We start from the raw sequence: 53,527 nt of genomic DNA on the forward strand, positions 1-53,527 counted from the left end.
TTCGCCTTGAACGCGGCCGCGTGCCGCTTCCTCTTCGCCATCTCGTCCGTCTCCTTCTCGAAGACCAAGATGACCTCAGATCGTAGCTCCCGTCAGCGTCCAATTTCCAGGGAGCACCTCATCGCACCGCTCGTCTGGGGCGTCGCGCTCGCATGTCCGGCTCGCCTCTTCGTGCCAAATTCCTTCCAAGATGCCGCCCTACTGGCGGTCTGGCCCTTCGTTATGGCCTTCGCCGTAGTATTGGCAGCGCTGCAACTCGGGACGCATTTGGGCGGCACGGTGGCCAGCACCTTCGACACGCATATAAGTCTCTGCGTGCACCTCGGGCTTTTGGCCTTCTACAACCTTGGGATAACCTTTAGCGCGATGATGGCACTTCGAGAGATCCGGACCCGATACCCCAGCCTCCTGAGTGCTGCCTCCGACCGTCACATCGCACAAGCGACCAGCTTGATCCTTTCACTCGGTTTCGCCGGCGTCGGGTTTTTCGTGACTTGAGCATACTCACTTCGCCGTGCGCCCCCTTCCCCCGGATGCCCCGACACGGCACAAGACCCCATGCTCTGCGCCCTGCCCTTCGCCTTCGCCCTCGGGCTCTGCCCTGACGAGACCGTTTCGGGTTACGCCGACCCGGCGACGACCTGGGTGCTGACCGAACTCGACGGCGCGCCCTTCGCGCCCCGGGCCACGATCACCTTCCCCGAGGAAGGCGTCGTTACCGGCGATGGGCCCTGCAACCGCTTCACCGCGACGCAGTCGGTGCCGATCCCCTGGATCGAGATCCGGCAGGTCGTCTCCACGCGCCGTGCCTGCCCCGATCTGGAGGCCGAGGCCCGCTACTTTGACGCGCTTCAGGAGATGACGCTGGTCGAGGTCACGCTCGACGTCCTCCTGCTCTCCACCGTCGAGGGCCGCGAGATGGTCTTCCGCGCCGAGTAGCTCAAACCTCCGCTTTGAGCGCCGCGAGGAGCCGGCCCCGCGCCGCCGGAAGGGGCCGCGCCCCGAGCGACGGCGCGAGCTTCTCCGTCAGGAAGTACCCCGTCGCCCCGAGGGCCTCCACGGCGCCTGCGAGTGTCGGTACGCCCCCGATCAGCATCTCGGGCAGGGGCAGCAGGCGCGACGCCCAGTCGCCCGCGCCGGCCCGGCTGACGGCACGTCCCGTGCGCGGGCTGACGAAGGCGAGGTCGTTGGCCCCGCCCGAGACGGCGCAGGCCGAGAGGTCGAGGCGAAACCCCGTCACCTCCAGGAGCGCCACTTCCCAGTGCACATAGTCGGTCAGCCAGCCCTCGCCGTCGGAGAGCGCGTCGCAGAGCGCCTCCGTCCGGGTCTGGAACGCGCCCATCGCCTCCCGCTCCGGCAGCGCGAAGCCCGCGAGCGCGCAGGTCGAGGCGAGCGCCGAGAGCCGCAGCGGATCGGCCAGCGCACCCGCTGCCCGGCTCCGGCGCAGCTCCACGCTCCATGTGCCCAGATGGCTGTCGAGCCGCGCGCGCCAGCCCGCGTCGAGTTGATTGCCCGGCTGCAGCATCGGAGCCTTCTTGCGCGACGTCCCGCCGTGGACGACGCCGAGGTGCCGCCCGTGGTCGCGCGTGAAAAGCTCCAGGATCACCGAGGTCTCGCCGTGGGGGCGCGCCGACAGGACGATCCCCTCGTCGCGCCACTCGATCACCCGAGCCCCTCCGCATCGAGGAGGTGCCGCCCCGCCCGGTCCTCGACCTCGAGCACCCAGAGATCGGGGTCGAACACGGCCTGCCGCGCGATCGCCGCGTCGCAGTCCGTCTCGGCCCCTTCGCTCAACACGATCCACGCACGATCCCCGGTCATCAGGTCGAAACTACGCTGGAAGACAGTGGCCTGCCCGTCAAGCGTGTTGAGCTTCACGAGGACGGCCCCGCCCGTGTCGTCGCCATGGCGCACGACGAAGCAGGGAATGTCGAACATCTCCAGCCGCTTGCGGTAGGCGGCCACCCAGAAGGACGCCGCGAGCCTGCTCAAGCCTCGCCGTCCTTGAAGTCGAGGCCCATCGCGTCGAAACGCTCCGCCTCCTCGAGCCATCCCGGCCGCACCCGCACCTGCAGGAAGAGATGCACGCGATGGCCGAGAAACTCCTCGAGCTCCGCGCGCGCGGCCTGGCCCACGGCCTTCGTCGTCTCGCCCTTCTTGCCGAGCACGATGCCCTTGTGCCCGTCGCGCACCACGTAGATCACCTGGTCGATGCGCACCGAGCCGTCGTCGCGGTCCTCCCAGCCCTCGGTTTCCACCGTCAGCTGGTAGGGCAGTTCCTGGTGCAGGCGCAGGGTCAGCTTCTCGCGCGTGATCTCGGCCGCGATCATCCGCAGCGGCAGGTCGGCGATCTGGTCCTCGGGGTAGAGCCACGGACCCGCCGGCACCCGGGCGGCAAGATCGGCGCGCAGGTCTTCGACGCCGTGCCCCTTCTCGGCCGAGATGAGGAAGGTCGCATCGAAGGCGTAGCGCTCGTTCATCCGCTCGGTCAGCGCAAGCAGCTTCGGGGCCTCGACCCGGTCGATCTTGTTGATGGCGAGCAGCACCGGCTGTCCCTCGCCCCGCCGCTCCTCGAGCGCGGTCAGGATGGCCTCGACGCCTTCGGTCAGCCCACGGTGCGCCTCGATCAGAAGGACGACGACATCCGCATCAGCCGCCCCGGTCCAGGCCGCCGCGACCATCGCCCGGTCGAGCCTCCGCTTCGGTTGGAAGAGGCCCGGCGTGTCGACGAAGACGAGCTGGCTCGCGCCCGCCATGGCGATGCCCCGCACGCGGCCCCGTGTCGTCTGGACCTTGTGCGTCACGATCGAGACCTTGGCCCCGACCATGCGGTTCAGCAGCGTCGACTTGCCCGCGTTCGGCTCTCCGATCAGGGCGACGAACCCCGCGCGCGTCTCTTCGTCAGTCATTGCTTACCTTCTCAAGCAACGCCTTTGCCGCCGCCTGTTCCGCATTGCGTTTCGAGGGGGCCTCGCCCTCTGCCTCGGTGCCGTCATCGAGCCGTGCGACGACGCGGAAGACCGGCGCGTGATCGGGGCCGGACCGGTCGAGCACCTCGTATTTCGGCGGCTTCATCTTCCGCCCCTGTGCCCACTCCTGCAACGTGGTCTTGGCGTCGCGTGCGTCGGCCTCCACGTTCTCGACCCGGTCGCCCCAGAGCCGCAGGACCATGTCGCGCGCGGGCTCGAACCCTCCGTCCGCGTAGACCGCGGCGATCAGCGCCTCCATCGCGTCGCCCAGGAGCGCCATCTTGCGCCGCCCGCCCGTCACCTGCTCGGACTTGCCGAGCTTCAGGACCGAGCCCAACTCCACCGAACGCGCGACCTCGGCGCAGGTCTCCTTGCGGACCATGGCGTTGAAGCGCGGCGCGAGCTGCCCCTCGGCGGCGGCGCGGTCGTCGCGCATCAGCACCTCGGCGATCACGAGGCCGAGCACCCGGTCGCCCAGGAACTCCAGCCGCTGGTTGTCGGGGCGGCTGTCGGAGGCGATGGACGAATGGGTCATCGCGCGCACCAGAAGCTCGGGCCGCCGGAACTCGTATCCGATCCGCCCCTGAAAGGCTTCGAGTTCGCGCGAGACCTTCACACGATCTTCTCGAAGAAGCGGTCCATCCGCCAGGTCCAGAAGTAGAGGATGCGGCGACCGGCGGAGGAGAAGATCACCCGGTCGGCCCGCCCGATCAGGTTCTCGTAGGGGACGAATCCCACCCCCTCGATCGAGCGCGGCACCCGGCTGTCGCGCGAATTGTCGCGGTTGTCGCCCATGAAGAAATACTGCCCCTCGGGCACCGTATAGACCGGCGTCTGGTCGGTCGCGCTGCGGCCGATGTCGAGAATGGAATGACCCGTCTCCTCGCCGGGGAAATACTCGGTGAACCGCTCCTTGACGCACGCGCCGCCGGTGCCGACAGGGTCGTTGGTGCAGCGCGGGGTCAGCCGTTGCGGCCCCTGCGGCTCCTTCGTCTCGACGAAATCCTCCGCCGGCTCCGTGCGCAGCGGCTCGCCGTTGAGCCAGAGGATCCCGTCGCGCATCTGCACGGTGTCGCCCGGCACCGCGACGAGCCGCTTGATGAAGTCCGAGCCGTTCACAGGATGCCGGAAGACGATGACGTCGCCGCGCTCCGGCTCCGAGCCGAGGATGCGGCCCGAGAAGGGGCACATCGAGAAGGGGCAGGAATGGCGGCTGTAGCCGTAGGCCATCTTGTTGACGAAGAGGAAGTCGCCGATCAGAAGCGTGTCCTTCATCGACCCCGACGGGATCCAGAACGGCTGGAAGAAGAGCGTGCGGAAGATGCCCGCGATCACCAGCGCCCAGAAGACGGTCTTCAACGTCTCGAAGAGACCTTCCTTCTTTTCCGTACCTGCCATGTCCGTTCCGTCCCGCTTGTCTTTCGCTCCCCCTGCCCCCTGCCCCGGTCCAAGTCAACCGCGACACCGGGGCTCAGGCGAGGGGCCGCGCCTCGATCACGACGAAGGCCTGGGCCCAGGGGTGATCGTCGGTCAAACTGACGTGGATCGTGGCCGCGTGGCCCTCGGGCGTCATCCGTTCGAGCCGTTCGGCCGCCCAGCCCGTCACCGCCATGACGGGCTGTCCCGTGGGCAGGTTCGTGACCGCCATGTCCTTCCAGGCGATGCCCATCCGAAGCCCCGTGCCGAGCGCCTTGGAGCAGGCCTCCTTCGCGGCCCACCGTTTCGCGTAGGTCGACGCCTCGCCGCCCTCGGTCTTCGACCGGTAGAGCGCCTTGCGCTGCTCGCGCTCGGTGAAGACGCGGTTGCGGAAGCGGTCGCCGAACCGGTCGAGCACGCCCTGCACGCGGTCGATGTTGGCAAGATCCGTCCCGATGCCGAGGATCATCGCGCAAGCCCCTGCCTCAGAAGGCCGAGCCCCGCGCCGGCGAAGAGGACGGCCACCACGCCGTCGACCCACCGCTCCGCGCGCGCGTAGGCCCGCCGCGCCGTACCGCGCGACAGAAGGAGCGCCCAGCCGACGTAGTTCGCGAGCCCGATCAGGGCGCAGAGCCCGGTGGCCAGTACAACCGTCCCGACACCGACGGCGGGCGAGAGCCCGACGGAAAGCGCGGCGAGCCAGGCGAAGACGGCCTTCGGGTTCGACAGGTTCAGCAACAGCCCGGTTCGGAAGGGATGCGCCGGCGGCGGGGCCGTCGCCGGGCCGCCCGCCGGGGCCAGCGCCCCGCGCGCCGTGCGCCAGGCGAGCCAGAGAAGATAGCCGCCACCGAAGAGCCGCAGCACGATGAGCGCCGTCTCCGATTGCGCCAGCACCGCTCCCAGCCCGAGCGCCGCCACGCCGCCCCAGGCGGCGAGCCCGAGGGCAAGGCCGAACGCCATGCGCAGCGCGGGCCGAAGCCCATGCGCCATCGCCAAGAGCCCCACGGCCAGGTTCGCGGGCCCCGGAGCCACGGTCACGAGCGCGAAGGCGGCGAGGATCGCGATCATGGCACCGTCACCTCGCCGGTCGCGCGGTTGACCGTGAAAGTCACCAGAAGCGCATCGCCGTCGATCGTCAGCCCCGGCACCTCCAGCGTCAGGCCCCGCGCCGGATCGTAGGTCGCAAAGGCCTTCTCGACCGACAGCGAAGGGAACCCGACCCCCTCGCCGGCCGAGATCAGGCGGCAGTCGAGGAACATCTCCTCGGGGTCCGGGTAGGTCACCATCACGTGAAACGCCGCCGCCGCAGGTTCCTCCGTGTCGAGCTGCACGAGCCGGACCGCGCCTTCGGCGAAGGTTCGCGTCGGCTCCGTCCAGTCGACGTTGCGGGCGCTGGCCACCCAACCGTCGCAGTCGCCCACCACCTGCGCGGCCGCCCCGGTCGGGAACAGCATCGCAACGAGCGCCAGCGCGCGCCTCACATCTGCACCCGTGCCGTGTCCATCAGCCGCCGCATCTCGGCGAGCGCATCCGGCAGCCCCCGGAAAACAGCCTCCCCGATGATGAAATGCCCGATGTTGAGTTCGACGACCTGCGGAATCGCGGCCAGCGGCGTGACGCTGTCGTAGGTGATGCCGTGGCCCGCGTGGACCTCGAGGCCGAGGTCATGCGCCTGCGCCGCCCCTGCGATCAGCCGCTCGAGTTCCGCCTCCGCGTCGTCGGTGCGGCCCTCGGCCACCGCGTCGCAATAGGTGCCGGTGTGCAGCTCCACCACCGCCGCCCCCACACGTGACGCCGCCTCGATCTGACGCGGATCGGACGCGATGAAGAGCGAGACGCGCGCGCCCATGTCGGCCAGCGGCGCGACATAGCCCGTCAGCCGGTTCGCATCCGCCGCCACGTCGAGCCCGCCCTCGGTCGTCCGCTCTTCGCGCCGCTCGGGCACGAGGCAGACGGCATGGGGCTTCGTCGCGGTGGCGATGCGCGCCATCTCCTCGGTCGCGGCCATCTCGAAGTTGAGCGGGATGTCGATCGCATCGGCGATCGCGGCCATGTCGGCATCGCGAATGTGGCGGCGATCCTCGCGCAGATGCGCGGTGATCCCGTCCGCCCCGGCCGCCTGCGCCATCAGCGCGGCGCGCACCGGGTCGGGGGTGTCGCCGCCCCGCGCGTTGCGGATCGTGGCGACGTGGTCGATGTTCACCCCGAGGCGCTGCCTATCCATTCGTCTCTCCCTTCGCCTTCTTCTCCGCCGCGCGGGCCGCGGCCCGTGCCCGGATCTCTTCGAGCTTGCGCTTGATCCGCCCGCGACGGCGGCGCTGATAGGCCTCGATGAGCGGCAGGCAGATCGTATAGGCCGCGATCCCGGTGAAGATGCCCGGAATGAGCCCGCCGACCGTCCAGGGCCAGAACACATCGTTCCAGAAGATCGCCGTCGCCGTCCAGTCCACCGGTTCCCCGACGAGGGCATACCAGCTGTTCCAGAAGAGATCGTGCCCGGCACCGAAGAACTTGCCGAAGATGTTCTCGTCGACCTCGCCCCGCAGCTCCGTGCCGAGCATGAAATGCCCGAGGTTCAGCGAGACGACGGCAATCGGCACATAGGTCAGCGGATTACCGAAGAACGTGCCCAGAAGCGCCGCCATCACGTTGCCGCGCACGACGACCGCTAGGCCCGCGGCCAGGAAGAAATGCAGCCCGTAGAGCGGCGTGAAGGTGGTGAAGACACCGACCATGATGCCCCGGCTGATCTTGCGCGGCGTATCCGGCAGGCGGCGCAGCCGGTGCTTGACGTAGAGCGCCGCCCGCTTCCAGCCGCCACGCGGCCAGAGGGCCTGCCAAACTGCCTGCCAGATCGGCAATCGGTCGCGGCGCTTGAACACCCAGGTCTCCTCAGGCGCGGGTTACGGTCGTCGGGGTCGCGCCGGGGGGCGTCCGATGGGTCAGTCGCGCCCGGTGACGGCGGACCTGCGCCACGTCGCTGTCGGTATCCGCCGCCAGCATCAGGCTGTGCAGATGTTCGTGGTCGCGCACATCGACGTCAATGAGCAGGCGGAAGAAATCCGGCTTGCGGTCGACGAAACGCAGGTCGGAGATATTGGCGTTCTGCTCCGCGATCAGCAGGCAGACGCGGCCCAGCACCCCCGGCGCATTCGAGATCGTCATGTCGAGCGTCACGGCGTTGCGCGCCGCGTGATGCCCGGGCGACCAGTGCAGGTCAACCCAGCGGTCGGTCTGATCCTCGAACTCGGCCATGCGCGGACAATCGATCGCGTGGATCGTGACGCCATGTCCCTTGTTGGTGATGCCCACGATCCGCTCGCCCGGCACCGGCTGGCAGCAGGGCGCGCGATCGTAGTGCGCCGCGGGGTCGAGCCCGACGATGGCCTTGCCCGCATCGACGTCCGGCGCGGGCGGGGCCTTGGCCAGCTCCGGGAAGAGCTCCGCCACCACCGTGCGCGCGCTGATCTCCGACGCCCCGATGGCGGCGAGCAGATCCTCCTCGTCGTCGTGGCCCAGCGCCGCGGCGGCCGTCCCGAGCGCCTTCTCGGTCGCGCGCTTGCCGACCTGCGCGAAGGCCGCGCGCGCCAGCTCCCGCCCGAGGCGCACATGGCCGACCCGCCGCTCCGCCTTGAGCGCGCGCCGGATCGCCGACTTGGCGCGCCCCGTCGTCGCGATGTCGATCCAGGTGGCCTGCGGTGATTGCGCCTCGGCCGTCACCACCTCGACCGACTGGCCGTTCCGGAGCCGTGTCCAGAGCGGTACGCGCATCCCGTCGACCTTGGCCGCGACAGTCCGGTGCCCGATCCGCGTGTGGATCGCATAGGCGAAGTCGATCGGCGTCGCCCCCTTCGGCAGCTTGATGACGTCCCCCTTCGGCGTGAAGCAGAACACCTGGTCGGTATACATCTCGAGCTTCACTGCCTCGAGGAACTCGGCGTTGTCGCTCGCGTCGTCGAAGCGCTCCGTCACCGAGCGCAGCCATTCCGCCGGATCGACGGCAAAGCGGTTCTCGGCGCGCACCCCGTCGCGGTAGGACCAATGCGCCGCCACGCCGCGCTCGGCGACCTCGTGCATCTCCCGCGTGCGGATCTGCACCTCCACCTTCTTGCCGTCGCGCCCCGACACGGTCGTGTGGATCGAGCGGTAGCCGTTCGACTTCGGCTGGCTGATGTAATCCTTGAAGCGCCCCGGCACCGACTTCCAGCGCTGGTGGATGACGCCGAGCGCGCGGTAGCAATCCTCCTCCGAGTGCGTGATGATGCGGAAGCCGTAGATGTCGGAGAGCCGCGAGAAGCCGATCTCCTTCTCCTCCATCTTGCGCCAGATGCTGAAGGGACGCTTGGCGCGCCCCATCACCGTCGCCTCGATCTCCGCGCGCTCCAGCTCGCTCTCGATGTCGTCGGTGATCCGGCGGATCACGTCGCCCGCCTCGCGCTGCAAAGTCACGAACCGCCGCAGGATCGAGTTGCGCGCCTCGGGGTTGATGACCGCGAAGCAGAGATCCTCCAGCTCCTCGCGCATCCACTGCATCCCCATACGCCCGGCCAGCGGCGCATAGATCTCCATCGTCTCATGGGCCTTCTGCGCCTGCTTGTGCGCGGCCATGTGCCGGATCGTGCGCATGTTGTGCAGCCGGTCCGTCAGCTTGACGAGGATCACGCGCAGATCCTTCGACATCGCCACGAAGAGCTTGCGGAAGTTCTCGGCCTGCTTCGTCTCGGTCGAACTCAGCTCGAGGTTGGTCAGCTTGGTGACCCCGTCGACCATCTCGGCGATCTCGGTGCCGAAGCCCTCCTCCACGCCGGCATAGGTCGAGCGCGTGTCCTCGATCGTATCGTGCAGGAGCGCGGTCACGATCGTCGCGTCGTCGAGCCGCTGCTCGGTCAGCAGGCTCGCGACTTCGACGGGATGGGTGAAATAGGGCTCGCCCGAGCGGCGCGTCTGATCGGCATGCATCTCCGCGCCATAGGCATAGGCGCGGCGGATCAGGTCGGCGTCCGTCCGGGGGTTGTAGGCGCGCACCAGCGCGATCAGGTCTTCGACGTCTAGCACGGGACCCCGATCATCTCGGCGCGCACCTCTCCTTCGCGGGCGTTGGGCCCGACCGGGCTCAGGGCTGGCCCTGCGCCTCCATCAGCGCGCGCAGCAGCTTCTCCTCGGACATGTCGTCCTGCGCCGGCGCATCCTTCTCGACGCCCATAAGAAGGGCCATGGAGTCCTCTTCGGGCTCGTCCACCTCGATCTGGGTCTGGTTCGATTCGATCAGGCGCTCGTTCAGCTCCTCGGCGCTCTGCGTCTCGTCGGCGATCTCGCGCAGGGCCACGACGGGGTTCTTGTCGTTGTCGCGGTCGACTGTCAGCGGGCTGCCGGTGGCGATCTCCCGGGCACGGTGCGCGGCGAGCATGACGAGCTCGAACCGGTTCGGAACCTTGTCGACGCAGTCTTCTACGGTAACGCGGGCCATGGATGCACCTCTGCCTTGGGATGGAGGTCGCTATCTATGCCCCGCCCGACCTGTTGACAACCCCGGAAACTCGCCCCACCGGCCGGATCCGGACCCGCGCGCGCGCCGGGAGCGCGGCCGCCATCGCCGCCGCGCTGCGCCCGGTCAGCGGATGGCGCCAGCCGGGCAGGATCTCGGCGAGGGGAAGCAGTACGAATCCCCTGTCCTGCAACCGCGGATGCGGCAGAATCAGGTCCGTCGGGGCCCTCTGCGCCTGCGTCGCGGGGTCGAGCGCGATCCAATTCCGCAACGTTACGGCATCGGGCGCGATCGTGCCGCCGTGGGCCAGAAGGTCGAGGTCGAGCACCCGCGCCTCCCACCGCCGCCGCCGCCGCCGCCCCCGGGCCGCCTCAATCCCGTGCAGCGCACCGAGCAGGGGCCGCGGTGCAAGTCCGGTTTCCAAGACCATGACCGCATTCGCAAAATCCGGTCCCGCCCCGGGGGGCCAGGCCGGTGTGCGATAGATTTTTGACATAATCCGGACGCGCCCGGGAAGCGCGCGGGCCGCACGAGCGATCTGCCGCGCATTCGCGGCAAAATTCATCCCGGAATTGGCTCCGAGCGCGACGATGGCTAGTGTCATGTTGATTACAGCATTGTTGCGCGATGCGACGAGACCTATATCTTGCCCGCACAGGGGGGAAGCGTGCGGACAACTCACTCACTCGCATCCGTGCCTCACTATCCCTCCTGAAGAGGAAATCGACATGTTTTACAAAGACGAGCGCCTCGCGCTCTTCATCGACGGTTCAAACCTGTACGCCGCAGCCAAAGCGCTTTCATTTGACATCGATTACAAACTTTTGCGCGGCGAGTTCGTCCGTCGCGGAAAGATGCTGCGTGCGTTCTATTACACAGCGCTCCTCGAAAACGAAGAATATTCGCCGATCCGCCCGCTCGTGGACTGGCTGCAGTACAACGGCTTCACCATGGTCACGAAGCCGGCCAAGGAATTCACCGACAGCCAGGGCCGCCGCAAGGTCAAGGGCAACATGGACATCGAACTGACGGTCGATGCGCTGGAAACCGCCGAACACGTAGACCACATCGTCCTCTTTTCGGGCGACGGTGACTTCCGGCCCCTCGTGGCCGCGCTCCAGCGCAAGGGCGTCCGCGTCTCGGTCTGTTCCACGATCCGCAGCCAGCCGCCGATGATCGCCGACGACCTGCGCCGTCAGGCCGACAACTTCATCGAGCTCGACGAACTGCGCGACGTCATCGGACGCCCCCCGCGGGAAGCCCGCGAGACGACCAATCCGCCGGTCGCCGCCGCCGCCGAGTAGACGTCAGCGCCGCGGCGGGCGCGGCCGGAAGGACGGCAGGGCCCAGCCGTAGCGGATCGACCCCGCCCGCAAGAGGAACGTGACCGCCACACAGGCAAGGAGCGGCGAGAGGCCCGCGGCCCCCATCTCGCGCACCGCGACCGCAGCCGTCCCGCCGGCCAGTGCCGCCGTCACGTAGAGCTCCCCCGTCGTCAGGACGAGCGGTACCTCGTTGCACACGACGTCGCGCAGGAGCCCGCCCATGCAGCCCGTCGCAACCCCCATCACCACCTGCACCCAGATCGGCTGCCCGAGCCCATGCGCCACCGCGACCCCGGCCGCCACCGCGATCGAGAGCGCGACCGCGTCGAGCCAGATGATCCAGCGGAGCCGCGATGCCAGCAGATGATGGGTGAAGAAGATGCCCATCGCCGCCACGCCGGCCACCATGAGCGGCGTCGGATCCGCGATCCAGAACACCGGGTCGCGCCCGAGGAGCAGGTCGCGCACCGTGCCCCCGCCGACGGCGGTCAGGCAGGCGATGAAGACGAAGCCCACCGGATCGAGCTGCGCCCGCGCCGCCACGAGCGCGCCCGTCACCGCGAAGACGAGCACCGACGCGAGGTCCAGCGCGAGCGTCAGCGTCATGGCTCCGGCCTCAGCCGCGCGCCGGCTTGAACGGGGCCATGCCCGCCCGCGCCAGCGCATCCGCACGCTCGTTCTCGGGGTGCCCGGCGTGCCCCTTCACCCACTCCCAGGTCACGTCATGGCGCGCCCGGGCCGCGTCGAGCCGCTTCCACAGATCCTCGTTCTTCACCGGCTTGCGGGTCGAGGTCTTCCAGCCGTTCTTCTTCCAGCCGTGCATCCAGGCGGTGATGCCGCCCTTCACGTAGGCCGAATCCGTCACCACCGTCAGGGTCGAGGGCCGCTCCAGGGCCTCGAGCGCGTGGATCGCCGCCAGAAGCTCCATCCGGTTGTTCGTGGTGTCCGCTTCGCCACCCTTGAGTTCGCGCTCCTTCAGAACGGCCTCCCCGTCCCGCGCCACGAGAAGCGCGCCCCAGCCGCCCGGCCCCGGGTTCCCCGAGCAGGCCCCGTCGGTATAGGCGAAGAGATCAGCCACGCGCGTCCTCCATCTTCCTGCCGCAAATACTCAAGCCCGGCCTCAGAAGGCGATCGGCCACAGGCTGGCGACGACGCCCGCCGTCAGGATGAACCGCAGCTTCATCCACCATTTCGGCGCGAGCCCCTGCTGCCAGAAGAGCCAGTCGAGCCCCAGAAGTCCGACGAACCCCGCGATCAGCGCGACCGCCGCCGAGGTCGGCCCGCCGCCTGTCATGAAGAACGCCCAGAGCGCCGGCAACACCGACAACCCGTAGCCCGTGGCCGCCACCTGGCCCTTCGCCCTCGTCGCGAAGCCCCAGAGCACGCCCGACATGAACGACAGGATCACCGAGCCGTAGAAGAGCCCGACATAGGGCCCGATGAAGCGCGGCCCGATCCACTCGACGGTCCGCGCCGCGAGCGGATCGAAGCGGATCGTCAGGATACCCCAGACGAAGGGCAGAAGCCCCGCGAGGCCCAGCAGAAGGGCAGAGGTCGGGATGCGTGCGTCGAACATGACGCCTCAATTGCCACGCCTGCGCGCGCCGCGAAACCGCAAATCGCGCGCTCAGATCGCCGCGATCACGGCCGCGATCCGCTTCGCCCGCGTCTCGGCGCGCTTGGCCGTCGCGATCCGGTGCAGGTCCGCCCGCCGCGCGCCCGGCGTGCGCGCCGCCCAATCGGCACTCCGCCCCGCCGCCCGCAGGGCCGCGGCGACATCGTCGGGCAGCTCCACGTGGTCGGGGTCCGCCGGCCGCAGACGCACCTCCACCAACTCGCCGGGTTCGAGCCCGCTCACCTCGAGGAAGCTCTTGCCCGTCCAGAGAAAGGCACCCTCGATCACCGGGGCGCGGGCGGGGGCAAGGTTGACCGGGTGATCGCCGATCTCTCCCTCGACCCGCTTTGCCGCGCCAAGCGCGGACATCACGTCATCAGGCAAGCGCAGTATGGTATAGGTCCGCCCCCATTCGAGCGGCTCGATCCGGCCCTCGAATGTCACCCAATCGCTCACGCCCGCTCGAGCGCAAGCCGCCCCGCAAGCGCGGCAAAGACCGCCGCGAAGGAGCGGTTGAGCCAGGCCATCGCCCGGGCGCTCGACAGGATCAAGTCCCGAAAGACGCTCGCGAACAGGCCGTACACCGCGAAGACGGCGAAGGTCATCGCCATGAAGACCCCGCCGAGCAGGGCCATCTCCGCCGTCGCCCGCACCGGATCGCCGGTCAAGAACGGCGGCAGGAGCGCCAGGAAGAAGATCGAGAGCTTCGGGTTCAGCACGTTGAGGAGCATTCCGCGCCAGGCCACGCGCCAGAGCGGGTCGGGCCGCGCCTCGGCCGGCTTCACCGCGAGCGCGCCCGTCGACCGCAGCGCGTCCCAGGCCAGCCAGAGCAGGTAGGCGACGCCGGCGAACTTCACGAGGTTGAAGAGGATCGCCGAGGCATGGAGGACGGCGGCGAGGCCAACCATGGCGGCAACCAGCGCCGGCACGATCCCGAAGGTGCAGCCGAAGGCCGCGGCGAGCGCGGCCCGCCGGCCCCGGCCGAGCCCCATGGCGAGCGTGTAGACGACACCGGTGCCCGGCGCGAGGACGACGACGAAGGCCGTCAGCAGGAATTGAAAGGTAATCATGTCTTACCCTGCGTCGGGTGAGACGGCGGAACAAGGGCGCGTTGCGGCGCGGGCCTCCTACCAGTCGGCGGGTCGCCCGCCCGGGACAGAGACAGTCGCCTCAGCAGAATGGCTGTCGGTCAGGATCATCAGGGTCGCGAGGAGCATCGCGGCCGGCACGCGGATCGTATAGGGCATCGGAGCCTCCTGTGAGAGCGGGGCGCGGGATACGCCCCCTTGCCCCGACCGTGCCAGAATGCCGCACCCCGGTCCAAACACCCTTCATCACGGTTCGGCGACGCCGCGTGTGCCTCGGTGACTGACATCCGCAAAGTCTTCAAGAAGACTTTGCGGGGCGAAGACTATTCCCGAATAGTCTTCCCGCCGCTCCGTCGCCGTCAGGAATAGCTGTGGCGCGACACCGGCAATCCCTCGGCCGCGCAGATGTCGTTCACACGGGCAACCGTCAGCCGGCCCTCCGCCTCGAAGGCCTCCCGGATCAGGAGCGCCAGGAACCGTGGCGTCTCCGCCGGGGCCACGCTCAGCCAGAACTCATGATCGCGATCCCCGAACATCCGCTCGGCGAGCGGTCCGAAGTAACAGCCGTCGAGCACCACGCCGCCATCGGGCCGAAACGTCAGGCCGAGGTCGGTGCGATCCACAGCCTCCGGCGGGTCGGTATAGATCACGAAGCGGTCTCCCGAGACCACGGGCGGGATCGGCTCACGCCGAACGCGGCGGAGCCAGCGCAGCATCGCCGCTCAAGCGGGCTCCCGCAAAACGCGGGGCACCTTGAACTCGACGTTCTCCTCGGCGGTGACGACGGGGCGCACCGTCACCTGGTAGCGGTCGCGGAAGGCGTCGATCACCTCCTCGATCAGCACCTCCGGCGCGCTCGCCCCCGCGGTGATCCCGACGGATTTGATCCCGTCGAGCGCCCGCCAGTCGATGTCGCCCGCCCGCTGCACGAGTTGCGCATAAGGACAGCCTGCGCGCGCGCCGACCTCCACGAGCCGTTTCGAGTTCGACGAGTTGGGGGCCCCCACCACGAGGATCGCGTCGCAGTCGGGGGCCATGGCCTTCACCGCCTCCTGACGGTTCGTCGTGGCGTAGCAGATGTCTTCCTTGTGCGGCCCGACGATCGCCGGGAAGCGCGCCTTGAGCGCGCCCACCACCTCCGCCGTGTCGTCGACCGAGAGCGTCGTCTGCGTCACGAAGGCCAGCCGCCCGGGGTCGCGCGGCTCCAGCGTGGCGACGTCCTCCGGCGTCTCGACCAGCAAGACCTCGCCCGCGGGCAGCTGCCCCATGGTGCCCACCGTCTCCGGGTGTCCGGCATGGCCGATCATCACCATCTGCAACCCGGCCTCGTGGTGGCGGGCCGCCTCGATATGCACCTTCGACACCAGCGGGCAGGTCGCGTCCACGTAGACCATCTCGCGCGCCTCGGCTGCCTGCGGCACCGATTTCGGCACGCCATGGGCGCTGAAGATGACCGGGCGGGCGGGCGGGCATTCGTCCAGCTCCTCCACGAAGACGGCCCCCTTCGCGCGCAGCCCGTCGACGACATAGCGGTTGTGGACGATCTCGTGGCGCACGTAGACCGGCGCGCCCCATTTCTCGAGCGCCATCTCCACGATCTTGATCGCGCGGTCGACACCGGCACAGAACCCGCGCGGCGCGGCGAGGTGAAGGGTCAGGGGCGGCTTCGTCATGGGGCGTCTCCCGTCTGCTGCCCCTGACCTAATGACCGGGGGGCCGGCGGTAAAGCCCGGGTCAGCCCGCCGCCGCCCTGAGCGCCGCCCGTTCCTCCGCCTCGCCACCCTCGTAGGGCGCGCGCCCGGCGCGGGCGTACCAATAGGCGGCGTTGCCCGCGTCACCCTCGACCCGGTGGAGATGCGCGTGCAGCCAGGCGCAGAGTACGCCGCGCCCCGATTGCGCCAGATCGTGCGCCGCGTCCCAATCCCCGGCCTCGAGCGCATCGAGGCCCTTCACCGCAAGCTCCGCGTCCGTCATCCATCCTCCCGTATCATCTCCGCCGCCTTCTCGGCCATCGCCAGAACCGGCGCGTTGGTGTTGCCGCTCGTGATCGCGGGCATCACGCTCGCGTCCACGACCCGCAGATGGCCCACACCCTGCACCCGCAGCCGGTCGTCCACCACCCGGCCCATCCCGCAGGTGCCGACGGGGTGGAAGATCGACGACGCATTGCGCGCCACCTCGGCCAGGAGCGCGTTCCGGTCGGTATGAAGATCGCCCGGCCGCACCTCCTCGGGCGCATGTTTCGCGAGCGGCGCGGCCCGCATCAGCGCCCGCGTCCGCTCCATCGCCCGCATCGCGGTGATCCGGTCGCCCTCCTCGGCCAGGTAGTTCGGCTGGATCGCCGGGGCGTCACGCGCGTCGGGCGAGACGGCCCGCACCCACCCGCGCGAGAGCGGCCGGAGGTTGCAGACGCTCGCCGTGATCGCATCGAAGGGGTCGAGCGGTTCGCCGAACTGCGGAAGCGAGAGCGGCTGGAAATGGTACTGCAGGTCCGGCGTCGCGACGTGTTCGCCCGAGCGCACGAAGGCCCCTAGTTGGCTCGGAGCCATGGACAGCGGCCCGGACCGGCGCAGCAGGTATTCGAGCCCGATGCGCGCCTGCCCCCAGAGGCTCCCGGCCCGGCGGTTCAGCGTTACGGCGTCCCGCACCCGGAAGACGGGGCGCATCTGCAGATGGTCCTGCATGTGCCGGCCGACATCCGCGTTCTCGGCCACGACCGCGACGCCGAGATCGCGCAGATGCGCCCCGTCCCCCACGCCCGACAACTGCAACAGATGCGGCGAGCCGATCGCGCCGGCGGCCAGCACCACGCGCGCCGCGCGCAGCTCCGTCCCGTCGGTCAGCACCACGCCCGCCGCCGCCCCGCCCTCGATCAGCACCCGCACGACCGGGGCCCCGACCGCCACGCGCAGGTTCGCGCGGCCCCGCACGGGCCGCAGGAAGGCCCCCGCCGCCGAGAGCCGCCGCCCCCCGGTCTGCGTCACGTGGTAGTAGCCAACGCCCTCGTTGTCGCCGCGGTTGAAATCCGCCGTCTCCGGCACCCCGGTCGCCACCATCGCGGCGCGCACCGCGTCGAGAATGGGCCAGTGCAGCCGCTGCTCGGCGACCTTCAGCTCGCCCTCCGCCCCATGCGCCTCGTCCGCGCCGCCGAAGAAGGCCTCATGCCGCCGGAAGTGCGGCAGCATCTCGTTCCAGCCCCAGCCGCGGTGGCCCATCTGCGCCCAGCCGTCCCAGTCGGCCGCCTGCCCGCGCATGTAGATCATCCCGTTGATCGAGCTGCAGCCGCCCAGCACGCGGCCACGCGGATAGTTCAGCGCGCGCCCGGCCAACCCGGGGATCGCCTCCGTGCGAAAGCACCAGTCCGTGCGCGGGTTGCCCATCGTGTAGAGGTACCCGGCCGGCACGTGGATCCAGGGATAGCTGTCCCGCCCCCCCGCCTCGAGCAGCATCACCCGCGTCCCCGGATCGTCGCTCAGCCGGTTGGCCAGCAGACACCCGGCGGTGCCTGCCCCCACGATCAGAATGTCGGTGTCTGTCACTTGCGCCAGTGCGTCGGAACGATCACGAGCGCGCCGATCGACGACAGCAGCGCGTTCATGCCCGGCGAGCGAAAGCCGATCCCGAACATCAGCGTCACGAAGAAGAAGAGGAACGCGCCGCCGATGCAGATGATGATCGAGGGGATGTAGCCGTTGTGGGTGAAGGCCATCCGCTCCGAGGCGTAGCCGACGATGCCGGCGATGACCACGGTGCCGAAGAGTGTCAGGAACATGGGCGGGCCTTTCGCGCTGTCAGTTCGCGAAGTCTCGCCGCAATCGCCTCAGCCGTCCAGCAGGTCGCCGGGGGCGAGCCGCGCCCCGTTGCGAAAGGCCGCCGGATCCTGCGGGGCCTTGCCGGCGGGCTGTACCGACAGAAGGCGCAGCGCCCCCTGCCCCGTCGCCACCACGAGGCCCTTCGCGTCCACCACCGCGCCGGGCGCGCCCTCGGCATCGCGCTCCAGCGCCTCCGCTCGCAAGAGCTTCAGCCGCGCGCCATCGCGCTCGGTCCAGGCCCCGGGAAAGGGCGAAAGCCCGTTGATGTGCCGCGCGAGCGTCGCCGCGTCCCAACCGAGGTCGACCCGCGCCTCCGCCTTGTCGATCTTGGCGGCGTAGGTCACGCCCTCCTCGGGCTGCGCGACGGGCGAGAGCCTGTCGATCTGCGCCACGGCCTTCACGGCAAGCCGTGCGCCCATCTCCGAAAGCCGGTCATGCAGGTCGCCCGTCGTCTCCGTCGGGCCGATGTCCGTCCCCTCGCGCAAAAGGACGGGTCCGGTGTCGAGCCCCGCTTCCATCTGCATGATGCAGATGCCCGTGCGCGCGTCCCCCGCCATCACCGCCCGGTGGATCGGTGCCGCCCCGCGCCAGCGCGGCAGGAGCGAGGCATGGACGTTGAGGCAGCCCTGGGCGGGCGCGTCCAGCACCGCCTGCGGCAGGAGAAGCCCATAGGCCACGACGACTGCCACATCCGCCCCGAGGGCGGCGAACGCTGCCTGCACATCCTCGCCCTTCAGCGACCTGGGCGTGCGTACGGGAAGGCCCAGTGCCTCGGCCCGCGCCTGCACCGGCGAAGGGCGGTCCTTCTTGCCGCGCCCGGCGGGTCGGGGCGGCTGCGAATAGACGGCGGCGATCTCATGGCCCGCCTCGACCAGCGCGTCGAGGACCGGAACGGAGAAGTCCGGCGTTCCCATGAAGATCACGCGCATCGCATCCCCCTCACCCCGCCCGGCGGGCCTTCTTCAAGAGCATGTCGCGCTTCAGCTTCGACAGGCGGTGAAAGTAGAGCCGGCCGTCCAGATGGTCGATCTGATGCTGCACCGAGGTCGCGCGCAGGAAAACGAAATCCTCCTCCCGCGCGGCACCCGTCTCGTCGGTATAGGCCACCGTCACCGCCCGCGGCCGCATCACCTTGGCCGAGACGCCGGGCAGGTTCGGCGAGGCCTCCTCGTGCGCGCGCAACTCGACGCTCGCATGAAGCACGCGCGGGTTGGCAAGCCGCGTCACGCCCTGCCCGTCGCCCGCGTCCACGACCGCGAGCCGCAGCGGGATGCCCAGTTGCGGCGCGGCAAGACCCACGCCCGGCATCGCGTGCATCGCCTCCACCATCTCGTCCCAGATCGCGCGGATCTCGTCGGTGATCTCGCCCACCTCCCCGGCGGGGGTCGTCAGCCGCCGGTCGGGCCATTTGACGAAAGGACGATGGCTCACGCGGGCTCCTCCGGGCGGTCGAGGACGAGCACGCCGTCGAGGTGGTCCATCTCGTGACAGACGCAGGCTGCGGCGAAGCCGGTGAAGGCCTCGCGCTGCCGCCCGCCGGGCCCGTCGAAAACCAGCGTCACTTCCGCCGGGCGCGCAAGACGGCGCGGCCGATCCGGGATCGACAGGCAGGTCTCGACGTTCACCTGCCGCCCGGCCCGCGCGACGATCTCGGGGTTCACGAAGATCCGCGGATCGGGCACCCCCTCCTTCCACGTGCAATCCATCACGAAGACGCGGCGCGACACGCCGATCTGCGGCGCGGCCAGACCCCGCCCCTCGGCGGCATACATCGTCTCGATCAGGTCGCGGGCCAGATCATCCGTCGCCTCGTCCGCCGGCGCACAGGGGGCGCGCAGGATCGGATCGGGATGAAGCACGACGTCCCGGATCATCGGGACTGTACAAAACGCGCAAAGGGGGCGCGCCGGTTCGTACAATACGTACAAACCTCACCCACGCGCCATCTCGCGCTTCAGTTTCTGCATCCGCCGGGTGATGAGCTGCCGCTTCATCGGCCCGAGATAGTCGATGAAGAGCTTGCCCTCGAGGTGATCGATCTCGTGCTGCACGCAGGTCGCCCAGAGCCCCTCGAACGCTTCCGTCCGTTCGGTCCCGTCCATGTCGATCCAGCGCACCTCGACTTCCGCCGGGCGTGTGATCTCGGCGTATTGCTCGGGGATCGAGAGGCACCCCTCCTCATAGACCGACGTGACGTCCGAAGCCGCGACGACCTCGGGGTTGAACATTACGTAAGGCCTTGGTTTTTCGCCCTCTTCCTTGACGCAGTCGAGCACGATCAGGCGCTCCGAGACACCGACCTGCGGCGCGGCAAGGCCGATGCCCGGCGCGTCGTACATCGTTTCCAGCATGTCGGCCGCAAGCGCCCGGCGCGCGTCCGTGAGGTCCGCGACGGGCGCGGCGACCTGCTTGAGACGCGGGTCGGGGTGGATGAGGATCGGTCGCTTCATCGGCGCGGAAATAGTCCGCGGGCGCGCCCCTTGCAACCTCGCCCGCACCGGCTAACGTCCCCCCAAAGGAGTGCCCCATGACCGCAGACCCCCGCTTCGACCCCGTCATCGACCGCCGCGGAAGCGACTGCGTGAAGTGGGACATGATGGAAAAACTCTATGGTGTTCCGTGTGATAGCGGCCTCGCCATGTGGGTCGCCGACATGGATTTCCGCCCGCCGCAGGGCGTACTCGACGCAGTCCGGGAGCAGCTCGACCACGGCATCATCGGCTACTACGGCGACGACAGCGACTACCGCGCCGCCATCTGCTGGTGGATGAAGGAGCGCCACGGCTGGGCGGTCGACCCGGCGGCGATCTTCACCACCCACGGGCTCGTCAACGGCACCGCGCTCTGCGTCGACACCTGGTCGGCTCCGGGCGACGGCATCGTGCTCTTCACGCCGGTCTATCATGCGTTCGCCAAGGTCATAAACGGCAACGGCCGCCGCGTGATCGAATGCGAGATGCCCTTCGACGGTGATCGCTATACCCTTGATTTCGAAGCCTTCGACAAGGTCGTGGAGGCGGACGGCGGGGCGAAGATGATGATCCTTTGCTCACCCCACAACCCGAATGGCCGTGTCTGGACGCGCGCGGAGCTCGAAGGCTTCGCCGCCTTCGCGAAGCGCCACGACCTGATCCTCGTCTCCGACGAGATCCACCACGACCTCGTCTATCCCGGCCACACGCACATCCCGATGGCGCATATCGACGGCATCGAGGACCGGCTCGTGATGATGACAGCCACAACTAAGACATTCAACATCGCCGGGAGCCACTCGGGCAACGTCATCGTCCACGACGAGAAGCTGCGCGCGGATTTCGCGGCCAGGATGCTCGGCCTCGGCATGTCGCCCAACAGCTTCGGCCTCTTCATGGCCAAGGCCGCCTACAGCCCGGAGGGGGCCGCGTGGCTCGACGGGTTGATCGCGTATCTCGACGGCAACCGGAAGCTCTTCGACGCCGGGATCAACGAGATCCCCGGGCTGAAATCCGTTCCGCTCGAGGCGACATACCTCAGCTGGGTCGATTTCACGGGCACCGGCATGACGCGGGAGGAGTTCACCCGCCGCACAGAGCAGGACGCGAAGATCGCCGCCAATCACGGGCCGACCTTCGGCAAGGGCGGCGAGAGCTTCCTGCGCTTCAACATCGCGACCCCGCGCGCCAACGTCGAGGCCGCGGTCGAGCGGATGCAGGCCGCCTTCGGCGATCTTCAATAGGGTGCGGTACCGGCGATCCGGCGCACGGCATCGAGGACGAGACCGAAAGGCCGCGCCAGCACGACCATCGTGAGCGACGCCGTCGGAAGCGCCACCAGCACCTCCGCAAGCGTCGCTCCGGCGACGAACAACGTCAGCGCATAGATCGGCATCTGGAACGAGAGGAACGCGACCGTGTCGACGGCGGCGCGGGTGATCGCCCGTTGCGGGTACACCCATACCATCAGCAGATCGCGCCAGCGCCCGTAGGGCCGCCCGGTCAGCACCATCACAGGGATCGTCAGGGCGCGAGTCACCAGAACCTGCGCCGGATCGAGGCCAACGATCCACAGCTCGACCACCGCCGCGACCACCGTGAAGAACACGATCGTGGTCAGCGTATCGACGAGGAAGGCGCGCATTCTATTCCACGCGGGGACGATCAGGATGAGGAGATGGTACCAGCGCCCCGGCTCGAACGGGGGACCTCCTGATCCACAATCAGGCGCTCTAACCAACTGAGCTACGCCGGCACTGGGGGCGCTTTAGCGAAGCTCAGGGCGGGGTGCAAGACCGTCGCCCGGCGTTTCGGCGTCAGAGCGCGAGCCGCCAAGTCTGCTCCTGAGTCGGCTGGCCAAAGGCTTCGACCGGCCTCTGGTCCAGAAGTGTGAAGCCGTTGCGCGCATAGAGCCGCCCCGCCGCGCGGTGGCTCTCGTGGGTCCAGAGCACCAGCTCCTCCGCGCCCTCCGCCCGCGCATGCGCGATCACCGCCTCGAGAAGCCGCTGTGCCAGCCCGGTGCCCCGCCGCGCTGGCTCCACGAGGAACATGCGCAGCTTGGCGCTCCGCGCGGCAGGCCAGACGCAGAAGACGCAGCCGTGCCGCGCCCCCGCGCTGTCGACGGCGATCCAGGCCCGGTCCTTCGGGCCCCGGCTCTCGATGAAGTCCGCCAGGATGCGCGCGACGAGAACCTCGAAGCGGGCATCGTAGCCCTCGTCCGTCCAGTAGAGTTCGCCGTGGCGCATGAGGACCCAGCCCGGGTCGCCCGGAGCCAGGTCGCGTAGGGTGAGATCGTCGGTCATGGCCGCAGTCTTGCGCGGATCGCGGGCGGTGGCTAGAGACGCGGGATGGGTATCAACGATCCGTCCGACGCAGAGGCCAATCTGCAAATCGCCCCCACCGATCAGGGGATGGTCCGTCTCTTCATCGAGAGCGGGAGCATCGAGATCCCGATGGATTTCGACCCCGAGGACGCGCTCGAGATCGCCGAGGAGATCCGCGCCGCGGTGGCCATCGCGGCGAAACGATAGCGCGGCGGAGCGGATCGGCGGGCCGCGGTGCGGCGAGCGCACGGTCCTTCGGGGCGCTTTATGGCAGCCAAGTCCGCAAGACGCTCATGCGATGCACCATCATCAGCCAAATCGCCGTGCCGGGGGGGGCGGCCCGGCGATGCGCGGGCCGCTGAGCGGCCTGTTTCGCGCGGGCTATGCCACTTCGGGGGCGCCAGTCGGCGACTACCTACCCTGCCTGTTCCGCCATCATCGGGTCGCGCGCCCACTGCAAGCGCAGCGCGGCGGCGCGGGCGAACCGCAGAGTGAGTGCCTTGCGACGGGCGGGGGCGAGTTTCGTCTCGCCGGGCATCCGCACAACCTCGGCCCCGAAGGCATCGGCGAGGATGAGCCCCGTCTCGGGCGGCAGAAGATAGGTCGGGAACTCCGTATCGACGGCCCAGAAATAGCGGTCGGACCATTCGAGATAGCCCTGCCACTTCGCGTCGCAGGTAAAATCCGCACGGCTCGACTTGCACTCCACGATCCAGAACTCGCCCTTCGGCCCGAGCGCCATCACGTCGAGACGCTTGCCGCGCTCGGGCGAGAACTCCTCGAGGCAGGTGAAGTCATGATCGCGCAGATGCCGGCAGACACCGCGCGCAAGGAGCTGTCCGGGCTGGAGCGTGTCGTCGGCCATGGCTCAAGATGTGAACGAAAGGTAAACAAAAGTCCAGCCGCGCCGCGACCTCGCGCCCCTTGCCCGACGCGGCCCCGACGCCTAGGTGGGGGATGCGGTGCTTCTGTGCTTCCCGTCACCGGACATAATTCCAGTGGCCTTAAGCAATTCCGAGGGAGCTGGCTCTGTCGCGGCCCTGGTCGTGTTACCTGGCGCCCACCTGTATATACAGGTCCTCGGGAATACATGATCCCGACGGTCGCCACGGTTCACCGCACCGGGCCCGGCCCTTGGGCCGGGTCCATCGCTACCCCGCAGACCAGACGCCCTCCAGATGCCCGGCAAGCGCCGGCGCGTCCGTCAGCGGGATCATGTGGCCACGCCCGAGCTCCGTCACCCGAGCGCGCGGCATGCGCTGCCGCAGGCCCGCCGCGATCCCGGCCACGATCGCGGGCGGGTCACGCTGCACCACGATCGACACGGGCGGGCCCTCGGCGGGCAGCCGGTCGAGGATGCCGTGGCTGTCCTCGGCGATGCCTGGCCCGCTCTCGGCGATGAGGTGGATCCGGTCGCGGATGTAGGCCCGCTGCCGCTCGGCCATCGCGTCCCAGCCGCCGCCGTCGCCCCAGGTGCCGGTGAAGGCCCGTGCCGCGGCATCCCGATCACCGGCGGCGAGGGCGGAGCGATAGTCGGCCATGTCCCCCCGCTGGGCCTGCCGCAACGCGGGCGCGGCGGCGGCGAACATCACCGGCTCGACGAGCGTGAGGCTGCGGACACGGGCGGGATGCTCCACGAGGAGCCGGAGCGCGACGCAGCCGCCGTAGCTGTGCCCGACGAGGTCGAAGCCGCCCGCGGGGGCTGCATCGAGCGCAAGCCCGAGGGCCTGATCCATGAAGGCCCCGCCGTCCCAATCGGGCGCGCGCCCGTGGCCCGGCAGGTCGGGACAGGTCATCTTCACCCCCGGCAGCGCCGCCGCCACCCCGCGCCAGGCCGCCCCCGACGCCAGCATGCAATGCAGCGAGAGGACGGGCCGCATCAGCGGCTGCCGAGCCAGGCGTCGAGGTCGTCGATGCGGTCCTGTCCCCAGAACTTCTCGCCCCCGGCGATGAAGAACGGCGCGCCGAAGACGCCCGCCGACACCGCCTCCTCGAGGTTGCGGGCATAGGTCTCCGCGCCCTCCATCAGCCCCGCGTTGACGAGCCCCCGGTCGAAGCCGGCGGCCTCGAGGCAATCGGCGATCACCGCATCCTCGGCGATGTCACGCTCCTCGGCCCAGCAGGCGCGCGTGATCCCGGCGACGAGCGCGGCGAGGTCGCCCGATCCGTCCTTCGCCGCCGCGATGATGGCGTAGGAGGAGGGCGCGGGGTTCGTCGGCCAATGGGCGGGCTGCAGGTTCATGGGCATGTCGAGCTTGGCGGCCGAGCGGCGCATCTCGACGAGGCGGTAGTCCTTGCGGCTCTCGTGCCGGTCCTTCGGCGGCGTCCCGCCGGTGCGGCCGAAGAGCGCCATGATATCGAGCGGCTTGTAGGTCAGCGTGGCCCCGTGCTTGGCCGCCACCTCCGCCGGCCGCGTCCCCGCGAGGTAGGTATAGGGCGAAATGGTCGCGAAGTAGTAGTCGATCTGCATCAGCATCCTCCTCGGGTGTTGGAAGAACGGCTAGCCCGGTGATAGGCCACGCGCAATCGCCAGGGACGATTCGAGAGGAATGCCGATGCCCAGCCCCGATCCGAAGATCATCTCCGGCAACGCCAACCAGCCGCTGGCACAGGCGATCAGCCGGCGGATGTCGATGCACCGGGGTCTGAAGGTCGATCTGGTGGATGCGCGGGTGGAGCGGTTCAACGATCAGGAGATCTTCGTCGAGGTCTTCGAAAACGTGCGCGGCGAGGACATGTTCATCGTCCAGTCCACGTCGAACCCGGCGAACGACAACCTGATGGAGCTTCTCATCATCGCCGACGCGCTCCGCCGCTCCTCGGCCAGCCGCATCACGGCCGTCATCCCCTACTTCGGCTACGCCCGGCAGGACCGCCGCACCAAGGCGCGCACGCCGATCAGCGCGAAACTGGTCGCGAACCTCATTGCCAACTCGGGCATCGAGCGGGTGCTGACGATGGACCTGCACGCCGCGCAGATCCAGGGCTTCTTCGACATCCCCGTCGACAACCTCTATGCCTCGCCGATCTTCGCGCTGGACCTTCTGCACCACTTCAAGGGGCAGATGGACGACGTCATGGTCGTCTCGCCCGACGTCGGCGGCGTGGCCCGCGCGCGCGAACTGGCGCAGCGCATCAAGGCCCCGCTCTCGATCGTGGACAAGCGGCGCGAGAAGGCGGGCGAAGTCGCCGAGATGACCGTCATCGGCGACGTCACCGGCAAAAAGTGCATCATCGTCGACGACATCTGCGACACGGCCGGCACGCTCTGCAAGGCGGCCGAAGTGCTCATCGAGCACGGCGCGACCGAGGTACACGCCTATATCACCCACGGCGTCCTCTCGGGGCCGGCGGTCGGGCGGATCACCAAGTCCAAACTGAAGAGCCTCGTCATCACCGACTCCATCGAGCCGACCCAGGCCGTGAAGGACTGCGACAATATCCGCATCGTGCCGACCGCGCCGATGCTGACGCAGGCGATCCTGAACATCTGGAACGGCACTTCGGTCTCCTCGCTCTTCGACACCGAGACGCTCGAGCCGATCTACGAGCCACTCTACCCCGGGCTCCAGATCGACTGACGGGCGCGGCTCGGCTAGGGACGGTCCATGTCCTTCGAGATCTTCCTGATGGCCCCGCCGGGCCTCGAACCGGTTCTGGCCGAGGAAGCCGCCGAGGCCGGCTTTCCCGCGCCGAAGGTCGTGCCCGGCGGCGTCACCTTCGAGGGCGGGTGGCCCGACGCCTGGCGCGCCAACCTCGTGCTACGCGGGGCGGGGCGGGTTCTGGCACGCATCGGGGCCTTCCGCGCCTTCCACCTCGCGCAACTCGACAAGCGGTCACGCAAGTTCGACTGGTGCGCGGTCCTGCGCCCGGACGTGCCGGTGCGGGTTGAGGTCGCCACGAACCGCAAGTCGAAGATCTATCACGCCCGCGCTGCGCAGCAGCGCATCGAGACGGCCATCACCGAGGAGCTCGGGGCCCCGATCGCCCCAGACGCACCAGTGACGATCCGGGCGCGGATCGACGACAACCTCGTGACGCTCTCGGTCGACACCTCCGGGGGCCTTCTTCATAAGCGCGGCGCGAAGGAGGCGGTGGGCAAGGCCCCCCTGCGCGAGACGATGGCCGCGCTCTTCCTCCGGCAATGCGGGTTTCGGGGTACGGAGCCCGTGCTCGACCCGATGTGCGGCTCGGGGACCTTTGTCATCGAGGCGGCGGAGATGGCGGCGGGCCTCGCACCCGGCCGCGCGCGCGACTTCGCCTTCACACAGCTCGCCAGTTTCGACGCAGGCCCATGGGAGGCCCTCCGCGCCGCACTGCCCGCGCCCCGCGCGACCGACCTGCGCTTCCATGGGTCGGACCGGGACGCTGGGGCCTTCGCCGCCGCGCGCGCCAACGCCGCGCGGGCGGGCGTGGGCGATCTGGTCGACTTCCGCAAGGCCGCCGCCGGCGACATCACCCCACCCGAGGGGCCGCCCGGCCTCGTCATCGTCAACCCGCCCTACGGCCTGCGGATCGGGCAGCGCAAACCGCTCTTCGCGCTCCATGCCGCGCTCGGGCGCGCCCTCAGGGAGCGTTTCGGCGGCTGGCGCGTCGGCCTCGTCACCACCGACGCGGGGCTTGCAGGCGCGACCGAGCTTCCCTTCCTGCCGACCGGGCGGCCGGTGCCCCACGGGGGCTTGCGCGTGACTCTGCACCGGACGGACTCGCTGCCCTGACCCGACGCCGCCGTTTCGCCGCCCCCGCGGGCGGCCTATATTCGGGTCATGACACCACGCATCGCGATCCTCGGGGCCGGGGCGATCGGAACCTGGGCCGGCGGCCTCTGGGCCGGGGCCGGTGACGTCACGCTCATCGGGCGGCCCCGCGTGATCGACGGGCTGCGCGGAGCCGCCCTGCGCCTGAGCGGCGCGCCGGACCCGGCGGCGCAGCCGACGCTCTCCACCGCGCCCGAGGCGCTGGAGGAAGCCGACCTCATCGTCCTGGCCACCAAGGCGACGGCGCTCGAGCCCGCCATGGCGGAGATCGCGCGCCACGCCCGCACCGACGCCGCGATCCTCAGCCTTCTGAACGGGCTAGACCCGGTCCGCCGCCTGCGCGCCCGCTTCCCGGAACGCGACGTGCTGGCCGGCATGGTCCCCTTCAACGTCGTCTGGGAGGGGCCGTCGACCCTACACCGGACGGGGGCCGGCACGCTCGCCGTGGAGCGTCATGCACTGACGGCGGCCCTGCCCGGGGTCGAGCGGCACGACGACCTGACGGCGCTGCAATACGGCAAGCTGCTCCTCAACCTCGTGAACCCAGTCAACGCGCTCGCCGCCCGGCCCCTGCGCTCGACGCTCCTCGAGCGGGGCTACCGCCGGGTCTTCGCCGCGGCCCTCGCCGAGGCGCTGCGGGTGTACCGTGCGGCGGGCGTCGAATGGCGGCAGGTCGGGCCGACGTCGCCCTGGGTCGCCACCCAGGCCCTGCGCGCGCCGACCTGGGTGTTCGAGCGGCTGGTGCTGCGTCGGCAGAAGCTCGATCCGACCTCGATGACCTCGATGGCCAGCGATCTCGCCGTCGGCCGCGCGACCGAGATCGATGTGCTGAACGGCGAGATCCCGCGCCTCGCACAGACCGTCGGCACGCGCGCCCCGGTCAACGCCCGGCTCGTCACGCTCGTTCAGGAGGTCGAGGCCGGCCGGCGCGCCACCGGCCTTTCGCCCGACGAGATGGAGGCGCAGGTTCTCGGCTAGGGCCTTCGCGCCTCGTCATTGCCGGGCTCGACCCGGCAATGTTCCCGTTTGGCGCGCCGGGAGATCCCCGAGCCGCGCTCGAGGAGGACCGCGTGCCTTACGCAATCGCCTCCGCCCGCCCCGCCTGGCGACCCGAGAAGATGCAGCCGCCGAGGAACGTGCCCTCGAGCGCATTGTAGCCGTGGTAGCCCCCGCCCCCGAACCCCGCGACCTCGCCGGCCGCGAAGAGCCCCGGCACAGGGGTGCCGTCGGCCCCGAGCATCCGGCCCTGCAGATCGGTCTGCAGCCCGCCGAGCGACTTGCGCGTCAGGATGTCGAGCCGCACGCCGATCAATGGCCCGTTCGCCGGATCGAGGATCTTGTGCGGCTTCGCCGTCCGCTGGAACCGGTCGCCGCGATAGTTGCGCGCCGCATGGATCGCCATGACCTGCGCGTCCTTGGTGAAGGGGTTGTCGATCTGTGCGTCCCGCGCCTCGATCTCGGCGCGGATCTTGTCGAGGGGCAGGCGCTCCCCCGCGCCGATCAGGCCGTTCATGCCCGCAACGAGTTCGGGCAGCGTCTCGGCCACGACGAAGTTCTCTCCGTGGGCCTTGAACGCCTCGACCGCCGGCGTCGCCGCCTTGTTGAGGATGCGTTGCTTCAGCACTTCCTTCCACGACTTCTGCGCAAAATCCGGGTTCTGTTCCGACCCGGAGAGCGCAAATTCCTTCTTCACGATCTTCTGCGTCGTTATAAACCAGGAGTAATCGTAGCCCGTCTCCCGGATCAGCTTCAGCGTCCCGAGGCTGTCGAACCCCGGCAGGCCCGGCGGCGGGAACCGGTTGCCCTCGGCGTCGAACCACATCGACGACGGCCCCGGCAGGATGCGGATGCCGTGGTGGGGCCAGATCGGGTCCCAGTTCTTCACGCCCTCGGTGTAGTGCCACATGCGGTCGGCGTTGATGAGCGTCGCGCCCGCCGCCTCGCTGATCCCGATCATGCGGCCATCCACATGCGCGGGTACGCCGGCGACCATCGACTGCGGCGCGGGGCCCAGCCGGTCGACGGGCCAGTTCTCCCGCACGAGGTTGAAGTTGCCCCCGATCCCGCCCGAGGTCACGAGGACGGAGGGGGCGCGCAGCTCGAAATCGCCGACCACGTCGCGGTTCGTCGCCGCGCCGCGGGGGGCCGCGTCGGGGGCCAGCACCTCGCCCGCGACGCCCCTGGCCGCGCCGCCCTCGATCAGAATGCGCGAGCAGCGGTGGCGGAACCGGAGCGTGATCCGGCCGGCCTCCGCATGGGCGCGCACGCGGCGCTCGAACGGCTCCTGCGTGGCGGGGCCAACGCCCCAGGTCAGGTGGAACCGCGGCACCGAATTGCCGTGGCCCGAGCCGAAGCCGCCGCCGCGCTCGGCCCACCCCACGACGGGAAACCACCGCATTCCCATGCCGTGGAGCCAGGGGCGCATCTCTCCGGCCGCGAAATCGACGTAGGCCTCGGCCCATTTGCGCGGCCAGTGGTCCTCCGCCCGGTCGAACTGCGCGCTCCCCATCCAGTCGCGCAGGGCCAGCTCGCGCGAGTCGCGGATGCCCATCCGGCGCTGTTCCGGCGTGTCGATCAGGCAGAGCCCGCCGAGCGACCAGAAGGCCTGTCCGCCCAGAAAGGCCTCCGGTTCCTGATCGATGATCGTGACCCGCTTGCCCCGGTCGGCCAGCTCCGCGCCAGCCACGAGCCCGGCAAGCCCCGCGCCCACGATGATGACGTCGGACGTCTCCATAGGCCCCCCTAGTCCATTCGCCGGTAGAGGAGGACCACCGGCACGAGGATCAGATACATCAGCACGCCGTAGACCGCCGAGGGCAGCGCATAGGCGCTGAACCCCTCGCCCCCGCCGACCACGAGCGCGGCCACGGCGATCCCCAGCGTGCCGTTCTGGATGCCGGTCTCGACCGAGATCGTCTTGGCCTCCATCCGCGTGCGCCCCAAGAGGCGCGGCACGACGAAACCCACCGTCGTCAGCAGCACGAGAAGCACCACCAGCGCCGGCCCGAGACGCGGCACGTTCTCGACGAAGAGCGCCCAATTCGCGGCGAGCGCGCCACCGATGACGAGCACGAAGAGCGCCGTCGCCACCCGCGTCAGAACCGGCTCCGCCCGCATCATCGGCCCGGGGGCCGCCCGGCGGGCCAGAAGCGCGAGCGCGATCGGCACCGCCGTCAGCAGGAACATGGTGAAGGCGGTGCCGACGATGTTCACCGGCGGCGCGTCCGCTCCGAGGAAGTGGTTGAGCGACAGCCCGAGAATGAGTGGCACGGTGACCATGCTCGTCAGGCTGATGACGGCCGTGAGCGAGACCGAGAGCGCCACGTCCCCGCGGGCGAGGCGGGAGACGATGTTGCTCGTCACCCCGCCCGGGCAGGCCGCGAGGATCATCAGACCCACGGCGATTTCGCCCGTGATCCCGAATGCCCGCGCGACACCGAAGGCCACGAGCGGCAGGAGGACGACCTGGTTGAGCGCGCCGATCAGGAAGGCGAGCGGCCGCTGCCCCACGCGGCGGAAGTCGGCCCCGGTGAGGCCCACGCCGAGCGAGAACATGATGAAGGCGAGCGCGAGCGGCAATCCGACGCTGACGAGTAGTCCCATGTCTCCCTCCCCGAGCCATGCGGTCGCGGCGTCCCTCCGACACCGCGCCCTCCCAGGATCACTTCGCCACGATCCGCGCCGCGTGTCCACGCTTCACGTCACGGGTGACGCCGCGGCACGGGGCCGGACGACGCTCCTGTCTGTCCGGGACCGGAGCCATGTCTGGCGGGCGGGGATCGGCGTCGGGGCATCGCGGGGCATGGACGGGACGACCACGGGAGCGCGGTCGGACCGGGGATATACCCGTGCCGATACCAGGAACCGGCAGCGGCGTTTGGAGGCTTTCGAGCGTCAGTTCCGCAAAGACGACCGTGCCGGTAACGCCCCATCCGCAAGACGATCCATCCGGGACGACGGGCACCATCCCGCCCCTATTCCATCACGCCCGATTCCTCGTAGAACCGGACCGCACCGGGGTGCAGCGGCACGGCGACGCCGTCGAGCGCCGTCTCGGGCGTCATCTCCCGGCCCTTCGGATGCCCCTCGACGAGCCGCGCCTGCGTCCCCTCGGCGAAGAGCGATCGGGTCAGTTCGTAGACCACCGCCTCGGGGACGGCGTCGGAGGTGTACCAATGCGCCCCGACCGACACCGTCTCGACCCCGGAGACGCCCGGATAGACCTCCGCCGGGATCTCGGAGCGCGCGAGGAAACCGTGCCGCCACAGAAGTTCGACCGCGATCTCCCCCTCGATCGGTACGAGCCGGATCGCGGTGCGGGCGGCGAGATCGGCGATGGCCGCCGTCGGATAGCCCGCGACCGTGAAGAAGGCGTCGATCTCGCCCGCCTCGAGCGCGGTCGCCGCGGCCTGCCCCGTCATCGTCTCGACCGCGAATTCATCCGAGCGCAGACCCGCCGCCTCCAGGATGAGCCGCGCGTCCACATGCGTCCCCGATCCCACGTCGTCGAGCGAGATGCGCCGGTTGCGCAGGTCCGTCACCGTCTCGATGCCGCTGTCGGCCAGCGTGACCAGGTGGATGTGCTCCTCGTAGAGCGCCGCGATCGTGCGCAGCCCCTCGACCGGCGGGTTGCCCGACCAGATGCTCGTGCCCTCGTAGGCCCAGAAGGCGATGTCGGACTGGGCGAAACCGGTGTCGAGCCGGCCCTCGGCGATGGCGCGGATGTTGTCGAGCGATCCGTTCGAGGGCACAGGGCGCAGGGTCAGCTCACCGGCCCCGGTCACCGCGGTGGCGAGGATATCGCCGACGGGCGCATAGGTCAGGGTCGCCGCCCCTGTGCCGAGCGTCACCTCCTGCTGCGCAGAAACCCCCGTGCCCAGCCCGAGCGCGAGGGCAAGGCTCAAGATCATCCGCATGATGCCATCCCTTTTCCCGGCGGCGAGACTGCGCCGCCGGGGGGCCGCTTGGCAACCGAGGGCAGCGCGATCGCGCCCCAGGTGTGGCCCGCGGGCCCTTCGACGGGGACAAAGACTGTTCGTGGAACAGTCTTTCGAAAGTCTTTCGACGAAAGACTTTCCCCCCGCCTAGCCCGAAAGCTTCTGCAGACGCGCCATCAGGCTCGAGGTGTCCCAGCGGCCGCCGCCCATGGCCTGCACCTCCTTGTAGAACTGGTCGACGAGCGCCGTGCCCGGCAGCGGCGCGCCCAGGTTTTCGGCCTCGGCGAGGCAGATGGCGAGATCCTTGCGCATCCAGTCGACGGCGAAGCCGTGATCGTATTCGCCGGCCAGCATCGTCTCATGCCGGTTCACCATCTGCCAGGACCCGGCCGCGCCGCCCTGGATCACGTCGACCACCGCCACGCCGTCGAGGCCGGCCTTTTGCGCGAAGGTCATCGCCTCCGAGAGCCCCTGCAGAAGCCCCGCGATGCAGATCTGGTTCACCATCTTCGTCAGCTGCCCCGCACCGACGTCGCCCATGCGCTTCGTCAGCTTGGCGAAGGCGTCCATCACCGGCTCGGCGCGGGCGTAGTCGTCCTCCGCGCCGCCGCACATGATGACGAGCTGGCCGTTCTCGGCCCCCGCCTGCCCGCCCGAGACCGGCGCGTCGACCCAGGCGATGCCCTTCTCGGCCGCAGCCGCCGCCAGTTCGCGGGTCACCTCGGCCGAGACGGTGGTGTGGTCGACGAAGAGCGACCCTTCCTCCATGCCCGCGAAGGCCCCGTCCTCGCCGAGGCAGACCTCGCGCAGATCGTCGTCGTTGCCCACGCAGGCCATCACGATCTCGCGGCCGAGCGCGGCGGCGCGCGGGGTGGTCGCAGCCGCGCCGCCGTGCTCCGACACCCAGTCCTCGGCCTTGGCGGCCGTGCGGTTGTAGACGACGACATCGTGGCCGGCCTTCGCGAGGTGCCCGGCCATCGGAGCCCCCATCACGCCCATCCCCAAGAATGCCACCTTCGTCATGGCTGCCTCCCTTTGCATCCAAATGTCACCGGGGTTAGATCGGCCCCGGCCGCGCGGGTCAACAGGAGGCACTATGGAACGGATGTTCCGCTGGACATTCAGGACGGTGACGGGCGTGCTCCTTCTCGCGGGGGTCGCGGTGCTCGCGGTCTATTGGCTCGCCGGTCGCAGCCTGCCGGACTACGACGCCACCGAGGAGGTGCGCGGCCTCTCCGCACCGGTCGAGATCGTGCGCAATACCCACAATGTCCCCCACGTCTTCGGCCAGTCGGACGCCGACGTCTTCTTCGGCCTCGGCTACGCCCACGCGCAGGACCGGCTCTGGCAGATGACGCTCCTGCGGCGGACCGCACAGGGCAAGCTATCGGAGATCTTCGGGCAGCGGACGCTGCGCACCGACGAACTTCTGCGCCGTCTCGGCCTCTACCGCGCCGCCGTCGCCTCCGTCGCCGCGCAGGACGCCGAGACGCTCTCGATGCTCAACGCCTATGCCGCCGGGGTGAACGCCCGGATCGAGGTCATCAACGAGAGCGCCTCGGGCCGCGGCGCGCCCGAGTTCTTCCTCTTCAGCCCCGAAATCGCGCCGTGGCAGCCCGCCGACAGCCTCGCCATCGTGAAGCTCATGGCCCTGCAGCTCTCGGGCCATCTGGGCGAGGAGGTGCTGCGCGCCCGGGCCTCGCTCACGCTCGACGAGGCCCGCCTGCGCGACCTGCATCCCGACCTGCCGGGCGAAGGCACCGTCGTCCTCGCCGGGGATCTCTTCCCGGGCCTCGCCGACCGCCAGTTCGCCGGGGCCGGCACCGGCCCGCGGCCCGATCTCTGGCCCGTGCCGGCCCGCGACCTCGCCGGAGCCTCGAACGCCTTCGCGGTCGCGCCGGGCCGCGCGGCCGCCGGTGGCGCGCTTCTGGCGAACGATCCGCATCTCGGACTTTCGGCCCCGACGCTGTGGTATCTCGCCCGGCTCGAACTCGAGACGGGGGGCGTGATCGGCGGCACGATCCCGGGGATGCCCATCGTGCTCGCCGGGCGGACGGAGCGGCTCGGCTGGGGGCTCACCTCCTCCTATCTCGACGATCAGGACGTGATGATCGAAGCGCTCAACCCCGACAACCCCGAGCAGTACCGCACCCCCGACGGCTGGGCGGCGTTCGAGACCGAGCGCACGATCATCACCATCAAGGACGCGGAGCCGGTCACCCTCACCCTGCGGCGCACCGAAAACGGCCCGGTCCTGACCGCCGGGCAGTTCGACCTCGGGCTGGTGACGCCCCCGGACCATGTCGCCGCCCTTGCCTGGACCGCGCTCGAGGAGGCCGACACCTCCATGCGCACCGGACTCGAGCTGATGCGCGCGGCCGACGTCGAAGAGGGCCTCGCCGCCGCGCAGCACTTCGTCGCCCCCGCGCAGAACCTGATGCTGACCGACGGCACCGACATCGCGATGACCGTCATGGGCCGGCAACCCGACCGCGACGAGCTGCACCAGTCCGAAGGCCGCATCCCCACACCCGGCTGGATCGCCACGAACCGCTGGAAGGGGCTGAAGCCCGCCGATGCCAACCCGGTCTGGACGACGCCCGAGAGCGGCCTTCTGGGCAACACGAACAACAAGACGACCGACGCGCTCTTCCCCGATCACCTGAGCCATTGGTGGGGCGACAGCCAGCGGGTCCAGCGCATGGAACGGCTGATGCAGGCGCGGGAGGTCCATACCCGAGAAAGCCTGATCGAGGCGCAGCTCGATACCGTCTCCTTCGCCGCGCGCAGCCTCCTGCCCCTCGTCGGGCGTGACCTCTGGTTCACCGGCGACGCCGCCCCCGCCGGCACGCCCGAGCGGCGGCGACAGGTCGCGCTGGAGCTTCTGGCCGCCTGGAACGGCGAGATGTCGGAGCATCTGCCCGAGCCGCTGATCTACGCCGCCTGGATGCGCTTCCTGCAGCAGCGGCTGATCCGCGACGATCTCGGCCCCCTCGCCGCGGAGTATCCGCGCATGGAGCCGCTCTTCATCGAGCGCGTCTTCCGCGATCTGGGCGGGGCCGGCGCCTGGTGCGACGTGATCCAGTCGACCCAGCCCGAGACCTGCACCGACGTCGCGCGCCAGTCGCTCGACGACGCCTTGCAGTTCCTCGAAGACCGCTACGGCGCGGGGGTCGAGACCTGGCGGTGGGGCGATGCCCACGAGGCGCGCTCCGACCATCCCGTGCTCGGCGACCTGCCGGGCCTCGGCCTCGTGGTGAACATCCGGCAGTCGACCTCGGGCGGCGACCACACGCTGCAGCGCGGGCGCACCGGCGGCGAGCTGCCCGAGCCCTTCCTCAACGTCCACGCGGCGACCTACCGGGGCGTCTACGATTTCGCCGACCCCGAGAGCAGCGTCTTCATCACCTCGACGGGACAATCCGGCCACCCGCTCTCGCGCCACTACGATGACCTGGGCGAACTCTGGCGGCGCGGCGAATACATCCCGATGACACTCGACCCCGAACTCGCGCGCGCAGGCGCGGTCGGGATCACGACACTGGTGCCGGCGGGGGGCTGAGCGGCGCGGCCGCTACCCGAGCGCCTTGCCGAGCCGCGGCAGGCGCGCGCGCTTCAGAAGCGGCCGCAGCGGCTGGTCCTCGCCCGAGAGGCGCGCGGCCGTCGCGCGCACCGTCTCGACGACGTCCGCCACCGCCATGCCGTCGCCCAGCCAGAGGTCCATCAGAAAGGCATCAGGGTTCTGCAAGACGATCCCCTCGGCCATGACATCCCGGCGCGGAAAATCCCGCATGTTGAAGGTCACCAGCCGGTCCGCGCCCGCATCCGAGGCGGCGGCGAGCACATGCACATCGTTCGGATCGGGGAGGTACAGGCGCGCCATCGTGCCCTCGCCCGGTCGCACCTCCGCCCCCGGAAAGGCCGCGCGCAACCCCGCGATCTCGCCCCGCGCGACGGCCTCTCCACCGGGGATCTTGCGCGCGGCCCGCGCCCATTCCTCCAGCACGCGCGGCGACCAGAGCGGACGATAGAGCCCCGCCGCCGCGCAGCCGGTCAGGATCTCCCGCAGGACGGTCGGGTAGAGGACGCAGGCGTCGAGAAAGACTTTCAATCAAGCATCCGGAACGTCAGCGCCTTGAGATAGCCGGTCTCCGCCAGTTGCGGATGCACCGGATGATCGGGCCCCGCGAAGCCCGTGTGGATCAGCTGGCCCGTCCGGCCCGCGCGGCCGATCCCCCGGATGCAGGCGGCGCGGAATTTCGACAGCTCCGCCGCGTGCGAGCAGGAACAGAGCGTCAGGTATCCGCCCGGCTCCACCAAAGGCGCGGCGAGCCGCGCGACCCGCTCGTAGGCGCGCAGGCCGGCGGTGAGCGCAGGCTTCGCCGGGGCGAAGGCGGGCGGATCGGCGACGACCACCTCGAAACGCGCGCCCTCCTCCCCGAGCGCAGTCATGACGGCGAAGGCATCGCCCTGCCGCGTCGCGAAATCGGCGGCCCGGCCCATCCGCGTCGCGCCCTCCGTCGCAAGCGCCAGGGCCGGTGCGCTGCCGTCGACGGCGAGCGCCGAGGCCGCACCGCCCGCGAGCGCCGCCAGCCCGAAGCCGCCCACGTGGCTGAAGACGTCGAGCACGCGCGCCTCTCGGGCCAGACCGGCCACGAACGCGTGGTTCGGCCGCTGGTCGTAGAAGAGCCCCGTCTTCTGTCCCCCGGTCAGATCGGCCATGTAGGTCGCGCCGTTCATCGGCACCGGAAGGGCCGCCTCGACATCGCCCGCGAGCCACCGCGTCTCATCCGACAGACCCTCGGTCGCCCGTGCCCGGCCGCTCGCGTTCAGGAGGACATGGGCGATCCCCATCTCGCCGAGCGTGGCGGCGATCTCCTCCGCGCGCGCGTCGGCCCAGGCCGCGTTGGGCTGCACCACCGCCGCGTCGCCGAACCGGTCGATGACGACGCCGGGCATCCCGTCGGCCTCGGCATGGATCAGGCGGTAGAACGGCGCGTCGTAGAGCCGTTCGCGGTGCGCCAACGCGGTGGCGAGCCGGGCGCGCAGGAAGGCCCCGTCGATCGCCGCCTCCGCATCGGGCGAGAGGACGCGGGCCGCGATGCGCGAGCCCATGTTGACCGCCACGGTGGCGAGCGGGGCGCGCTCCGCATCCTCCAGCACGGCCAGGGTGCCGGGGGCGAGCGCGCGGCTGCGCCGGTCGGCCACCACGTCGTCGAGATAGACCCAAGGGTGCCCGTGGCGGATGCGGCGCGCGTCGGCCTTGGGTTTCAGGCGCAGGCGCGGGCGGGCGGTGGCATCATCGGTCATACCGCCCGATACGCCCTTCCCCGGACAAGCGAAAGGCCCCGCGCGGGGGCCTTTACATCGGCTCTGGCCGGCGCGGGTGAGCCGGCTCAGGCGTGGGCGGCACCGGCGGCGCGGCCACCGCGCAGGCGGGCGACGAGGCCGGCGAACAGGTCGCGCAGGTAGGCGGCGCGCATGGCGCGGGCGCGGGCTTCGATTTCGATCATGTCGACGGTTGGCTGGGTCATGGTCTTCTTCTCCGGGTCTCGGCGGCGGGGTCACCCACCTCTTCTGGTTGATCCGAAGTTATGCCGCACTGCCGCAAATTACCAATGCGGATGCGGCATTTCCCCCATGCGCCGGGTGCAAGGCCCCTGATATCCCGTCCCCTAGGGCACCTCGCGGATGCCGGCCGCGGCGGCGCGCGCGCCCTGCAGGATCCAGCCATGCTCCGAAGAGACGACGAAAACGCTAAACCCATGCGTGCGCCAGGCGGCCGCCGTGGCGGCATCGGGCACCCAGGTGACATAGGCCTTGCCCGCCGCGCGGCAGGCCGCACCGACGGTCTCCATCGCCGCCTTCAGGTCCGCGTTGTCGAGGCTCTCGTGCCCATAGGCCACGCTCAGGTCCGCCGGCCCGGTGAAGAGCCCGTCGATCCCCGCGACGCCCGCGATACCCTCGGCCGCCTCCACGCCCTCCGGCTCCTCGATCTGGGCGAGCACAATCGTCTCGGCCCGGCTCCGTTCCAGCAGATCGGGCATCGTGCCCGAGGTGTAGCCGGCCCAGCGAGTCGAGCCGGCATATCCGCGCCCGCCGTGACCGAAGCGCGCGGCGGCGGCGATGGCGCGGGCCTTCTCCACGCTGTCGACATGCGGCACGACGATGCCGGTCGCGCCCATGTCCATCACGTCGAGGATGCGCGCCGGGGCCCCGTCGCCAATGCGCACGAGGACGGGAAAGTCCCGTGCCCGCGCAACGGCGAGGCAGGCGTCGAGAGCGGCGCGGTCGAAGGGCGCGTGCTCGGCGTCGAGGCAGACGAAATCGAGGCCCGAGAGGATCAGGATCTCGAGCGCCACATGGCTCGGCGTCTTCATGAAGGTGCCGACGAGCCGTTCGCCGTCGAGCATCCGTTTGCGCAGCCCCATGGGCGTGGTCGTCGCGGTCATCTGGGCCTCCCCTTGAGCCGCCTCAGGATGCAGCTTCGGGCGGCGGGGACAAGCCCGTTCGCACCGATGCGCTCAGGGCAGATCCGGCAGGTCGGGAAGGTCCGGCAGGTCGGCCAGGTCCGCCGCGACGGCGGGGTCGATCGCCGGGGCTTCGGGCGGCGGGGGTGCGGATGCGGCCGGCGCGCGCCCTTCGGCAAGACGCGGCGGCTCCGTGCCGAAGCCGTCGTCGTCCGGGGCCTCCTCATCCCGGCTCCGCGCCTCGCCCGGAAGCGCCGCGATCTTCACCGCGCGCATCCCGTTGAGCTGCCCAAGGCGGGCCTGCATCGAGGTGCCGCGCGGCACGCGCGCCCGGCCCCGCATCACCACGCCCGACGCCCCGCCGTGCAGCACCACCTCGGCGAGCGCCTGCGGCTCCAGTTCGATCAGGTCGCCGACCTTGAGCGTCAGAAGCCGCGAGAGCGGCATCCGCATCGGCGGCAGAACCGCCTGCAACAGCACCGGCGCGTCCTCCGCGGCGGCGCGCATGGCGACCTTCCACCCGGCCTCGGGGTCGATGTCGTCTCCCGCCGCCGGCAGCGCCATCTCGTCCACCGGCAGCAGGATCGAGACCGCGCCGTCGCGCCCCGCCGCGCCAAGCCGCAGGTCGAGGTCTACGCGCAGGTAGCGCCGCGCCGTCAGGATGAGCGGCAGCGAGTCTGGCCCCGCGACATAGCTGCCCGCCCGCAGCCCGCCCGGCACGGGCTCCGCGCCGTCGGGGGGCAAGAGGCGTCCTATCTGTTCGAGGAGAGCGCGGGCGAAGGGCTGCGCCAGCGCCGCGTCGATGCGCGTCGGGCGCCGCCCCGGCCGCCCCGGACCCTCGACCCGGCCGATGGTCTGCACTTCCACGAGCGCATCCGTCATCGCCGGATCGAGCACGATCAGACCCATCAGCGCGGCCAGCACGTCTGGCGAATGGGCCACGATCTCCTCCTGCGTGAGATCGGGCGGGTCGATCATCAGGCAGAGCGCGTTCGCGTCGAGATCGGCGAAGGCCGCCTCCGCATCCAGCCGGCGCGAGCGACGCCCCGCCGTCGAAAGACCGAGGCCCGCCATGCCGTCGCCCACCCGGAGCGCCCCCATGGCGATCGCCCGTTCGAGCCCGGGGGCCGGCGCGGTCTCGGCCGCCGGCGCACCCGCGCCGCCGGGACGGTGACCGGCCATGCGGTGGAGAACGGAAAGGGGCGAATCGACGGGCATTGCGGTCCGGGCGGTAGCGTGACGCCCTCCTGTCTGCGCGATAGGGGTTAACAAAGCCTTGTGGCGCGATGCCTATTCCGCCGCATCCGCCATCGGGACGTCGCGCGGCAGCCGCACGCGGAAGGCCGCGCCCCCCTGCCCCGGCAGATAGGCGATGTCCCCGCCGAGCCGCAGCATCACCTCCCGGCAGATGGCGAGGCCGAGCCCCGCGCTCCCGGCCGCAGCCTGATCGCTGAGCCGGGCGAACTTCTCGAAGATGAGCCCGCGGTCCCCCGGTGCGATGCCCGATCCGTTGTCGACGAAGTCGACGACGAGCGCATCCGCCTCCGGCCGCACCACGATCCGCAGCGCGGGAGCCTCCGCATCGCAGTACTTGCCGGCATTGGTGATGAGGTTGATGAAAACCTGCGCCAGCCGGTCGCCGTCTGTCCGCAGCGTCACCACCTCGGCCGCCGGGTCCCGCGTGAGCGTGAGGCCCGTCTGCCCGGCCGCCGTCACCGACCGCTCGATCACGTCATGCAGGTCGACGTCCGCGGGGTTCAGCACGACCTGGCCCGACTCAAGCACGGTCAGGTCCAAGAGGTCGTCGAGAAGTCGCGTCAGGCGCTCGCTCTCCTCGAGGATGATGCCGGCGTAATGCGTCCGGTCCGCGTCACTCAGGTCCGCATGGCGCAGGATGCCCGAAAAGGCGCGGATCGACGTCATCGGCGTGCGCAGCTCGTGGCTCACCTGGCTCAGGAATGCATCCTTCTGGTGGCCGAGCGCCGTCAGCTTGTCGTTGACCGCGCGCAGCTCGCCCGCCGTGCGGGTCAGCTCCTGCGACTGCGCCTCGAGGCGGGTGGAATACTCCATGATCTGCGCCGTCTCGTCGGCCACGGCCAGCAGATCCTCGACCGAGACCGCGGCATCGCCGGTGATGCCCGTCACCATCGCATAGGCCGTCGCGCCCCCGACCGATCCGGCGAGGCTGCGCTCCAGCCGCTCCAGCAGCTCCGGCGTCGTCTCCGGCAGCGCGTCGGGGCGGCCCTGTGCCGCGGCCTCGGCCGCGAAGAGCGCCTGCGCCTCCTCCGCCCCGAGGATGCGCTGCGCCATGACCAGAAGCTCCTCCGCCCCGGCGCTGGCCCGTCGCCGCCCGGCCCGCGCGGGCGTCGCCCGGTCGAAGACCTGCACGAAGCGCGGCGTCTGCAATTGCTCCATCACCGTTGGCCGCGACAGGAGCGACGCCGCGCAGAAGACGAGCGTGTTGAGCCCGAGCGACAGCACGAGCGCCGTCACCAGCGGGTCACCGGCCAGCCCGAAGAGCGCCTCGGGTCGGAGCGCCGCGATCCCGAAGGGCCCGGCGGCGAGGAACGCCTCCGAGGCCAGCACCGGCACCAGCATCGTCCAGGCCCAGACGGCGAAGCCCGTGGCGATGCCCCAGGCGGCCCCGAACCGCGTCGCCCCCGTCCAGAAAAGGCCGAATAGAAGCGCCGGCAGGACCTGCACCATGCCCACGAAGCTGATGAGGCCGATCGAGGCCAGTGCCGCCGTCCCCCCGGTCGCGCGGAAATAGGCGTAGCCCATCGCCAGCACCACGAGGATCGACACCCGCCGCGCCCGCAGCACCACGTCGCGGACGTCACCCGAGATCGTGGCCCGCCGCGCACCGTCGCGCTCGTTGAACGCCAGCCAGAGCGGCATGACCACGTGGTTCGACAGCATCGTCGCCAGCGCGACCGCGGCCACGATCACCATCGACGTCGCCGAGGAGAAGCCGCCGAGGAACGCGAGCAGCGCCAGACCCTCCCGCCCCTCGGCCAGCGGCAGCGTCAGTACGAAGAGGTCGGGGTTCGCGCCCGCGGGCATCCGCGCGAGGCCCGTCGCGGCGATCGGTACCACGAAGATGCACATCGCCAGAAGGTAGGCCGGAAAGGCCCAGGAGGCCGTGGCGAGGTGGCGCTCGTCCGAGTTCTCGACGACGAGCACCTGGAACATCCGCGGCAGGCAGATCACCGCCGCGCCCGACACGAAGATGAGCGCGGCCCACCGCCCCGGTACCGCCGTCCAGTCCGCGAGCTCCGACGTCGCGATCACCTCCCGCGTGGCGGCCGCCCCCCCGTTCAGCCCCCAGACCACGAAAAGGCCGACCGAGAGGAGCGCCACCAGCTTCACGATGGCCTCGACCGCGATGGCGCTGACGATGCCGTCGTGCCGCTCACCCGTGTCGAGCTTGCGCGTCCCGAAGAGGATCGTGAAGACGGCGAGGCCCGCCGCCACCCAGAAGGCGAGGCCCTTGAGTTCCGACGCTTGCGTTCCTGGCGCGGCGAAGACCCCGAAGGAAAGCGTGACGGATTGCAGTTGCAACGCGATGTAGGGCGTCGTGCCGACCACGGCGAGAAGCGTCACCAGCACCGCGATCGAAGTCGACTTGCCGTAACGCGAGGAGATCATGTCGGCGATCGAGGTGATCCGCTCCGCCCGCCCGATCCGCACCAACTTGCGCAGCACCCACCACCAGCCGACGAAGACGAGCGTGGGCCCGAGGTAGATCGTCATGAACTCGAGCCCCGAGCGCGCGGCGTAGCCGACCGCGCCGTAGAACGTCCAGGCGGTGCAGTAGATCGAGAGCGAAAGCGTATAGATCGCCGGTCCGCGCAGGAGGCCGTGGCCTCGTGCCGCCTGCCGCTCGCCCGCGAAGGCAACGAGGAAGAGGAACGCGACGTAGACGAGCGAGAGCGCGATCAGCAGGTTGAGCGACGGTCCCATCGCCTCAGCCGTCGCCGTCGTCGCCCACCCGCGCGTCGGGGGCCTCCGCTTCGGCCCGCAGATGCAGCCGCCCGAGCCATGCGGCGAGCCCCAGGAGCATCAGCCAGGACGCGAAGAGGTAGATGAGCCAGGGGGCGGTCGCCCCCGCGGCCGCCGGCCCGTCGGAGAGTACGAAATCCGGCAAGAGGAAGAGCGCGCCGCCGAGAAACGGCAGGAGCCGCGCGCCGTCGGCCACCCGCGCCCGGCGCAGGGCCCGGCGCTGGGCGGCGCTCGCGTCCGGGGCGAGATCGGGGGGCGTGGCGCGGCTCACGCCGTCGACCGGGCCAGCGCGGTGACCGCCGCCACCAGCTCCTGGTTGGAAAACGGCTTCGTCATGAAGCGGCTCGCCCCGAGGGCCTCGGCCCGCTCCCGGTCCTTCGCCTGGCCCTTGGCCGTCAGCATCAGGACCGGCAGATCCCGCGGCACGTCGCCCGCCCCCTCCCGGATACCGCCCAGCACGTCGAAGCCCGAGCGCCCCGGCAGCATCACGTCGAGCACCACGACGTCCGGCGCGTGCCGCGCGATCGCCTCGAGCGCGGTCGCCCCGTCCGAATGTGTCGACACCCGCCAGCCCGCCTGCCCGAGCAGGAAGGAGATCGCGGTGGCGATGTTCTGTTCGTCCTCGATCAGGAGCACGCGCGGAATATGCTCCACCGCTCTCCCTGCTGCGTCAGCCATGCCCGGCCTCCCCTCCGGTCATTCCCGGGTCCGATCCTTCCACGCGTGCGCCCCCGCTGTCCAGCGCCGTGCCCTCCGAAAGGACCGACGGCTCCCGCCGCGCGGCGCACCCCGTGCGCGGGCAGACGCGGCAGCCGGGGCCGACCGGGGCCCCCGCGCCGGCGCTGCGCGCCCGCGTGAGCAGCATCGTCGCGCGCAGCACGGGCACCGCGCCGAAGCCCGCGGGCGCGATCGGGCTGGCGACGGCATGGGCGTGCCAGCCGGCCCCGTCGGGCGTCTCGATCACCGTGGCGAGCGGCCGCCCCGGCTGCGCGAGCGCCGCGTAGAGCGGCCAGAGCGGGCAGCCCGCGCCCATCACCGGCAGCGCGAAGCCCGCCACCGGCTTGCGGCGCAGGAGCGCGCCCGCCGCATCGCAGATCACGAGGCCCCGGCCCGGATCCACCACCCCCATCCTGCGCAGCACGAGCGCGAGGTCGCCGCCCGCCGCGGCGATCAGGTCGTCGGGCCCCGCCGCCGCCTCGACCTCCATGCGGGGCAGCCGCTCCGCATCGGCGGCATCGCCCGCCAGTACATCGGTCGCCAGCCGCCGCGCCGCCCCGTCCTCGATCCCGGCGACAAGCTCCGGCACCGCCGCCGCGCCCCGCTCCTCCAGCGCCTCGAACCGGTGGCCGGCGGCGTCGAGGAACTGCGAGACGATCTCCGACGGCAGAAGCCGCGCGTCGCCCCCGTCCTTGCGCGCTCCGAAGAGCTCCATCACCGCCTCGACCCCCTCGGCCAGCCGGCGGCTGTCGGCGTCGAGGTTGGCGTGGAAGCGGCCGCGCCAGTTGGCGTCGATCTCCGGCGTCTGGGCCAGGATCGAGGCCGTGGACCGCACGACCGAGACCGTCGACAGAAGCTCGTGCATCGCCTCGGCGAGCGTCGGGTCGTGCGAGAGCCGGTCGGTCAGCGCCTCGATCGTGCGCGCCTGCGCGGCCAGCGCCCCGGCCTGCGCCACGGCGAGCCGTGCCCAGCCCGGATGCCGCCGCGCCACCTCCGCCGCCTCGGCCCGCGCCTCCGGGTCGAGATCCGCCGCCGCCCCGACCGCCTGCAGCGCCTCGACGAGATCCGAATCCCCGTCCTCGGCGAGGGCCGCACGGTCGATGTCGAGCGCCGCGGCGATCCGGGTCAGGAGCGCGCCCCCGATCGCGCGGCGGTTGTGTTCGATCAGGTTGAGGTAGGACGGCGAGATCTCCGCCGCCGCCGCGACCGCCGCCTGCTTCCGCCCGAGGGCGAGCCGGCGCTCCCGGATCCGATGGCCGGTGGGAACGAGACGGGCCATACAACCTCCTGATGTGAGAGCCTTGCTGCATCTGCACGGGCGGCGATGCCGCACCTGCGGGAGAAGCAATTTACAGGTTTCCGCTCCGCGCTGTCATTTTCTTTACAAGAAAATTCTTTCCTCGCGAAGCCTTATTGAAGGTTTGACCCTCCGTCCCGCAAGCTGTCCTTGTCCCGTCAAGGTAAGGCGGGCTGTTCCGGTCCACTCTGGAGGGGGATGGGCCGGTCTCATAAAAAGGGAGGGTCTTGGATGACCAAATCGAACTTCACCCGTCGCGGCGTGCTGAAGACCGGTGCCACCGCCGGTGCCGGCCTCGCCGTTCCGACCGTCTTCACGGGCGCGGTCTGGGCCGATGGCCATACCGGCTTCACCAACGCGCCGCAGGGCGACACCGTGACGCTGGGCTTCAACGTGCCGCAGTCCGGCCCCTACGCCGACGAGGGTGCCGACGAGCTGCGCGCCTTCGAGCTGGCGGTCGAGCACCTCAACGGCGAAGGCGACGGCGGCATGCTGCAGACCTTCTCCGAGAAGAACCTCGACGGCACCGGCATCCTCGGCAAGAAGGTCGCCTTCGTCACCGGCGACACGCAGACGAAGTCCGACGCCGCCCGCGCCTCCGCCCGCTCGATGATCGAGAAGGACGGTGCCATCATGGTCTCCGGCGGCTCGTCCTCGGGCGTGGCCGTCGCCGTGCAGGCGCTCTGCCAGGAGGCGGGCATCATCTTCATGGCCGGCCTCACCCACTCGAACGACACCACCGGCAAGGACAAGAAGGCCAACGGCTTCCGCCACTTCTTCAACTCCTACATGTCGGGCGCCGCGCTCGCCCCGATCCTGGCCGCGCAGTACGGCGAGGACCGCAAGGCCTATCACCTGACCGCCGACTACAACTGGGGCTACACCACCCAGGAGGCCGTCCAGTCCTCGACCGAGGCCATGGGCTGGGAGACGGTCAACTCCGTGCTGACCCCGCTGACGCAGACGGACTTCTCGTCCTACATCGCGCCGGTGCTGCAGTCGGACGCCGACATCCTCGTGCTCAACCACTACGGCGGCAACATGGTCAACTCGCTGACCAACGCGGTGCAGTTCGGCCTGCGCGACCGCGAGGTGAACGGCAAGAAGTTCGAGATCGTCGTGCCGCTCTACTCGGAGCTGATGGCGCGCGGCGCGGGCGAGAACATCGCCGGCATCCTCGGCTCCCAGAACTGGGACTGGAAACTCGAGAACGAGCTTGGCGAGCGCTACTCGGGCACCAATGCCTTCGTGAAGTCCTTCGGCGAGAAGTACGGCTTCCCGCCGAGCCAGGCCGCGCACACCTGCTACGTGCAGACGCTGCTCTATGCCGACGCGGTCACCCGCGCGGGCTCCTTCAACCCCTGCGCCGTGGCGGAGGCCCTCGAGGGCTTCGAGTTCGACGGCCTCGGCAACGGCCCGACGCTCTACCGTGCCGACGACCACCAGTGCTTCAAGGACGTGGTCGTGGTGCGCGGCAAGGAGAGCCCGGAGAACGAGTTCGACCTCGTGGAGATCGTCGAGGTGACGCCGGCCGACCAGGTCACCTACGAGCCCGACCATCCGCAGTTCGCGGGCGGCTCGCTCGGCGAGTGCAACCCGGGGGCCTGAGCCTCCCTTCCCGCTCCGGCTCCGTGCCGGGGCGGTCTCTCCCCGGTCGCCGCTCCTCGTGCGGGCGGCGGCCCACCTCTCTCCTCTCACCGACCATTCGCATCCACCGGGGGCCGCGCACATGGAAGCCATCATTCTTCAAGTCCTGAACGGGCTCGACAAGGGCAGCGCCTACGCGCTCATCGCCCTTGGCCTGACCCTGATCTTCGGAACGCTGGGCGTCGTGAACTTCGCCCATGGCGCGCTCTTCATGCTGGGCGCCTTCTGCGCCGTCACCTTCTCGCGCCTGCTGCAGCTCAGCCACAGCGTCGTCGACGAGACCCGGACCGACTTCCTCGGCAATCCGCTCAAGGTCGACGTCTACTACGTGCAGGAGATCTTCGGCGAAACCGCCGGTGCCGCGATCATCGACTGGGCCGTGCCGCTCTCGATCCTCTTCGCGATCCCGGTGATGATCGCCATCGGCGTCGCCATGGAGCGCGGCCTCATCCGCCACTTCTACAAGCGCCCCCACGCCGACCAGATCCTCGTGACCTTCGGCCTCGCCATCGTGCTGCAGGAGATCATCAAGTACTTCTACGGCGCGAACCCGATCCCCACGCCCGCCCCCGACGCCTTCGTCGGCTCCTTCGACTTCGGCGTACTCTTGGGCTTCGATCCGGGCGGCATCGTCTATCCCTACTGGCGCCTGATCTACTTCCTCTTCGCCGCCGTCATCATCGCCGCCGTCTTTGCCTTCCTGCAGTTCACCACCTTCGGCATGGTCGTGCGCGCCGGCATGGCGGACCGCGAGACGGTCACGCTCCTCGGCATCGACATCGACAAGCGGTTCACCATCATGTTCGGCATCGCCGCCGCCGTCGCGGGCCTCGCGGGCGTGATGTACACGCCCATCAACTCGCCGAACTACCACATGGGGATGGACTTCCTCGTGCTCAGCTTCGTCGTGGTGGTCGTCGGCGGCATGGGCTCCCTGCCCGGGGCCGTCCTCGCGGGCTTCCTTCTGGGCATCATCGAGGCCTTCGCCTCCATGACCGAGGTGCTCGACGTGCTGCCCGGCATCAACCAGATCATCATCTACCTCGTGGCCATCATCGTGCTGCTCACCCGTCCCCGTGGCCTCATGGGCCGCAAGGGCGTGATGGAGGACTAATCCCATGACAGACCAAGCCCAACACGCCCCCGCGGCGACCCCCAAGCCCGCCGCCCCGGCGCGCGCAAAGGGGGGCAGCCTCCTCGGCCTCGGCCGCAAAGACTTCATGCTCCTGCTCTTCGTGGCGGCGCTCATCCTCTTCGCGCCGTTCCTCCTCAACCCCTTCCCCGCCGGCAGCGCCATGGCGCAGTTCAACGCGGGCTATCCCGACCTGATGCAACGGTTCGTGATCTTCGGGATCTTCGCGATCGGCTTCAACATCCTCTTCGGCCTGACGGGCTACCTCTCCTTCGGCCACGCGGCCTTCCTCGGGGTCGGCTCCTACGCCGGGATCTGGATGATGAAGCTGCTGACGCTCAACGTCATCCCCGCGATCGTCGCCTCGGTCGTCGTCGCCGGTCTCTTCTCGCTCGTCGTGGGCTTCATCTCGCTGCGCCGCTCGGGGATCTATTTCTCGATCCTGACGCTCGCCTTCGCAATGATGTCCTACGCGCTGGCCTATTCGGTGCTCACCCCGATCACCGGCGGCGAGACGGGCCTGCAGCTCAAGTACTTCGACCCCCGCGTCCTCGACGCGCCGCTCGAGGCGGGCGTAACGCCCCGCGCCAACCTCTTCGGGATCGACATGCAGGCCAGCACCAACATGCGCTTCGGAGCCTGGATCTTCACGCTCAACGCCGGCTACTACATCGCGGGCGTGGTGATGCTGATCGCCTTCTACCTGTCGATCCGCCTCTTCCGGTCGCCCTTCGGGATGATGCTGCGCGCGGTCAAGTCGAACCAGAACCGCCTGAACTACACCGGCATCTCGCCCAAGCCCTACACCCTCGCGGCCTTCGTGATCTCGGGGATGTACGCGGGCCTCGCCGGCGGACTCCTCGTCGCGATGGACACCCAGGTCGGCGCGGAGCGCATGTTCTGGACGGCATCGGGAGAGGTCGTGCTGATGACGATCCTCGGCGGGGCCGGCACGCTCATCGGGCCGGTGCTGGGCTCGGGCTTCATCAAGTACTTCGAGAACATCGTCTCGAAGATCAACGAAAGCACGCTCAACGCCTGGTTCTCCTTCCTGCCCGACGGGCTTCAGGACGTCGTCGTGGCGATCATCTACCCCTTCGTGGGCAAGGGCTGGCACCTGACGCTCGGCCTGCTTTTCATGGCGGTGGTCATCTTCCTGCCGGGCGGCCTCGTGCAGGGCGGGCAGAAGCTCGTGACCGTCTTCCGCCGCGACCGTAAATCCGCCGACGCCGAGAAGGCCGCGGCCGAACAGCGCCAGACGCAGGAGTGACCGACATGGGAATTCTCGAAGTCAAGAACGTGGGCAAGCGCTTCGGCGGCCTGCAAGCCCTGGGCGACGTCAACCTCTCGGTCGCCGACCAGTCGGTCCACGCGATCATCGGGCCGAACGGCGCGGGCAAGTCCACGCTCCTCAACTGCCTCGTCGGCAAGCTCATCCCCGACACCGGCTCCGTCACCTTCGAGGGGCAGAGCGTGCTGGGGCGCAAGCCGCACGAGATCAACCAGATGGGCATCTCCCGCGTGTTCCAAACGCCCGAGATCTTCGGCGACCTGACGGTGATGGAGAACATGATGATCCCCTGCCTCGCCAAGCGCGACGGGGCCTTCTCGATCAACGCCTACGGTGCGATGATGCGCGACGCCGAAATCGTGGAGCGTGCCGAGCACATGCTCGAGGACATGAACATGGCCGACAAGCGCGACATGCACGCGGCGTCGATGTCCCGCGGCGACAAGCGCCGGCTGGAGATCGGCATGTGCCTCGCGCAGGAGCCGCGGCTTCTCCTTCTCGACGAGCCGACGGCGGGCATGGCGCGGGCGGACACCAACAACACGATCGACCTCCTGAAGGAGATCAAGGCGTCGCGCCCGATCACCATCTGCATCATCGAGCACGACATGCACGTCGTCTTCTCGCTGGCCGAGCGGATCACCGTGCTCGCCCAGGGCACGCCCCTCGTCGAGGACACGCCCGAGAACATCAAGGGCCACCCGAAGGTCCGCGAAGCCTACCTCGGCGAAAGCTCCGGGCACTGAAACGACGGTGGGCACGGTGATGCCCACCCGACGGACCGTCATCCTCGGGCCTGACCCGAGGATCCCCCACCTCCCGGACGCCCCCGAGGCACCGGCAAGGAGACCGAACCGATGAACGTCAAACCCGACTTCACCCGCGACGCCAACAAGGCCGCCACCGCGCCCGCCTATTTCAGCGTCCACGACATCCACGCCTACTACGGCGAGAGCTACATCGTGCAGGGCGTCAGCTTCAACGTCCACGAGGGCGAGATCCTGGCCCTGCTGGGCCGCAACGGCGCCGGCAAGACCTCGACCCTGCGCACCTGCGCCCGCGTCGGCGACCCCGAGCTTCGGCGCGGCGAGATCTGGCTCGACCACCAGCCGCTGCACAAGATGAGCGCGCATGAGGCGTCGCAGGCCGGCCTCGGCCTCGTGCCCGAGGATCGTCGGATCATCCCGGGCCTCACCGTCGAGGAGAACCTCAAGCTCGCACAGATCGCGCCGCCCGTCGGCTGGTCGCTCGAACGCCTCTACGAGCTCTTCCCGCGCCTCGGCGAGCGCCGCAAGCAGGAGGGGGTGACCCTCTCGGGCGGGGAGCAGCAGATGCTCGCCATCGCCCGCGCCCTCGCCCGCGACGTCAAGCTCCTCCTCCTCGACGAGCCCTACGAGGGCCTCGCCCCCGTCATCGTCGACGAGATCGAGAAGACGCTGATCGAGATCCGCAAGCTCGGCATGACCACGATCCTCGTGGAGCAGAACGCCGTGCGCGCGCTCGAACTCTCGGACCGCGCCGTCATCCTCGACACCGGCGGCGTCGTCTTCGACGGCACGGCGGCGGAAGTCCTGAACGACGAGAAGCTGCGCGCCGAATACCTCGCCATCTGACGTGAACGACCGGGGGCCGACGCGCCCCCACCCGGCCCGCACGGGCCAAGGAGGACCCCATGCTCGACGACAAAGACCCGATCTACCCGCCCTCGGACGAAATGGCGGCCAGCGCCCATGCCGACCGCGCCACCTACGACGCGATGTATCAGGCCTCGATCGAGGACCCGGAGGCCTTCTGGCGCGAACACGGGCAGCGCATCGACTGGATGACGCCCTACACCCGCGTCAAGAACACCTCCTTCGCGCCGGGCAACATCGACATCCGCTGGTTCGAGGACGGCACGCTCAACGTCGCCGCCAACTGCATCGACCGCCACCTGAAGGAGCGCGGCAGCCAGACGGCCATCATCTGGGAGCCGGACAGCCCCGAGGACGAGGCGCAGCACATCACCTACCAACAGCTGCACGCCCATGTCTGCAAGTTCGCCAACGTCCTCAAGGGGATGGGCGTGACCAAGGGCGACCGCGTCGTGCTCTACATGCCGATGATCCCGCAGGCGGCCTATGCGATGCTCGCCTGCGCGCGCATCGGCGCGATCCACTCGATCGTCTTCGCCGGCTTCTCGGCCGACGCGCTCGGCGCGCGCATCAACGCCTGCGACGCAAAGGTCGTCATCACCGCCGACGGCGCTCCGCGCGGCGGGCGCAACACCAACCTCAAGGACAACGTCAACAAGGCCCTCCTGAACGACTTCGACGAGGTGAAGTGCCTCGTCGTGAAGCGCACCGGCCAGCAGATCGCCTGGCGCGACGGCCTCGACTTCTGGCTGCACGAGGAGGAGGCGAAGGTCTCGAACGACTGCCCGCCCGAGGAGATGGCCGCCGAGGATCCGCTCTTCATCCTCTACACGTCCGGCTCCACCGGTCAGCCCAAGGGCGTGGTGCACACCACCGGGGGTTACATCGTCTACGCCGCGATGACGCATCAGTACACCTTCGACTACAAGGACGGCGAGGTCTTCTGGTGCACTGCCGACGTGGGCTGGGTGACCGGCCACAGCTACATCGTCTACGGCCCCCTCGCGAACGGGGCGACCACCCTGATGTTCGAGGGCGTGCCGACCTATCCCGACGCCGGCCGCTTCTGGGCCGTCTGCGAGAAGCACGGTGTCGCACAGTTCTACACCGCACCCACGGCCATCCGCGCCCTCATGGGCCAGGGCAATTCCTTCGTCGAAGGCTACGACCTGTCGTCCCTGCGCATCCTCGGCACCGTGGGCGAGCCCATCAACCCCGAGGCCTGGAACTGGTACAACGATGTCGTGGGCAAGGGGAAATGCCCCATCGTCGACACCTGGTGGCAGACCGAGACCGGCGGCCACCTCCTGACGCCGCTTCCCGGGGCCACGGCGACGAAACCCGGCTCCGCCACCCTGCCGTTCTTCGGCGTGCAGCCGGTGATCCTCGACCCGACCTCCGGAGAGGAGATCCACGAGACGGCGGCCGAGGGCGTGCTCTGCATGGCCGACAGCTGGCCCGCCCAGATGCGCACCGTATGGGGCGACCACGCGCGCTTCGAGAAGACGTACTTCGCCGACTACAAGAACTATTACTTCACCGGCGACGGCTGCCGGCGCGACGCCGACGGCTACTACTGGATCACCGGGCGCGTGGACGACGTCATCAACGTCTCGGGCCACCGCATGGGCACGGCGGAAGTCGAGTCGGCCCTCGTCGCCCACGAGAAGGTCGCCGAGGCCGCGGTCGTCGGCTATCCGCACAGCGTGAAAGGTCAGGGCATCTACGCCTATGTCACCCTCATGGGCGGGCAGGAGCCGTCGGAAGAGTTGCGCAAGGAGCTCTCCGACTGGGTCCGCTCCGAGATCGGGCCGATCGCCAAGCCGGACCTCATCCAATGGGCCCCCGGCCTGCCCAAGACGCGGTCGGGCAAGATCATGCGCCGGATCCTGCGCAAGATCGCCGAGGACGACTTCGGTGCGCTCGGAGATACGTCGACTTTGGCCGATCCGTCGGTCGTCGACGACCTGATCGAGAACCGAATGAACCGTTAAGCTCTGAAAACGCTGGGTTAACCACGTCACGACTTCGCCCCGCCCCCTCCGCATCCGCGGCACAGGGCGGGGCTTTTCTGTTCGCCGGGGCGACTGGCGAAAGGAACGAGACATGTCAGGCATCAGCGGCCTCGGGCCGATCTTCGGCTCCCCGTCGCAACCTCCGGCGGACGGCGGCAACGGCGACACAGGTGAGACCGACGAGACACAGGACGGGACCGGCGGCGCGGGCGAGACCGGCGGCACCGGCGAGACGTCCGGCACCGGCGGCGCGGGGAACGGCGGCACCTCCGGCGACGAGACCGGGTCGGAGAGCGCTGCGACGGCCCGCGCCGACGCGGCCGAAGCTGCCCCGGACGAACCGGCATCGACCGGCTTCACCCTCGACGGCGTCATCTCCGAGAGCCAGCGGCTCGACCTCGCCTTCGCGCGGGTGCTCGACGCGGCGCTCGCCCGCCGCTACGCCGAAGCCGCGCGGCTCGAGCTGATCTCCGACGGCCTCCTGCAGCGTCTCGAGGATGCGGGCGGCCGTGCCTCGGAGTTCAGCCTCGCCATCGCCGAGTTGCGCGAGGAGCCGGAGGCCGAGCGCGACCGGGCCGTCGACCGGCGCGCCTGAGCCGCGTTAGGAGTTTGGCAAGGTTTTTGAGCAAAGGATGAGGAAAGCGCTCTCGAATCAGGAGGGATGAAGATGGAGATCGCGGCTTCGACCCTGTCTGCGGGCCATGGGCTCGCACCCTATCTCGCTGTGGCGACCCTGACTGCGCATTCAGCACCGGGGTCCGGGTCCATGCGCCCGCCCGTGCCGTCGAACGTCGACGCCCGGCCCGCCTCCGCCGCCGACACCGGGCTTTCCGACGGCCGCCCCGGCGGTCAGGCCGACACCCGCGGCAATACCCGTCGGCGCGCACGGCCCGAGGCGGCAACCCCGCCGTCGAACCGTGCGATGGAACTGGCCGTCGAACAGGCGCTCGCCGACCTGCGCGGCACGCGCCGCCGGATGGTCCAGACGGCCGAGGGGCTCAGCCCGCTCGACCGCGCCCGCATCGGCATCCTGGCCAGTGTGGCGGAGCTGCGAAAGGCCATCGTGCCACCCTCGCTGACCGTTCTCGACCGCCGTCGCTGACGGCTCCGCCGCCGCGCGCGC

At 69.9% G+C, this 53,527-nt stretch carries 62 protein-coding genes, 1 tRNA gene and 1 other RNA gene; 18 read left to right on the forward strand and 46 right to left on the reverse strand.

Annotated features, from left to right (window positions below):
* Both HSX43_RS10290 and HSX43_RS10295 read left to right on the forward strand, forming a co-directional pair.
* Nucleotides 1-498: hypothetical protein (locus tag HSX43_RS10290; RefSeq protein ID WP_179380050.1), on the forward strand; the 498-nt coding region annotated here is incomplete at its 5' end.
* 60 nt (nt 499-558) lie between these two features.
* Nucleotides 559-939 carry an META domain-containing protein gene (locus HSX43_RS10295; RefSeq protein WP_179380051.1) on the forward strand — a complete coding sequence of 127 codons (381 nt, stop codon included), beginning with the start codon at nt 559-561 and terminating at the stop codon, nt 937-939.
* 1 nt (nt 940) lies between these two features.
* On the opposite strand, the gene recO is transcribed toward HSX43_RS10295, so the two are convergent.
* From recO to folK, 13 genes are all read right to left on the reverse strand, one after another.
* A complete protein-coding gene (gene recO, locus HSX43_RS10300) occupies nt 941-1,663 on the reverse strand; it encodes a DNA repair protein RecO (protein ID WP_179380261.1) in 723 nt (240 codons plus the stop codon).
* Nucleotides 1,663-1,992, reverse strand: a complete 330-nt coding sequence (locus HSX43_RS10305; protein WP_179380052.1) for a DUF1491 family protein — start codon at nt 1,990-1,992, stop codon at nt 1,663-1,665. The genes recO and HSX43_RS10305 overlap by 1 nt, the downstream gene beginning before the upstream one ends.
* The gene (gene era, locus HSX43_RS10310) at nt 1,989-2,909 is read right to left on the reverse strand and encodes a GTPase Era (RefSeq protein WP_179380053.1); all 921 of its coding nucleotides are present in this window, start codon (nt 2,907-2,909) and stop codon (nt 1,989-1,991) included. Before era ends, HSX43_RS10305 begins: the two co-directional genes overlap by 4 nt.
* The gene (gene rnc, locus HSX43_RS10315; protein WP_179380054.1) at nt 2,902-3,585 is read right to left on the reverse strand and encodes a ribonuclease III; all 684 of its coding nucleotides are present in this window, start codon (nt 3,583-3,585) and stop codon (nt 2,902-2,904) included. Before rnc ends, era begins: the two co-directional genes overlap by 8 nt.
* Nucleotides 3,582-4,367 (reverse strand): signal peptidase I, encoded by a 786-nt coding sequence (lepB, locus tag HSX43_RS10320; RefSeq protein WP_179380055.1) that lies wholly within the window; start codon nt 4,365-4,367, stop codon nt 3,582-3,584. Before lepB ends, rnc begins: the two co-directional genes overlap by 4 nt.
* A 73-nt stretch (nt 4,368-4,440) precedes the next feature.
* Nucleotides 4,441-4,854, reverse strand: coding sequence for a holo-ACP synthase (acpS, locus tag HSX43_RS10325; protein WP_179380056.1), 414 nt, complete (start codon nt 4,852-4,854; stop codon nt 4,441-4,443).
* Complete coding sequence (locus HSX43_RS10330) at nt 4,851-5,453, reverse strand: LysE family translocator (protein ID WP_179380057.1); 603 nt, start codon at nt 5,451-5,453, stop codon at nt 4,851-4,853. The genes acpS and HSX43_RS10330 overlap by 4 nt, the downstream gene beginning before the upstream one ends.
* Nucleotides 5,450-5,866: a hypothetical protein gene (locus HSX43_RS10335; RefSeq protein WP_328795272.1), complete on the reverse strand. Its 417-nt coding sequence runs from the start codon at nt 5,864-5,866 to the stop codon at nt 5,450-5,452. The genes HSX43_RS10330 and HSX43_RS10335 overlap by 4 nt, the downstream gene beginning before the upstream one ends.
* Complete coding sequence (locus HSX43_RS10340) at nt 5,863-6,609, reverse strand: pyridoxine 5'-phosphate synthase (RefSeq protein WP_179380058.1); 747 nt, start codon at nt 6,607-6,609, stop codon at nt 5,863-5,865. The genes HSX43_RS10335 and HSX43_RS10340 overlap by 4 nt, the downstream gene beginning before the upstream one ends.
* Nucleotides 6,602-7,267, reverse strand: a complete 666-nt coding sequence (locus HSX43_RS10345) for a DUF2062 domain-containing protein (RefSeq protein ID WP_179380059.1) — start codon at nt 7,265-7,267, stop codon at nt 6,602-6,604. The genes HSX43_RS10340 and HSX43_RS10345 overlap by 8 nt, the downstream gene beginning before the upstream one ends.
* A 10-nt stretch (nt 7,268-7,277) precedes the next feature.
* Nucleotides 7,278-9,440: a RelA/SpoT family protein gene (locus HSX43_RS10350; RefSeq protein WP_179380060.1), complete on the reverse strand. Its 2,163-nt coding sequence runs from the start codon at nt 9,438-9,440 to the stop codon at nt 7,278-7,280.
* Nucleotides 9,441-9,498: 58 nt separating this feature from the next.
* Nucleotides 9,499-9,852 (reverse strand): DNA-directed RNA polymerase subunit omega, encoded by a 354-nt coding sequence (gene rpoZ, locus HSX43_RS10355; RefSeq protein ID WP_179380061.1) that lies wholly within the window; start codon nt 9,850-9,852, stop codon nt 9,499-9,501.
* 34 nt (nt 9,853-9,886) lie between these two features.
* The gene (gene folK, locus HSX43_RS10360) at nt 9,887-10,474 is read right to left on the reverse strand and encodes a 2-amino-4-hydroxy-6-hydroxymethyldihydropteridine diphosphokinase (RefSeq protein WP_179380062.1); all 588 of its coding nucleotides are present in this window, start codon (nt 10,472-10,474) and stop codon (nt 9,887-9,889) included.
* Nucleotides 10,475-10,598: 124 nt separating this feature from the next.
* Here folK and HSX43_RS10365 point away from each other — a divergent pair, with 124 nt between their 5' ends.
* Entirely contained in the window at nt 10,599-11,174 is a 576-nt protein-coding gene (locus tag HSX43_RS10365; protein ID WP_179380263.1) for a LabA-like NYN domain-containing protein, read from the forward strand.
* A 3-nt stretch (nt 11,175-11,177) separates the two neighbouring features.
* On the opposite strand, the gene HSX43_RS10370 is transcribed toward HSX43_RS10365, so the two are convergent.
* From HSX43_RS10370 to def (HSX43_RS10435), 14 genes are all read right to left on the reverse strand, one after another.
* On the reverse strand, nt 11,178-11,801 hold the full coding sequence (locus HSX43_RS10370; RefSeq protein ID WP_179380063.1) for a trimeric intracellular cation channel family protein: 624 nt from the start codon (nt 11,799-11,801) through the stop codon (nt 11,178-11,180).
* A 10-nt stretch (nt 11,802-11,811) separates the two neighbouring features.
* A complete protein-coding gene (gene rnhA / locus HSX43_RS10375; protein WP_179380064.1) occupies nt 11,812-12,273 on the reverse strand; it encodes a ribonuclease HI in 462 nt (153 codons plus the stop codon).
* Between the two features lie 42 nt (nt 12,274-12,315).
* Entirely contained in the window at nt 12,316-12,771 is a 456-nt protein-coding gene (locus tag HSX43_RS10380; protein ID WP_179380065.1) for a DUF3429 domain-containing protein, read from the reverse strand.
* A gap of 51 nt (nt 12,772-12,822) precedes the next feature.
* Entirely contained in the window at nt 12,823-13,266 is a 444-nt protein-coding gene (locus HSX43_RS10385) for a YdeI/OmpD-associated family protein (protein ID WP_179380066.1), read from the reverse strand.
* Nucleotides 13,263-13,880: a LysE family translocator gene (locus tag HSX43_RS10390; protein WP_179380067.1), complete on the reverse strand. Its 618-nt coding sequence runs from the start codon at nt 13,878-13,880 to the stop codon at nt 13,263-13,265. Before HSX43_RS10390 ends, HSX43_RS10385 begins: the two co-directional genes overlap by 4 nt.
* A 377-nt stretch (nt 13,881-14,257) precedes the next feature.
* Nucleotides 14,258-14,614 (reverse strand): hypothetical protein, encoded by a 357-nt coding sequence (locus HSX43_RS10395; RefSeq protein ID WP_179380068.1) that lies wholly within the window; start codon nt 14,612-14,614, stop codon nt 14,258-14,260.
* Between the two features lie 6 nt (nt 14,615-14,620).
* A complete protein-coding gene (gene ispH / locus HSX43_RS10400; protein ID WP_179380069.1) occupies nt 14,621-15,571 on the reverse strand; it encodes a 4-hydroxy-3-methylbut-2-enyl diphosphate reductase in 951 nt (316 codons plus the stop codon).
* A 61-nt stretch (nt 15,572-15,632) separates the two neighbouring features.
* Entirely contained in the window at nt 15,633-15,872 is a 240-nt protein-coding gene (locus tag HSX43_RS10405; protein ID WP_179380070.1) for a hypothetical protein, read from the reverse strand.
* Nucleotides 15,869-17,437, reverse strand: coding sequence for a GMC family oxidoreductase (locus tag HSX43_RS10410; protein ID WP_179380071.1), 1,569 nt, complete (start codon nt 17,435-17,437; stop codon nt 15,869-15,871). The genes HSX43_RS10405 and HSX43_RS10410 overlap by 4 nt, the downstream gene beginning before the upstream one ends.
* Nucleotides 17,434-17,670: a hypothetical protein gene (locus tag HSX43_RS10415; protein ID WP_179380072.1), complete on the reverse strand. Its 237-nt coding sequence runs from the start codon at nt 17,668-17,670 to the stop codon at nt 17,434-17,436. The genes HSX43_RS10410 and HSX43_RS10415 overlap by 4 nt, the downstream gene beginning before the upstream one ends.
* Nucleotides 17,671-17,718: 48 nt before the next feature.
* Entirely contained in the window at nt 17,719-18,639 is a 921-nt protein-coding gene (gene fmt, locus HSX43_RS10420) for a methionyl-tRNA formyltransferase (RefSeq protein ID WP_179380073.1), read from the reverse strand.
* 10 nt (nt 18,640-18,649) lie between these two features.
* Complete coding sequence (gene def / locus HSX43_RS10425) at nt 18,650-19,141, reverse strand: peptide deformylase (RefSeq protein WP_179380074.1); 492 nt, start codon at nt 19,139-19,141, stop codon at nt 18,650-18,652.
* Nucleotides 19,138-19,584, reverse strand: a complete 447-nt coding sequence (locus HSX43_RS10430) for a peptide deformylase (RefSeq protein WP_179380075.1) — start codon at nt 19,582-19,584, stop codon at nt 19,138-19,140. Before HSX43_RS10430 ends, def (HSX43_RS10425) begins: the two co-directional genes overlap by 4 nt.
* A gap of 57 nt (nt 19,585-19,641) precedes the next feature.
* Nucleotides 19,642-20,160 (reverse strand): peptide deformylase, encoded by a 519-nt coding sequence (gene def / locus HSX43_RS10435; RefSeq protein WP_179380076.1) that lies wholly within the window; start codon nt 20,158-20,160, stop codon nt 19,642-19,644.
* 77 nt (nt 20,161-20,237) lie between these two features.
* Between def (HSX43_RS10435) and HSX43_RS10440 the strand changes: the two genes are divergently transcribed.
* Nucleotides 20,238-21,425, forward strand: coding sequence for a MalY/PatB family protein (locus tag HSX43_RS10440; RefSeq protein WP_179380077.1), 1,188 nt, complete (start codon nt 20,238-20,240; stop codon nt 21,423-21,425).
* On the opposite strand, the gene alaE is transcribed toward HSX43_RS10440, so the two are convergent.
* From alaE to HSX43_RS10455, 3 genes are all read right to left on the reverse strand, one after another.
* Nucleotides 21,419-21,826: an L-alanine exporter AlaE gene (gene alaE, locus HSX43_RS10445; RefSeq protein ID WP_179380078.1), complete on the reverse strand. Its 408-nt coding sequence runs from the start codon at nt 21,824-21,826 to the stop codon at nt 21,419-21,421. The two genes, HSX43_RS10440 and alaE, sit on opposite strands and share 7 nt — an antisense overlap.
* Nucleotides 21,827-21,860: 34 nt before the next feature.
* A tRNA-His gene (locus HSX43_RS10450) sits at nt 21,861-21,937 on the reverse strand.
* Between the two features lie 61 nt (nt 21,938-21,998).
* A complete protein-coding gene (locus HSX43_RS10455; protein ID WP_179380079.1) occupies nt 21,999-22,484 on the reverse strand; it encodes a GNAT family N-acetyltransferase in 486 nt (161 codons plus the stop codon).
* 45 nt (nt 22,485-22,529) lie between these two features.
* Between HSX43_RS10455 and HSX43_RS10460 the strand changes: the two genes are divergently transcribed.
* Nucleotides 22,530-22,712, forward strand: a complete 183-nt coding sequence (locus tag HSX43_RS10460) for a DUF6324 family protein (RefSeq protein WP_179380080.1) — start codon at nt 22,530-22,532, stop codon at nt 22,710-22,712.
* Between the two features lie 208 nt (nt 22,713-22,920).
* Here the strand turns inward: HSX43_RS10460 and HSX43_RS10465 are convergent, their stop codons facing one another.
* Nucleotides 22,921-23,370, reverse strand: a complete 450-nt coding sequence (locus HSX43_RS10465) for an MmcB family DNA repair protein (protein WP_179380081.1) — start codon at nt 23,368-23,370, stop codon at nt 22,921-22,923.
* Between the two features lie 97 nt (nt 23,371-23,467).
* Between HSX43_RS10465 and ssrS the strand changes: the two genes are divergently transcribed.
* A non-coding RNA gene (ssrS, locus tag HSX43_RS20065) (6S RNA) lies at nt 23,468-23,623 on the forward strand.
* Nucleotides 23,624-23,656: 33 nt separating this feature from the next.
* Here the strand turns inward: ssrS and HSX43_RS10470 are convergent.
* Both HSX43_RS10470 and HSX43_RS10475 read right to left on the reverse strand, forming a co-directional pair.
* A complete protein-coding gene (locus tag HSX43_RS10470) occupies nt 23,657-24,385 on the reverse strand; it encodes an alpha/beta fold hydrolase (RefSeq protein WP_179380082.1) in 729 nt (242 codons plus the stop codon).
* Entirely contained in the window at nt 24,385-24,978 is a 594-nt protein-coding gene (locus tag HSX43_RS10475; RefSeq protein ID WP_179380264.1) for a 2-hydroxychromene-2-carboxylate isomerase, read from the reverse strand. Before HSX43_RS10475 ends, HSX43_RS10470 begins: the two co-directional genes overlap by 1 nt.
* A 76-nt stretch (nt 24,979-25,054) precedes the next feature.
* Here HSX43_RS10475 and HSX43_RS10480 point away from each other — a divergent pair, with 76 nt between their 5' ends.
* Genes HSX43_RS10480 through HSX43_RS10490 form a run of 3 tightly spaced genes read left to right on the forward strand, consistent with a single transcriptional unit; the run spans nt 25,055 to nt 28,240 of the window.
* A complete protein-coding gene (locus tag HSX43_RS10480) occupies nt 25,055-26,086 on the forward strand; it encodes a ribose-phosphate pyrophosphokinase (protein ID WP_407929376.1) in 1,032 nt (343 codons plus the stop codon).
* Between the two features lie 27 nt (nt 26,087-26,113).
* Nucleotides 26,114-27,223, forward strand: coding sequence for a THUMP domain-containing class I SAM-dependent RNA methyltransferase (locus tag HSX43_RS10485; protein ID WP_179380084.1), 1,110 nt, complete (start codon nt 26,114-26,116; stop codon nt 27,221-27,223).
* 48 nt (nt 27,224-27,271) lie between these two features.
* A complete protein-coding gene (locus HSX43_RS10490; protein ID WP_179380085.1) occupies nt 27,272-28,240 on the forward strand; it encodes a 2-dehydropantoate 2-reductase in 969 nt (322 codons plus the stop codon).
* Nucleotides 28,241-28,337: 97 nt separating this feature from the next.
* Here the strand turns inward: HSX43_RS10490 and HSX43_RS10495 are convergent, their stop codons facing one another.
* The 4 genes from HSX43_RS10495 to HSX43_RS10510 form a co-directional block, all read right to left on the reverse strand.
* On the reverse strand, nt 28,338-29,996 hold the full coding sequence (locus HSX43_RS10495; RefSeq protein ID WP_179380086.1) for an FAD-binding dehydrogenase: 1,659 nt from the start codon (nt 29,994-29,996) through the stop codon (nt 28,338-28,340).
* Nucleotides 29,997-30,004: 8 nt separating this feature from the next.
* Nucleotides 30,005-30,865 carry a bile acid:sodium symporter family protein gene (locus HSX43_RS10500; protein WP_179380087.1) on the reverse strand — a complete coding sequence of 287 codons (861 nt, stop codon included), beginning with the start codon at nt 30,863-30,865 and terminating at the stop codon, nt 30,005-30,007.
* A 371-nt stretch (nt 30,866-31,236) separates the two neighbouring features.
* Complete coding sequence (locus tag HSX43_RS10505; protein ID WP_179380088.1) at nt 31,237-32,178, reverse strand: TAXI family TRAP transporter solute-binding subunit; 942 nt, start codon at nt 32,176-32,178, stop codon at nt 31,237-31,239.
* Nucleotides 32,179-32,346: 168 nt separating this feature from the next.
* Nucleotides 32,347-33,222 (reverse strand): NAD(P)-dependent oxidoreductase, encoded by an 876-nt coding sequence (locus tag HSX43_RS10510; RefSeq protein ID WP_179380089.1) that lies wholly within the window; start codon nt 33,220-33,222, stop codon nt 32,347-32,349.
* 73 nt (nt 33,223-33,295) lie between these two features.
* On the opposite strand from HSX43_RS10510, the gene HSX43_RS10515 reads away from it, so the two are divergent.
* Nucleotides 33,296-35,761, forward strand: coding sequence for a penicillin acylase family protein (locus HSX43_RS10515; RefSeq protein WP_179380090.1), 2,466 nt, complete (start codon nt 33,296-33,298; stop codon nt 35,759-35,761).
* A gap of 12 nt (nt 35,762-35,773) precedes the next feature.
* Here HSX43_RS10515 and HSX43_RS10520 read toward each other — a convergent pair whose 3' ends face one another.
* The 9 genes from HSX43_RS10520 to HSX43_RS10560 form a co-directional block, all read right to left on the reverse strand.
* Entirely contained in the window at nt 35,774-36,310 is a 537-nt protein-coding gene (locus HSX43_RS10520; protein ID WP_179380091.1) for an RSP_2648 family PIN domain-containing protein, read from the reverse strand.
* Nucleotides 36,307-37,509: an RSP_2647 family RNA methyltransferase gene (locus HSX43_RS10525; RefSeq protein ID WP_179380092.1), complete on the reverse strand. Its 1,203-nt coding sequence runs from the start codon at nt 37,507-37,509 to the stop codon at nt 36,307-36,309. Before HSX43_RS10525 ends, HSX43_RS10520 begins: the two co-directional genes overlap by 4 nt.
* 86 nt (nt 37,510-37,595) lie before the next feature.
* On the reverse strand, nt 37,596-37,733 hold the full coding sequence (locus tag HSX43_RS10530; RefSeq protein ID WP_179380093.1) for an RSP_7527 family protein: 138 nt from the start codon (nt 37,731-37,733) through the stop codon (nt 37,596-37,598).
* Nucleotides 37,734-37,874: 141 nt separating this feature from the next.
* Complete coding sequence (locus HSX43_RS10535) at nt 37,875-38,651, reverse strand: HpcH/HpaI aldolase family protein (RefSeq protein WP_235962619.1); 777 nt, start codon at nt 38,649-38,651, stop codon at nt 37,875-37,877.
* A gap of 72 nt (nt 38,652-38,723) precedes the next feature.
* Nucleotides 38,724-39,851 carry a FliM/FliN family flagellar motor switch protein gene (locus HSX43_RS10540; protein ID WP_179380094.1) on the reverse strand — a complete coding sequence of 376 codons (1,128 nt, stop codon included), beginning with the start codon at nt 39,849-39,851 and terminating at the stop codon, nt 38,724-38,726.
* A 108-nt stretch (nt 39,852-39,959) separates the two neighbouring features.
* Entirely contained in the window at nt 39,960-42,632 is a 2,673-nt protein-coding gene (locus tag HSX43_RS10545; protein WP_179380095.1) for a sensor histidine kinase, read from the reverse strand.
* A 4-nt stretch (nt 42,633-42,636) separates the two neighbouring features.
* The gene (locus HSX43_RS10550; protein ID WP_179380096.1) at nt 42,637-42,942 is read right to left on the reverse strand and encodes a hypothetical protein; all 306 of its coding nucleotides are present in this window, start codon (nt 42,940-42,942) and stop codon (nt 42,637-42,639) included.
* A complete protein-coding gene (locus HSX43_RS10555; RefSeq protein WP_179380097.1) occupies nt 42,939-43,349 on the reverse strand; it encodes a response regulator transcription factor in 411 nt (136 codons plus the stop codon). The genes HSX43_RS10550 and HSX43_RS10555 overlap by 4 nt, the downstream gene beginning before the upstream one ends.
* Nucleotides 43,342-44,667, reverse strand: a complete 1,326-nt coding sequence (locus HSX43_RS10560) for a helix-turn-helix transcriptional regulator (RefSeq protein ID WP_179380098.1) — start codon at nt 44,665-44,667, stop codon at nt 43,342-43,344. Before HSX43_RS10560 ends, HSX43_RS10555 begins: the two co-directional genes overlap by 8 nt.
* A 249-nt stretch (nt 44,668-44,916) precedes the next feature.
* Between HSX43_RS10560 and HSX43_RS10565 the strand changes: the two genes are divergently transcribed.
* The 8 genes from HSX43_RS10565 to HSX43_RS10600 all read left to right on the forward strand — a co-directional run bounded on the left by HSX43_RS10565 (nt 44,917) and on the right by HSX43_RS10600 (nt 53,506).
* Nucleotides 44,917-46,293 (forward strand): substrate-binding protein, encoded by a 1,377-nt coding sequence (locus HSX43_RS10565; RefSeq protein ID WP_179380099.1) that lies wholly within the window; start codon nt 44,917-44,919, stop codon nt 46,291-46,293.
* A 121-nt stretch (nt 46,294-46,414) separates the two neighbouring features.
* The gene (locus HSX43_RS10570; RefSeq protein ID WP_179380100.1) at nt 46,415-47,446 is read left to right on the forward strand and encodes a branched-chain amino acid ABC transporter permease; all 1,032 of its coding nucleotides are present in this window, start codon (nt 46,415-46,417) and stop codon (nt 47,444-47,446) included.
* Nucleotides 47,447-47,552: 106 nt separating this feature from the next.
* Nucleotides 47,553-48,734 (forward strand): branched-chain amino acid ABC transporter permease, encoded by a 1,182-nt coding sequence (locus HSX43_RS10575; protein WP_235962630.1) that lies wholly within the window; start codon nt 47,553-47,555, stop codon nt 48,732-48,734.
* Nucleotides 48,735-48,739: 5 nt separating this feature from the next.
* Entirely contained in the window at nt 48,740-49,501 is a 762-nt protein-coding gene (locus HSX43_RS10580; protein WP_179380102.1) for an ABC transporter ATP-binding protein, read from the forward strand.
* Nucleotides 49,502-49,612: 111 nt separating this feature from the next.
* Nucleotides 49,613-50,368, forward strand: a complete 756-nt coding sequence (locus tag HSX43_RS10585) for an ABC transporter ATP-binding protein (protein ID WP_179380103.1) — start codon at nt 49,613-49,615, stop codon at nt 50,366-50,368.
* Between the two features lie 59 nt (nt 50,369-50,427).
* On the forward strand, nt 50,428-52,383 hold the full coding sequence (gene acs, locus HSX43_RS10590) for an acetate--CoA ligase (protein WP_179380104.1): 1,956 nt from the start codon (nt 50,428-50,430) through the stop codon (nt 52,381-52,383).
* A gap of 112 nt (nt 52,384-52,495) precedes the next feature.
* Nucleotides 52,496-52,999 carry a hypothetical protein gene (locus tag HSX43_RS10595; protein WP_179380105.1) on the forward strand — a complete coding sequence of 168 codons (504 nt, stop codon included), beginning with the start codon at nt 52,496-52,498 and terminating at the stop codon, nt 52,997-52,999.
* Nucleotides 53,000-53,071: 72 nt separating this feature from the next.
* A complete protein-coding gene (locus HSX43_RS10600) occupies nt 53,072-53,506 on the forward strand; it encodes a hypothetical protein (protein ID WP_179380106.1) in 435 nt (144 codons plus the stop codon).
* The last annotated feature ends 21 nt before the right edge of the window (nt 53,507-53,527 follow it).

Source organism: Jannaschia marina (assembly GCF_013404595.1).
GTDB classification, from domain to species: Bacteria; Pseudomonadota; Alphaproteobacteria; order Rhodobacterales; family Rhodobacteraceae; genus Jannaschia; species Jannaschia marina.

What these genes read in the sequence shown, in the direction of transcription:
- HSX43_RS10510 (WP_179380089.1), bottom strand. Translation starts at nt 33,222, where the DNA reads ATGACGAAGGTGGCATTCTTGGGGATGGGCGTGATGGGGGCTCCGATG.
- HSX43_RS10595 (WP_179380105.1), top strand. Translation starts at nt 52,496, where the DNA reads ATGTCAGGCATCAGCGGCCTCGGGCCGATCTTCGGCTCCCCGTCGCAA.
- HSX43_RS10500 (WP_179380087.1), bottom strand. Translation starts at nt 30,865, where the DNA reads ATGGGACTACTCGTCAGCGTCGGATTGCCGCTCGCGCTCGCCTTCATC.
- def (WP_179380076.1), bottom strand. Translation starts at nt 20,160, where the DNA reads ATGAAGCGACCGATCCTCATCCACCCCGACCCGCGTCTCAAGCAGGTC.
- HSX43_RS10480 (WP_407929376.1), top strand. Translation starts at nt 25,055, where the DNA reads ATGCCGATGCCCAGCCCCGATCCGAAGATCATCTCCGGCAACGCCAAC.
- era (WP_179380053.1), bottom strand. Translation starts at nt 2,909, where the DNA reads ATGACTGACGAAGAGACGCGCGCGGGGTTCGTCGCCCTGATCGGAGAG.
- HSX43_RS10455 (WP_179380079.1), bottom strand. Translation starts at nt 22,484, where the DNA reads ATGACCGACGATCTCACCCTACGCGACCTGGCTCCGGGCGACCCGGGC.
- HSX43_RS10580 (WP_179380102.1), top strand. Translation starts at nt 48,740, where the DNA reads ATGGGAATTCTCGAAGTCAAGAACGTGGGCAAGCGCTTCGGCGGCCTG.
- HSX43_RS10570 (WP_179380100.1), top strand. Translation starts at nt 46,415, where the DNA reads ATGGAAGCCATCATTCTTCAAGTCCTGAACGGGCTCGACAAGGGCAGC.
- acs (WP_179380104.1), top strand. Translation starts at nt 50,428, where the DNA reads ATGCTCGACGACAAAGACCCGATCTACCCGCCCTCGGACGAAATGGCG.
- HSX43_RS10340 (WP_179380058.1), bottom strand. Translation starts at nt 6,609, where the DNA reads ATGGATAGGCAGCGCCTCGGGGTGAACATCGACCACGTCGCCACGATC.
- HSX43_RS10415 (WP_179380072.1), bottom strand. Translation starts at nt 17,670, where the DNA reads ATGTTCCTGACACTCTTCGGCACCGTGGTCATCGCCGGCATCGTCGGC.
- HSX43_RS10530 (WP_179380093.1), bottom strand. Translation starts at nt 37,733, where the DNA reads ATGACCCAGCCAACCGTCGACATGATCGAAATCGAAGCCCGCGCCCGC.
- HSX43_RS10535 (WP_235962619.1), bottom strand. Translation starts at nt 38,651, where the DNA reads ATGACCGCGACGACCACGCCCATGGGGCTGCGCAAACGGATGCTCGAC.
- HSX43_RS10505 (WP_179380088.1), bottom strand. Translation starts at nt 32,178, where the DNA reads ATGCGGATGATCTTGAGCCTTGCCCTCGCGCTCGGGCTGGGCACGGGG.
- HSX43_RS10470 (WP_179380082.1), bottom strand. Translation starts at nt 24,385, where the DNA reads ATGCGGCCCGTCCTCTCGCTGCATTGCATGCTGGCGTCGGGGGCGGCC.
- HSX43_RS10585 (WP_179380103.1), top strand. Translation starts at nt 49,613, where the DNA reads ATGAACGTCAAACCCGACTTCACCCGCGACGCCAACAAGGCCGCCACC.
- HSX43_RS10495 (WP_179380086.1), bottom strand. Translation starts at nt 29,996, where the DNA reads ATGGAGACGTCCGACGTCATCATCGTGGGCGCGGGGCTTGCCGGGCTC.
- fmt (WP_179380073.1), bottom strand. Translation starts at nt 18,639, where the DNA reads ATGCGCGTGATCTTCATGGGAACGCCGGACTTCTCCGTTCCGGTCCTC.
- HSX43_RS10515 (WP_179380090.1), top strand. Translation starts at nt 33,296, where the DNA reads ATGGAACGGATGTTCCGCTGGACATTCAGGACGGTGACGGGCGTGCTC.
- HSX43_RS10440 (WP_179380077.1), top strand. Translation starts at nt 20,238, where the DNA reads ATGACCGCAGACCCCCGCTTCGACCCCGTCATCGACCGCCGCGGAAGC.
- HSX43_RS10430 (WP_179380075.1), bottom strand. Translation starts at nt 19,584, where the DNA reads ATGATCCGGGACGTCGTGCTTCATCCCGATCCGATCCTGCGCGCCCCC.
- acpS (WP_179380056.1), bottom strand. Translation starts at nt 4,854, where the DNA reads ATGATCCTCGGCATCGGGACGGATCTTGCCAACATCGACCGCGTGCAG.
- HSX43_RS10295 (WP_179380051.1), top strand. Translation starts at nt 559, where the DNA reads ATGCTCTGCGCCCTGCCCTTCGCCTTCGCCCTCGGGCTCTGCCCTGAC.
- folK (WP_179380062.1), bottom strand. Translation starts at nt 10,474, where the DNA reads ATGACACTAGCCATCGTCGCGCTCGGAGCCAATTCCGGGATGAATTTT.
- HSX43_RS10490 (WP_179380085.1), top strand. Translation starts at nt 27,272, where the DNA reads ATGACACCACGCATCGCGATCCTCGGGGCCGGGGCGATCGGAACCTGG.
- HSX43_RS10330 (WP_179380057.1), bottom strand. Translation starts at nt 5,453, where the DNA reads ATGATCGCGATCCTCGCCGCCTTCGCGCTCGTGACCGTGGCTCCGGGG.
- HSX43_RS10600 (WP_179380106.1), top strand. Translation starts at nt 53,072, where the DNA reads ATGGAGATCGCGGCTTCGACCCTGTCTGCGGGCCATGGGCTCGCACCC.
- HSX43_RS10370 (WP_179380063.1), bottom strand. Translation starts at nt 11,801, where the DNA reads ATGACGCTGACGCTCGCGCTGGACCTCGCGTCGGTGCTCGTCTTCGCG.
- HSX43_RS10405 (WP_179380070.1), bottom strand. Translation starts at nt 15,872, where the DNA reads ATGACGGACGCGGAGCTTGCGGTGAAGGGCCTCGATGCGCTCGAGGCC.
- HSX43_RS10465 (WP_179380081.1), bottom strand. Translation starts at nt 23,370, where the DNA reads ATGGCCGACGACACGCTCCAGCCCGGACAGCTCCTTGCGCGCGGTGTC.
- rpoZ (WP_179380061.1), bottom strand. Translation starts at nt 9,852, where the DNA reads ATGGCCCGCGTTACCGTAGAAGACTGCGTCGACAAGGTTCCGAACCGG.
- HSX43_RS10485 (WP_179380084.1), top strand. Translation starts at nt 26,114, where the DNA reads ATGTCCTTCGAGATCTTCCTGATGGCCCCGCCGGGCCTCGAACCGGTT.
- HSX43_RS10555 (WP_179380097.1), bottom strand. Translation starts at nt 43,349, where the DNA reads ATGGCTGACGCAGCAGGGAGAGCGGTGGAGCATATTCCGCGCGTGCTC.
- HSX43_RS10575 (WP_235962630.1), top strand. Translation starts at nt 47,553, where the DNA reads ATGCTCCTGCTCTTCGTGGCGGCGCTCATCCTCTTCGCGCCGTTCCTC.
- HSX43_RS10460 (WP_179380080.1), top strand. Translation starts at nt 22,530, where the DNA reads ATGGGTATCAACGATCCGTCCGACGCAGAGGCCAATCTGCAAATCGCC.
- HSX43_RS10525 (WP_179380092.1), bottom strand. Translation starts at nt 37,509, where the DNA reads ATGACCGATGATGCCACCGCCCGCCCGCGCCTGCGCCTGAAACCCAAG.
- alaE (WP_179380078.1), bottom strand. Translation starts at nt 21,826, where the DNA reads ATGCGCGCCTTCCTCGTCGATACGCTGACCACGATCGTGTTCTTCACG.
- HSX43_RS10365 (WP_179380263.1), top strand. Translation starts at nt 10,599, where the DNA reads ATGTTTTACAAAGACGAGCGCCTCGCGCTCTTCATCGACGGTTCAAAC.
- lepB (WP_179380055.1), bottom strand. Translation starts at nt 4,367, where the DNA reads ATGGCAGGTACGGAAAAGAAGGAAGGTCTCTTCGAGACGTTGAAGACC.
- ispH (WP_179380069.1), bottom strand. Translation starts at nt 15,571, where the DNA reads ATGACGAAGCCGCCCCTGACCCTTCACCTCGCCGCGCCGCGCGGGTTC.
- HSX43_RS10565 (WP_179380099.1), top strand. Translation starts at nt 44,917, where the DNA reads ATGACCAAATCGAACTTCACCCGTCGCGGCGTGCTGAAGACCGGTGCC.
- HSX43_RS10560 (WP_179380098.1), bottom strand. Translation starts at nt 44,667, where the DNA reads ATGGCCCGTCTCGTTCCCACCGGCCATCGGATCCGGGAGCGCCGGCTC.
- HSX43_RS10380 (WP_179380065.1), bottom strand. Translation starts at nt 12,771, where the DNA reads ATGTTCGACGCACGCATCCCGACCTCTGCCCTTCTGCTGGGCCTCGCG.
- HSX43_RS10395 (WP_179380068.1), bottom strand. Translation starts at nt 14,614, where the DNA reads ATGCTGCGCTGGCTCCGCCGCGTTCGGCGTGAGCCGATCCCGCCCGTG.
- HSX43_RS10545 (WP_179380095.1), bottom strand. Translation starts at nt 42,632, where the DNA reads ATGGGACCGTCGCTCAACCTGCTGATCGCGCTCTCGCTCGTCTACGTC.
- HSX43_RS10540 (WP_179380094.1), bottom strand. Translation starts at nt 39,851, where the DNA reads ATGGCCGGTCACCGTCCCGGCGGCGCGGGTGCGCCGGCGGCCGAGACC.
- HSX43_RS10390 (WP_179380067.1), bottom strand. Translation starts at nt 13,880, where the DNA reads ATGATTACCTTTCAATTCCTGCTGACGGCCTTCGTCGTCGTCCTCGCG.